Annotated in this window: 58 protein-coding genes and 2 tRNA genes (1 of these 60 only partly in view); 56 read left to right on the forward strand and 4 right to left on the reverse strand. The window is 67.7% G+C overall.

Annotated elements, in window-relative coordinates:
* From VGR67_06005 to VGR67_06070, 14 genes are all read left to right on the forward strand, one after another.
* Positions 1 to 332, forward strand: a 332-nt coding sequence (locus VGR67_06005; GenBank protein ID HEV8335949.1) for a tetratricopeptide repeat protein, incomplete at its 5' end; no start/stop codon positions are given.
* Positions 329 to 1,078, forward strand: a complete 750-nt coding sequence (locus tag VGR67_06010; GenBank protein ID HEV8335950.1) for a hypothetical protein — start codon at positions 329 to 331, stop codon at positions 1,076 to 1,078. The genes VGR67_06005 and VGR67_06010, both read left to right, overlap by 4 nt.
* Positions 1,075 to 1,980, forward strand: coding sequence for a 4-(cytidine 5'-diphospho)-2-C-methyl-D-erythritol kinase (gene ispE, locus VGR67_06015; protein ID HEV8335951.1), 906 nt, complete (start codon positions 1,075 to 1,077; stop codon positions 1,978 to 1,980). The genes VGR67_06010 and ispE overlap by 4 nt, the downstream gene beginning before the upstream one ends.
* A 232-nt stretch (positions 1,981 to 2,212) precedes the next feature.
* Positions 2,213 to 2,287 (forward strand) — tRNA-Gln (locus tag VGR67_06020).
* A 63-nt stretch (positions 2,288 to 2,350) separates the two neighbouring features.
* A complete protein-coding gene (locus VGR67_06025; protein HEV8335952.1) occupies positions 2,351 to 3,313 on the forward strand; it encodes a ribose-phosphate pyrophosphokinase in 963 nt (320 codons plus the stop codon).
* Between the two features lie 52 nt (positions 3,314 to 3,365).
* Entirely contained in the window at positions 3,366 to 4,079 is a 714-nt protein-coding gene (locus tag VGR67_06030; GenBank protein HEV8335953.1) for a 50S ribosomal protein L25, read from the forward strand.
* Positions 4,080 to 4,108: 29 nt separating this feature from the next.
* Positions 4,109 to 4,687 carry an aminoacyl-tRNA hydrolase gene (gene pth / locus VGR67_06035; GenBank protein ID HEV8335954.1) on the forward strand — a complete coding sequence of 193 codons (579 nt, stop codon included), beginning with the start codon at positions 4,109 to 4,111 and terminating at the stop codon, positions 4,685 to 4,687.
* A gap of 60 nt (positions 4,688 to 4,747) precedes the next feature.
* A complete protein-coding gene (gene rpsF, locus VGR67_06040; protein HEV8335955.1) occupies positions 4,748 to 5,110 on the forward strand; it encodes a 30S ribosomal protein S6 in 363 nt (120 codons plus the stop codon).
* Between the two features lie 39 nt (positions 5,111 to 5,149).
* Complete coding sequence (gene rpsR / locus VGR67_06045; protein HEV8335956.1) at positions 5,150 to 5,416, forward strand: 30S ribosomal protein S18; 267 nt, start codon at positions 5,150 to 5,152, stop codon at positions 5,414 to 5,416.
* Positions 5,417 to 5,429: 13 nt separating this feature from the next.
* A complete protein-coding gene (gene rplI, locus VGR67_06050; GenBank protein ID HEV8335957.1) occupies positions 5,430 to 5,873 on the forward strand; it encodes a 50S ribosomal protein L9 in 444 nt (147 codons plus the stop codon).
* Between the two features lie 7 nt (positions 5,874 to 5,880).
* Positions 5,881 to 6,324, forward strand: coding sequence for a DUF6677 family protein (locus tag VGR67_06055; GenBank protein ID HEV8335958.1), 444 nt, complete (start codon positions 5,881 to 5,883; stop codon positions 6,322 to 6,324).
* 1 nt (position 6,325) lies between these two features.
* Entirely contained in the window at positions 6,326 to 6,508 is a 183-nt protein-coding gene (locus VGR67_06060) for a hypothetical protein (protein HEV8335959.1), read from the forward strand.
* Positions 6,505 to 7,143: a VanZ family protein gene (locus VGR67_06065; GenBank protein ID HEV8335960.1), complete on the forward strand. Its 639-nt coding sequence runs from the start codon at positions 6,505 to 6,507 to the stop codon at positions 7,141 to 7,143. The genes VGR67_06060 and VGR67_06065 overlap by 4 nt, the downstream gene beginning before the upstream one ends.
* A 97-nt stretch (positions 7,144 to 7,240) precedes the next feature.
* Positions 7,241 to 8,305, forward strand: coding sequence for a 3-isopropylmalate dehydrogenase (locus VGR67_06070; GenBank protein HEV8335961.1), 1,065 nt, complete (start codon positions 7,241 to 7,243; stop codon positions 8,303 to 8,305).
* A gap of 20 nt (positions 8,306 to 8,325) precedes the next feature.
* On the opposite strand, the gene VGR67_06075 is transcribed toward VGR67_06070, so the two are convergent.
* A complete protein-coding gene (locus VGR67_06075; protein ID HEV8335962.1) occupies positions 8,326 to 9,513 on the reverse strand; it encodes a PQQ-binding-like beta-propeller repeat protein in 1,188 nt (395 codons plus the stop codon).
* A 128-nt stretch (positions 9,514 to 9,641) separates the two neighbouring features.
* Here VGR67_06075 and hisS point away from each other — a divergent pair, with 128 nt between their 5' ends.
* From hisS to VGR67_06140, 13 genes are all read left to right on the forward strand, one after another.
* Complete coding sequence (hisS, locus tag VGR67_06080) at positions 9,642 to 10,901, forward strand: histidine--tRNA ligase (GenBank protein ID HEV8335963.1); 1,260 nt, start codon at positions 9,642 to 9,644, stop codon at positions 10,899 to 10,901.
* Positions 10,894 to 12,684, forward strand: coding sequence for an aspartate--tRNA ligase (aspS, locus tag VGR67_06085; GenBank protein ID HEV8335964.1), 1,791 nt, complete (start codon positions 10,894 to 10,896; stop codon positions 12,682 to 12,684). The genes hisS and aspS overlap by 8 nt, the downstream gene beginning before the upstream one ends.
* A 57-nt stretch (positions 12,685 to 12,741) precedes the next feature.
* Entirely contained in the window at positions 12,742 to 13,824 is a 1,083-nt protein-coding gene (locus VGR67_06090; GenBank protein HEV8335965.1) for a PhoH family protein, read from the forward strand.
* A 49-nt stretch (positions 13,825 to 13,873) separates the two neighbouring features.
* Positions 13,874 to 14,353, forward strand: coding sequence for an rRNA maturation RNase YbeY (gene ybeY, locus VGR67_06095; protein ID HEV8335966.1), 480 nt, complete (start codon positions 13,874 to 13,876; stop codon positions 14,351 to 14,353).
* On the forward strand, positions 14,350 to 15,291 hold the full coding sequence (era, locus tag VGR67_06100; GenBank protein HEV8335967.1) for a GTPase Era: 942 nt from the start codon (positions 14,350 to 14,352) through the stop codon (positions 15,289 to 15,291). Before ybeY ends, era begins: the two co-directional genes overlap by 4 nt.
* A gap of 100 nt (positions 15,292 to 15,391) precedes the next feature.
* Positions 15,392 to 16,153, forward strand: a complete 762-nt coding sequence (gene recO / locus VGR67_06105; GenBank protein HEV8335968.1) for a DNA repair protein RecO — start codon at positions 15,392 to 15,394, stop codon at positions 16,151 to 16,153.
* Positions 16,153 to 17,040 carry a glycine--tRNA ligase subunit alpha gene (locus tag VGR67_06110; protein HEV8335969.1) on the forward strand — a complete coding sequence of 296 codons (888 nt, stop codon included), beginning with the start codon at positions 16,153 to 16,155 and terminating at the stop codon, positions 17,038 to 17,040. Before recO ends, VGR67_06110 begins: the two co-directional genes overlap by 1 nt.
* Positions 17,037 to 19,199, forward strand: a complete 2,163-nt coding sequence (glyS, locus tag VGR67_06115) for a glycine--tRNA ligase subunit beta (GenBank protein HEV8335970.1) — start codon at positions 17,037 to 17,039, stop codon at positions 19,197 to 19,199. The genes VGR67_06110 and glyS overlap by 4 nt, the downstream gene beginning before the upstream one ends.
* Positions 19,192 to 21,924, forward strand: coding sequence for a pyruvate, phosphate dikinase (gene ppdK / locus VGR67_06120; protein HEV8335971.1), 2,733 nt, complete (start codon positions 19,192 to 19,194; stop codon positions 21,922 to 21,924). Before glyS ends, ppdK begins: the two co-directional genes overlap by 8 nt.
* A gap of 24 nt (positions 21,925 to 21,948) precedes the next feature.
* Positions 21,949 to 22,842: a RimK family alpha-L-glutamate ligase gene (locus tag VGR67_06125; GenBank protein ID HEV8335972.1), complete on the forward strand. Its 894-nt coding sequence runs from the start codon at positions 21,949 to 21,951 to the stop codon at positions 22,840 to 22,842.
* Entirely contained in the window at positions 22,839 to 23,861 is a 1,023-nt protein-coding gene (locus tag VGR67_06130) for a succinylglutamate desuccinylase/aspartoacylase family protein (protein HEV8335973.1), read from the forward strand. The genes VGR67_06125 and VGR67_06130 overlap by 4 nt, the downstream gene beginning before the upstream one ends.
* 6 nt (positions 23,862 to 23,867) lie before the next feature.
* Positions 23,868 to 25,613: a DNA mismatch repair endonuclease MutL gene (gene mutL / locus VGR67_06135; protein ID HEV8335974.1), complete on the forward strand. Its 1,746-nt coding sequence runs from the start codon at positions 23,868 to 23,870 to the stop codon at positions 25,611 to 25,613.
* 86 nt (positions 25,614 to 25,699) lie between these two features.
* Positions 25,700 to 26,419: a lytic transglycosylase domain-containing protein gene (locus VGR67_06140; protein ID HEV8335975.1), complete on the forward strand. Its 720-nt coding sequence runs from the start codon at positions 25,700 to 25,702 to the stop codon at positions 26,417 to 26,419.
* Here the strand turns inward: VGR67_06140 and VGR67_06145 are convergent.
* Positions 26,309 to 27,964 carry a tetratricopeptide repeat protein gene (locus VGR67_06145; GenBank protein HEV8335976.1) on the reverse strand — a complete coding sequence of 552 codons (1,656 nt, stop codon included), beginning with the start codon at positions 27,962 to 27,964 and terminating at the stop codon, positions 26,309 to 26,311. The two genes, VGR67_06140 and VGR67_06145, sit on opposite strands and share 111 nt — an antisense overlap.
* Positions 27,965 to 28,084: 120 nt before the next feature.
* On the opposite strand from VGR67_06145, the gene VGR67_06150 reads away from it, so the two are divergent.
* From VGR67_06150 to VGR67_06225, 16 genes are all read left to right on the forward strand, one after another.
* Complete coding sequence (locus tag VGR67_06150) at positions 28,085 to 28,804, forward strand: HAD family hydrolase (GenBank protein ID HEV8335977.1); 720 nt, start codon at positions 28,085 to 28,087, stop codon at positions 28,802 to 28,804.
* A 264-nt stretch (positions 28,805 to 29,068) separates the two neighbouring features.
* Positions 29,069 to 30,481, forward strand: coding sequence for a sigma-54 dependent transcriptional regulator (locus VGR67_06155; GenBank protein HEV8335978.1), 1,413 nt, complete (start codon positions 29,069 to 29,071; stop codon positions 30,479 to 30,481).
* 40 nt (positions 30,482 to 30,521) lie between these two features.
* Positions 30,522 to 32,558, forward strand: coding sequence for an ATP-binding protein (locus tag VGR67_06160; GenBank protein ID HEV8335979.1), 2,037 nt, complete (start codon positions 30,522 to 30,524; stop codon positions 32,556 to 32,558).
* 9 nt (positions 32,559 to 32,567) lie between these two features.
* Positions 32,568 to 33,749 carry a hybrid sensor histidine kinase/response regulator gene (locus tag VGR67_06165; GenBank protein HEV8335980.1) on the forward strand — a complete coding sequence of 394 codons (1,182 nt, stop codon included), beginning with the start codon at positions 32,568 to 32,570 and terminating at the stop codon, positions 33,747 to 33,749.
* A gap of 121 nt (positions 33,750 to 33,870) precedes the next feature.
* Entirely contained in the window at positions 33,871 to 35,367 is a 1,497-nt protein-coding gene (locus tag VGR67_06170) for a DUF4388 domain-containing protein (GenBank protein ID HEV8335981.1), read from the forward strand.
* Positions 35,368 to 35,445: 78 nt separating this feature from the next.
* Positions 35,446 to 35,973: a DUF177 domain-containing protein gene (locus VGR67_06175; GenBank protein ID HEV8335982.1), complete on the forward strand. Its 528-nt coding sequence runs from the start codon at positions 35,446 to 35,448 to the stop codon at positions 35,971 to 35,973.
* Between the two features lie 16 nt (positions 35,974 to 35,989).
* A complete protein-coding gene (gene rpmF, locus VGR67_06180) occupies positions 35,990 to 36,172 on the forward strand; it encodes a 50S ribosomal protein L32 (GenBank protein ID HEV8335983.1) in 183 nt (60 codons plus the stop codon).
* A gap of 54 nt (positions 36,173 to 36,226) precedes the next feature.
* Positions 36,227 to 37,249 (forward strand): phosphate acyltransferase PlsX, encoded by a 1,023-nt coding sequence (gene plsX / locus VGR67_06185; protein ID HEV8335984.1) that lies wholly within the window; start codon positions 36,227 to 36,229, stop codon positions 37,247 to 37,249.
* The gene (locus VGR67_06190; GenBank protein ID HEV8335985.1) at positions 37,246 to 38,265 is read left to right on the forward strand and encodes a beta-ketoacyl-ACP synthase III; all 1,020 of its coding nucleotides are present in this window, start codon (positions 37,246 to 37,248) and stop codon (positions 38,263 to 38,265) included. The genes plsX and VGR67_06190 overlap by 4 nt, the downstream gene beginning before the upstream one ends.
* A gap of 41 nt (positions 38,266 to 38,306) precedes the next feature.
* Positions 38,307 to 39,257, forward strand: coding sequence for an ACP S-malonyltransferase (fabD, locus tag VGR67_06195; GenBank protein ID HEV8335986.1), 951 nt, complete (start codon positions 38,307 to 38,309; stop codon positions 39,255 to 39,257).
* Entirely contained in the window at positions 39,254 to 39,997 is a 744-nt protein-coding gene (gene fabG, locus VGR67_06200) for a 3-oxoacyl-[acyl-carrier-protein] reductase (GenBank protein ID HEV8335987.1), read from the forward strand. The genes fabD and fabG overlap by 4 nt, the downstream gene beginning before the upstream one ends.
* Positions 39,998 to 40,097: 100 nt before the next feature.
* Entirely contained in the window at positions 40,098 to 40,328 is a 231-nt protein-coding gene (gene acpP / locus VGR67_06205; protein HEV8335988.1) for an acyl carrier protein, read from the forward strand.
* A 30-nt stretch (positions 40,329 to 40,358) separates the two neighbouring features.
* Positions 40,359 to 41,600, forward strand: a complete 1,242-nt coding sequence (fabF, locus tag VGR67_06210) for a beta-ketoacyl-ACP synthase II (protein HEV8335989.1) — start codon at positions 40,359 to 40,361, stop codon at positions 41,598 to 41,600.
* A gap of 46 nt (positions 41,601 to 41,646) precedes the next feature.
* Complete coding sequence (locus VGR67_06215) at positions 41,647 to 42,435, forward strand: electron transfer flavoprotein subunit beta/FixA family protein (GenBank protein HEV8335990.1); 789 nt, start codon at positions 41,647 to 41,649, stop codon at positions 42,433 to 42,435.
* 17 nt (positions 42,436 to 42,452) lie between these two features.
* Complete coding sequence (locus VGR67_06220) at positions 42,453 to 43,433, forward strand: electron transfer flavoprotein subunit alpha/FixB family protein (GenBank protein ID HEV8335991.1); 981 nt, start codon at positions 42,453 to 42,455, stop codon at positions 43,431 to 43,433.
* A 12-nt stretch (positions 43,434 to 43,445) separates the two neighbouring features.
* The gene (locus tag VGR67_06225; GenBank protein ID HEV8335992.1) at positions 43,446 to 44,504 is read left to right on the forward strand and encodes a deoxyguanosinetriphosphate triphosphohydrolase; all 1,059 of its coding nucleotides are present in this window, start codon (positions 43,446 to 43,448) and stop codon (positions 44,502 to 44,504) included.
* Between the two features lie 13 nt (positions 44,505 to 44,517).
* Here the strand turns inward: VGR67_06225 and VGR67_06230 are convergent, their stop codons facing one another.
* The gene (locus VGR67_06230) at positions 44,518 to 45,591 is read right to left on the reverse strand and encodes a hypothetical protein (GenBank protein HEV8335993.1); all 1,074 of its coding nucleotides are present in this window, start codon (positions 45,589 to 45,591) and stop codon (positions 44,518 to 44,520) included.
* A gap of 251 nt (positions 45,592 to 45,842) precedes the next feature.
* On the opposite strand from VGR67_06230, the gene hprK reads away from it, so the two are divergent.
* From hprK to VGR67_06275, 9 genes are all read left to right on the forward strand, one after another.
* Positions 45,843 to 46,793, forward strand: coding sequence for an HPr(Ser) kinase/phosphatase (hprK, locus tag VGR67_06235; GenBank protein ID HEV8335994.1), 951 nt, complete (start codon positions 45,843 to 45,845; stop codon positions 46,791 to 46,793).
* Positions 46,790 to 47,683 carry an RNase adapter RapZ gene (gene rapZ / locus VGR67_06240; GenBank protein HEV8335995.1) on the forward strand — a complete coding sequence of 298 codons (894 nt, stop codon included), beginning with the start codon at positions 46,790 to 46,792 and terminating at the stop codon, positions 47,681 to 47,683. Before hprK ends, rapZ begins: the two co-directional genes overlap by 4 nt.
* Positions 47,680 to 48,147 (forward strand): PTS sugar transporter subunit IIA, encoded by a 468-nt coding sequence (locus VGR67_06245; GenBank protein HEV8335996.1) that lies wholly within the window; start codon positions 47,680 to 47,682, stop codon positions 48,145 to 48,147. The genes rapZ and VGR67_06245 overlap by 4 nt, the downstream gene beginning before the upstream one ends.
* A complete protein-coding gene (locus tag VGR67_06250) occupies positions 48,144 to 48,413 on the forward strand; it encodes an HPr family phosphocarrier protein (GenBank protein HEV8335997.1) in 270 nt (89 codons plus the stop codon). Before VGR67_06245 ends, VGR67_06250 begins: the two co-directional genes overlap by 4 nt.
* Positions 48,414 to 50,192 carry a phosphoenolpyruvate--protein phosphotransferase gene (gene ptsP / locus VGR67_06255; protein HEV8335998.1) on the forward strand — a complete coding sequence of 593 codons (1,779 nt, stop codon included), beginning with the start codon at positions 48,414 to 48,416 and terminating at the stop codon, positions 50,190 to 50,192. It begins immediately after the preceding gene.
* Between the two features lie 16 nt (positions 50,193 to 50,208).
* Entirely contained in the window at positions 50,209 to 50,565 is a 357-nt protein-coding gene (locus VGR67_06260) for a cupin domain-containing protein (GenBank protein HEV8335999.1), read from the forward strand.
* 56 nt (positions 50,566 to 50,621) lie between these two features.
* Complete coding sequence (locus tag VGR67_06265) at positions 50,622 to 50,942, forward strand: integration host factor subunit alpha (GenBank protein ID HEV8336000.1); 321 nt, start codon at positions 50,622 to 50,624, stop codon at positions 50,940 to 50,942.
* Positions 50,932 to 51,324 carry a MerR family transcriptional regulator gene (locus VGR67_06270; protein ID HEV8336001.1) on the forward strand — a complete coding sequence of 131 codons (393 nt, stop codon included), beginning with the start codon at positions 50,932 to 50,934 and terminating at the stop codon, positions 51,322 to 51,324. Before VGR67_06265 ends, VGR67_06270 begins: the two co-directional genes overlap by 11 nt.
* A 70-nt stretch (positions 51,325 to 51,394) precedes the next feature.
* A tRNA-Pro gene (locus tag VGR67_06275) sits at positions 51,395 to 51,471 on the forward strand.
* A gap of 496 nt (positions 51,472 to 51,967) precedes the next feature.
* On the opposite strand, the gene VGR67_06280 is transcribed toward VGR67_06275, so the two are convergent.
* Positions 51,968 to 52,159, reverse strand: a complete 192-nt coding sequence (locus VGR67_06280) for a hypothetical protein (GenBank protein ID HEV8336002.1) — start codon at positions 52,157 to 52,159, stop codon at positions 51,968 to 51,970.
* Between the two features lie 121 nt (positions 52,160 to 52,280).
* Between VGR67_06280 and surE the strand changes: the two genes are divergently transcribed.
* The 4 genes in view from surE to VGR67_06300 are tightly spaced (at most 7 nt apart) and all read left to right on the forward strand, a layout consistent with a single transcriptional unit that may run on beyond the window.
* Entirely contained in the window at positions 52,281 to 53,051 is a 771-nt protein-coding gene (gene surE, locus VGR67_06285) for a 5'/3'-nucleotidase SurE (protein ID HEV8336003.1), read from the forward strand.
* A gap of 4 nt (positions 53,052 to 53,055) precedes the next feature.
* On the forward strand, positions 53,056 to 53,712 hold the full coding sequence (locus VGR67_06290; GenBank protein ID HEV8336004.1) for a protein-L-isoaspartate(D-aspartate) O-methyltransferase: 657 nt from the start codon (positions 53,056 to 53,058) through the stop codon (positions 53,710 to 53,712).
* Between the two features lie 7 nt (positions 53,713 to 53,719).
* Entirely contained in the window at positions 53,720 to 54,847 is a 1,128-nt protein-coding gene (locus tag VGR67_06295) for an aromatic ring-hydroxylating dioxygenase subunit alpha (GenBank protein ID HEV8336005.1), read from the forward strand.
* A gap of 7 nt (positions 54,848 to 54,854) precedes the next feature.
* On the forward strand, positions 54,855 to 56,235 hold the 5' portion of the coding sequence (locus VGR67_06300) for an amidohydrolase family protein (GenBank protein ID HEV8336006.1). 437 nt of this gene lie beyond the right edge of the window; the window shows 1,381 of its 1,818 coding nt (coding positions 1–1,381); the start codon lies at positions 54,855 to 54,857; its stop codon lies beyond the right edge, outside the window.

Genomic DNA, 56,235 nt, shown 5'->3' on the forward strand with positions numbered 1-56,235 from the left:
CAGACCGCGGGGTGAAGCTGCGCGACAGTCTTGCCTTCCTGGAGAAGGCGGTGGAGCTGGAGCCGGACAATTTCGCCTACCTCGACAGCCTGGGATGGGCTCATTTCCGTTTGGGCCGGCTCGAGTCGGCGGAGACCCTCCTGGGAAAGGCCGCCGGGTCTTCCCGAAATGACGCGACCGTCCTGGATCACCTCGGAGACGTGCTCGCGGCGCGCGGGAAGTCGGCTGAAGCGGTCTCGGCCTATCGGACCGCGCTGCAGCACGGCCCTGAAAAGCCGGAAGAGATTCGTAAGAAGATCCGCAAGCTCGGAAGCAACCCGGACGAGCCGTGACCGGGGCGAGTCGAGCCCTCCTGATCCTGATTCCGACCCTCTTGGCCGTTCTTTCCCCGGGCTGCGCCGGAAGAATCCGCCCTTCCGCGCTTCCCCCCGCAGGGGGCAGAACCGAGGGGTTCCGGGCCCAATACCGCCTGCAAGCCTCGGGGGAAAGCCGCGTCCGAAGGGCCCGTCTGATCGTCGCCTATCTTCCTTCGCGGCGGCTGCGGCTGGAGATCCTGGATCCCCTGGGAGGGAGCCGGTCGGTGCTCGTCTCGACCGACCAAGGGGCGCTCCTGATGGATCCCGTGGCGCGCGAGTACCGCCTCTTCTCGGGCGGCGAGGAGGCCTTCGCCGCGCTGGCGGGCGCTTCGCTCGACCCCGATCTCCTCCCGGCGCTTCTTCTCGCCGACCCCTCGCTGGCGCCCGGCCTCCGGTGCCAGCCGCCGCGCCTTCCCCGGGAGCCGCTCACCTGCGGGGACGGCGAGGGGAGCGCCGTCCTCCACGTCCGCAAAGGGGGAGAAGAGTGGGAGATTCTCGTGCCGCCGGGGGCCGCGCTCCATGCCCGCCTGAGATGGGAGCCGGGAAACCGGACCGGGCCGCCCCGGGAGATTCGCCTGCGCGGAGACCGGCCGAAATTCCGGGCCGATCTCGTCCTGCTCGACATGCTGCCCGGGGCCCCTCCCGAGGATCTCTTCCCGCTCCGGCCGCCCGAGTCGTTCCGCTTGGCGACCGAATCATCCCTTGCGAGACCGCGCCGATGAGACCTCCCGGGCGTCTCACCCTGCGGCCGCACGCCAAGATCAACCTTGGTCTTCGAGTCCTGGGGACCCGGAGCGACGGCTACCATGAGATTCGCACGCGGTTCCAGACGATCGATCTGGCCGACGAGCTGGAGATCGAAGCGTCGTCGAACGACGTCGAGCTGGCGGTGGAAGGCGAGGCGCTCGCGGCCGATCGGACGAATCTCGTCTGGCGCGCCGCGGAGCTGATCCGGTCCAGGAGATCCGGGCTTCCCGGGGCGCGCCTCCGGCTGAAGAAGTCGATCCCCATCGCCGCCGGACTGGGGGGAGGAAGCAGCGACGCCGCCGCCACGCTGCTCGCCCTGAACCGCCTCTGGGGATTCCCCCTGGAGCGCCATGAGCTCGTCGAGCTGGCGATCCGCCTGGGTGCCGACGTACCCTTCTTCCTGCACGGCGGACTCGCCCTCGGCACGGGGAAAGGAGATGATTTGGAGCCCCTGCCTGATCGGGATCCTTTCCCGGTCTGCCTGATTCTCCCCCCTTACGGATCCCCCACCGAGGAAGTCTACCGTCTGTGGGATCGGCGCCGGCCCGCTGCGATCGAGACAGTCGGGGCCGAAGCCGCTGTCGTGAGCGAAGACACCCGCAGCGTCCACAACGATCTGCAGGAAACCGTCTTCTCGCTTCATCCGGAGCTTGGCGCGATTCACGAGCTGCTGTACCGCGCGGGGGCTTTCGCCGCCTCCCTTTCGGGAAGCGGCTCGTCGCTCTACGGGCTTTTCCGGTCGCCCGAGGAGATCCGCGCTTTGCGAGAGTCGCGCGATTGGGGCGCCTTCAAGGTCTTGACGTGCCGGACCGTCTCCCGCCCGGAATACTGCCGCGCTCTCGGAGCCCAAGATCCCTTCGAGCCAGGGAGTTCTTGACAGAAAACTTCCGAAGATGCTACGGTATACGGCCGCTTCGACAGGGTCAGTGCGCGCGATGATCCCGTCCCGGCGCAGGGACATTCCGACCGGGCAGGGTCCGACCTCGGCCCGGCGTGCCCCCTGAGAAGTAATCCATCCTCCTGATTCCGACCGGACGGCAGGCCCGCAGGGCGGGCCGGCGGGAAATGTCCCGCGCCGCCGGCGCCGGTTAAGGAGGCCATCGGGCTACTGGGGCGTCGTCAAGCGGTAAGACACTGGACTTTGGATCCAGCATTCGGAGGTTCGAATCCTCCCGCCCCAGCCATCCGCCGGGCCGCCGTCAGGCCGGCGATTTCGCCGCCGCTCAGGACGCGACTCAGGACATGAGATGAAGAACCGAGACATGTCGATCGAAGGGGCCATCAAGATTTTCTCCGGCAGCGCCCATCCCGAGCTGGCGCAGGAAATCTCTGAGTATCTCAAGATCCCCCTGGGATCGATCAACTTGACCCGGTTCAGCGACGGCGAGTCCTACTGCCAGGTCCTCGAGAACGTGCGGGGCGCGGACGTCTTCGTGATCCAGCCGGCGTCCCCTCCGGTGAACGAGAACCTCATGGAGCTGCTGATCATCATGGACGCGCTGAAACGCTCGTCGGCCCAGCGGATCACGGCCGTCCTTCCGTACTACGGCTATGCCCGGCAGGATCGCAAGGACAAGCCGCGCGTGCCGATCTCCGCGAAGCTCGTGGCCGATCTCATCAGCGCCGCCGGAGCCGATCGGGTGCTGGCCATCGACCTGCACGCCCCGGCGATCCAGGGCTTCTTCAACATTCCGGTCGATCATCTGTTCGCCGCGCCGGTCCTGATCGAGAACGTCGCGCGCCTGAAGATCCCGAACCTCGTGATCGTGTCGCCCGACGCGGGCGGCGTCGAGCGGGCCCGGGCCTACGCGAAGCGGCTGCAGGCCTCCCTGGCGATCATCGACAAGCGGCGCACCGAGAAGAACGTCGCGGAGATCCTCCACGTCATCGGCGAGGTGCGGGGGATGAACGCGTTGATCGTGGACGACATCGTGGACACGGCGGGAACCCTGACCGGGACCGTCAAGGCACTGAAGCAGGAGGGTGTCGACAAGATCTACGGCTGCTTCACCCACGCCGTCCTGTCGGGCCCCGCCATCGAGCGGCTCCGCGCCTCGGAGCTCGAGCAGGTTTTCGTCACCAACACGATTCTCGTCGATCCGCGGAAGCAGACCGAAGGGCGCTTGAAAGTCCTGTCCATCGCCAGCCTGCTCGGGGAAGCGATCCAGCGGATCCACACCAATTCGTCCGTCTCCTCCCTTTTCGTCTAGGGGAGCCGGGCGGCGGGCGCGGCAGCGTCCCGGGCTGAAAGGAGGAAGTCGCATGGCCGAAGTGATGATCGACGTCTCGCCCCGTACGGAGTTCGGGAAGAACCCCTCCCGCCGGCTGCGGCGCGCCGGCATGATTCCCGGAATCGTCTACGGCTCGAACAAGCCGCCGGTCCCGATCTCCGTGGATCCGAAGCAAGTCGAGAAGATCCTCCGCTCCGAGAGCGGCGCGAACAGCATCTTCATGCTGAACCTGGTGGGCAAGGATCAGCGCCGCTACGCGATGATCAAGGCTTTCCAGACCGATCCGGTGTCGAACCGCCTCCAGCACACCGATTTCATCCGCATCCAGATGGACGAGGTCGTCCAGGTGAACGTTCCCATCCAGACCGTGGGAGAAGCCCCGGGCGTCAAGCTCGACCTGGGGATCCTGGACATCCCGCTCAGGGAGATACGCATCGAGTCCCTCCCCGCGGACATCCCCGACGCCTTCAAGGTGGACATCTCGTCCCTGAAAATCGGCGATACGATCCGCGTCGCCGATCTGAATATCCCTCCCAAAGTGAAGATCCTGACCGATCCGAACCAGACGGTGGCGGTCGTGGCGCCTCCCGCCAAGGAAGAAGAGGTGGGCGCGCCGGTGGTGGCCGAAGTGACGGAGCCGGAAGTCATCAAGAAAGGGAAGGCCGCGTCCGAGGAGGGCGGGGAAGCCGAAGAAGCCTCCAAGGAAACGAAGCCGGAGAAGAGGGACTCCAAGAAGGAGGGTTGAGGCCGCGGAGCTGCTTCCTCTTGAAAGTAGTGGTCGGACTGGGGAATCCGGGGCGGCGTTACGCGGAGACGCGGCACAACCTCGGATTCAAGGCGGTGGAAGAGTTCTGCCGCCGAGAGCGTCTCGTCTGGGACGGGGAAGAGTGCCGTTCGCGGATCGCCCGCGGCGCCATGGCCGGCGAGGACGTCGTGGTGGCCGAGCCGCAGACCTATATGAACCGGAGCGGCGAAGCGGTGGAATGCCTCCTCCGGGCCAGCGGCGGTGGGCCTTCCGACCTGCTGGTGGTCTGCGACGATGCGGCGATCGATCTCGGCGCCGTGCGCGTGCGCCGGTCGGGGAGCGCCGGCGGACACCGGGGGCTCGAGTCGATCATCGCCGCGCTGGGCACCGAGGATTTTCCGCGCCTCCGGATCGGCATCCGGACCGCTCCGGTCCTGAGCGGCGATCTCGCCGAGCGCGTCCTGGCTCCCTTCTCCCGGGAGGAGAGCGAGGAAGCGGGGCGGCAGGCCGCCCGGGCGGCCGAGTGTATCCGGACCGTGCTGGAGCAGGGCGTCGCCGCGGCCATGAACCGTTTCAATCGCAGGCAGCCGAATGAACCGTCGGCTTGAGTCGTCGATCCGATTCTCGAAATGGCCCGGGCTCCGGCCCGAAGGCCGGAGGAAAACTCGATGGTAAAATACGAATCCATTTTCATCACGGAGCCGGGCGCGACCGACGACGAGGTGGCGGCGCTCATCAAGGGATTCGAGGACACCGTCACCACCGGAAGCGGGAAGGTCCTCAAGGTGGAGCGCTGGGGAAAGCGAAGGCTGGCCTACCGGGTGGGGCGGCACGAGGACGGCAACTACACCCTCTTCTACCTGGAATGCCCGCCGGCGGCGGCCCGCGAGCTGGAGAGGCGCTACCGCATGAACGATCGCATCATCAAATACCTCACGGTCCGGATGGATCGCAGCATTCCGGAAGATCAGCCCGCGCGCGCGGGCGACTCCCCCGAGGTTCGGGGACCGGAGCCCGTGGAAGCGGAATGAGGCCCGCCCGCCGGGGCCGCGCGGAGGACGATCACGATCATGGATCCCCGAGATCGAGACAAAGCCAAGAAGAAGCAGTTCCGGAAGAAATTCCTGTTTCGCAAGAAGAAATTCTGCAAGTTCTGCGAAGAGAAGATCCCTTACATCGACTACAAGGACGTGAGACTGCTGCAGGGCTTCACCCCCGAGCGGGGGAAGATCTTCCCGCGGCGGATATCGGGGACGTGCGCCAAGCACCAACGCGAGCTGATGCAGGCGATCAAGCGCGCGCGCAACATCGCGCTGCTGCCCTTCACGGCGGACTGAGGAGGAGGGAACGATGAGGATCGTGCTCCGGACCGACGTGGAGAACGTGGGCCGGCGAGGCGAGGTCATCAAGGTCGCCGACGGCTTCGCCCGCAACTTTCTGCTTCCCAAGAAGCTCGCCCTCGAGGCGACGCCGGGAAACATGAAGCGGATCGACCAGGAGCGCAAGGTCCAGGAGGTCCACGAGGCGAAGGAGAAGCAGGAAGCCGAGGTCCTGGCGGGCAGGATCGCGCAGCTTTCGTGCACGGCCGTCCGCAAGGTGGGGGAGAACGAAGTCCTCTACGGCTCCGTGACGACCGCCGACATCGCCGAGCTCCTGGAGAAGGAAGGGTACTCGCTGGACAAGAGGAAGATTCTCCTCGACGAGCCGATCAAGGCGCTGGGAATCTACGAGGTCCCCGTCAAGATCCACCCGCAGGTCACCGCCAGCCTCAAGGTGTGGGTGGTGAAGGAGTAGCTCTCGAATGCCGTCGAAGGGAGTCTCCACCACCGTCGCCTGCCTGGCGGCCTGGATCGTGCCCGGCGGCGGGCATTATTACCTCGGAAAGCGCAAGCGGGGCCTGCTGTTCTTCGGCGTGGTCCTGGCCACATTCTTTCTGGGCCTCCTGAACGAAGGCCGCTCCTACCTCGTGGACCGGGAGCAGCCCCTTTCCTATCTCGGGACGTTCGCCAACGTCGCCCTCGGCCCCCTGGAGCTCCTCAGCCGGCAGTTCACCTTCGGACAGATCGCCTACGCGCTTCCCGCCGATCCGAACGACGCGCAAGGGATCCGGCTCCTCGCCGCCATGCGGCGCAAAGTGATGAGCGTCACCGACGAGTACGGCACCACCTACATCCTCGCGGCCGGGTTGATGAACATCCTTCTCGTCCTCGACGCCTTCGACATCTCCATCGGAAGAAAGGCCTGAGATGATCCGGTCCCACTTCCTGAACATGGTGATCTTCTCCGCCTTGGTCTCGGTGTTCTTCGCCTTCCTGACCCAGAGCGATCGCCGGGAACGGCTCAAGGTGATAGCGATTCTCTGCCTCTCGATGATCGTCCTCTCCTTGATCGTGGCCTACGCCATGTACTTCTTTCCCAGCTCTCGGTGAAGCGGACCCTTCATCTCGGCGCGCTCTGGCTTCCCGTCATCCTCTACGGAGGCCTGGTCTACTACTTCTCCTCCCTGCCGCAGGCGGCGGTCGCGGGGAGGTTCCCCGACTATTTGCTCCATCCGATCGAATACGCGGGCTTCACGCTCCTGATCCTCCGCGCCTTGAACGGAGGCCTCCGCGCGCCTTTCCCTGGACGGGCGCAGCTGGTCGCCCTCGTCCTGGCGTCGCTGTACGCGATCTCGGACGAGTTTCACCAGCTCCACGTCCCGAATCGGAACGCCAGCCTCAAGGACGTTCTGAGCGACACGCTGGGAGCGCTTTTCGCCGTCGGCGCGGCGGAGATCCTCCAGCGCGGGCTCTCCCGCCGGCGGTCGCGCCCGCTTCCCGTCAAGCTCTACGTGCGGTCCGGCTGCCATCTCTGCCACGAAGCCCGGGACGTCCTGCAGCGCGTCGGCGCGGCGATTCCGCTGTCGATCGCCGAGGTGGACGTGGACTCCGATCCCGATCTCGCCCGGCGGTTCGGCCCGGAGGTCCCGGTCATCACTGTCGGGGCCGACAAGATCTCCAAGCTCCGTCCCCGCGAAGCGGCGATCCGGCGGCGGCTCGAGCGGATCGCCGCGCGCGCCTCCTGACGGCGATCGCGCCGCGTTGCGGGGTCTGCGCTCCTTGGGCTAGACTCGGCCCCCCATGCCGCCCGCGAGGGCGGCCGCAGAGTCGGGAGAGCGCTCCATGAAGCGAATCGCCGTCATCCCTGGAGACGGAATCGGCATCGACGTCACCCGCGAAGCGGTGCGCGCCCTGGAGACTGTGTCAGGATGGTCGGGGGCCGGATTGCGGCTGGATTCCTTCGATTACGGGGCGGAGCGCTACCTGCGCACGGGGGAGACCCTTCCCGCCGGAGCGATGGAGCGCCTCGCGGAGTACGACGCCATCCTCCTGGGCGCCCTGGGCGACCCGCGCATCCCCGACATGAAGCACGCCGCGGACATCCTGCTCGGGCTCCGCTTCGGCCTCGATCTCTACGTCAACTATCGCCCCATCCGCCTGCTGGACGAGCGGCTGTGTCCGTTGAAGGGACGCGCCCCGGAGGAGGTCGATTTCGCGGTGTTTCGGGAGAACACCGAAGGGCTCTACGTCGGGATGGGAGGGATTTTCAAGAAGGGAACTGCCGATGAAATCGCCGTCCAGGAGGACGTGAACACCCGGAAGGGGGTCGAGCGCATCATCCGCCACGCCTTCGAGTTCGCGCGGGCGAGAGGCAGGAGCCGGGTCGTGATGAGCGACAAGTCCAACGTCCTGACTTACGGCCACGATCTCTGGCAGCGCGTCTTCGCGGCCGTGGCGTCCGAGTACCCGGGGATCGAAGCCCGTCACCTTTACGTGGACGCGCTCGCCATGCAGATGGTGAAGGACCCGTCCCAGTTCCAGGTGATCGTCACGTGCAACATGTTCGGGGACATCCTCACCGACCTGGGGGCGCAGCTGCAGGGGGGGCTCGGCATGGCCGCCTCGGCGAACATCCACCCCGGGCGCGTCTCGCTGTTCGAGCCGGTCCATGGCTCGGCGCCCAAGTACGCCGGGAAGAACGTCGCCAACCCGTTCGGCGCCATCCTCACCGCCGCGCTTCTCCTGGAGCACCTCGGGCTCCTGGAGGAGGCGCGGCGCATCGAGTCGGCCGTGGTCGCCCTCATCCGGACGCATCGGACGGCCCAGGAGCTCGGCGGCCGCCTCGGAACGCGCGAGGTGGGAGAGGCCCTCTGCGAGGAGATCCTGAGGCCCTCCCCTCCGGCGTGATCGGCACCGATCCCGAAACCTCAGCGCGCGGCCGGAGGCTCCGTCTCCTTCTCCTGGCGCAGCGCCAGGATCCTGCCCTCGTACCGGCCGTAGCCCACCAGAAGCTTCTCTCCGGCGCGGACCGGCGGGGTCGTGAACCATTCCCCCTCCAGATCGAGACGGTATTCGCCGAGGAGCTGCAGCTCGGGCAGAGAGAGCGCGATGAGCCGGCCGGACGTGTAGGGCGAGAGGAACAGCCTCTCGCCGATCACCAGCGCCTCGTCCGCCAGGCGGTGGCTCATTCTCACCCGCAGAACCAGATGCCCCGAACCCGCCTTGAGGGCGTAGACGTAGTTGTCGTAGGAAAGGAAGTAGACGCGGCGCTCCAGGCCGAAGGGAATCGCGCGGACCAGTCCACCGACCTTGTAGCTCCAGCGGCGCCTCCCGCTGTACCGCAGGGCCCGCAGCCGGTTGTCCTCGGTCCCGAAATAGATGCTTCCCCGGTAGCAGAGGAACGGGGAGCGAACCGCCGAGCCGGTCTCGCTGATCCACAGACGGCGCCCGGTCTGGCGGTCGAAGGCCTCCACCGTTCCCGCCTCCGTCCCCGCCACGATCAAGCCGCGGCAGGCCTGCACGGGCGTCGAGGGCGCTCCCCGGAGATCGACGCGAAACCGCTCGCGCCCTCCGGTGTCCAAGGCGACGATTTTTCCCGCGCTCAGGGCGACCAGCAGATAGTCGCCGGCGGCGGTGGGCTGGACGGCGATCTCCCCCCCCGCCTGCACCGTCCAGAGCGTTTCCCCCGCGGCCGCCTGCAGGGCGACGATTTTTCCCGAAGCGGTCGCCTGGACGATCGAGCCCGCTACCTGGACGGGCCCCCCTGCCGGCTTCTCCGCCAGATCCTGCCGCCAGAGGAAATGCCCGTCGGCCGCCGAGAAGGCCTGCACCATGCCGCTTTCCACGGCGGCGACGACCTTGTCCTCCAGGGCCAGCAGCGGCCCCGCGAGGGGTGAGCCGAGGGGAATCCTCCACTCCTCGACCAGGCGGATCCGCTGCTCGGGGGACGGCGGGGGCGCGGGAATCTCCTCGAATCCTCGGCGGTTCTTCTTGTCCTGGGTCGCGAGCGGATCCTGGATCGCCTTCTGAGGGGCGACCATCGACAGCCCTGCTCCCATCGTCAGGAGCAGCAGGCAGGCTGCGCTCCGTTTCGCCAGCGCCCCGCGGGATAGCACGTCGTCGACCCTCCTCGCCAAGCGGAGCAGTATACCCAGGCCGCCTTCGCGGCGAAAGGATCGCTCATTGCAGCGGGGGGGGCGCTGTGCTAATCTCCGACCCTTCCGAGCGCGGAGACACCCCATCCATGATTCAGGCCGTCAAGGGCACCCGGGACATCCTGCCCGCGGAGTCCGGAAAGTGGCAGTTCGCGGAAGCCGCCGCCCGCCGCGTTTTTCGCCGTTACGGGTTCCGCGAGATTCGCACCCCCGTGTTCGAGTCGACCGAGCTCTTCGCGCGCGGCATCGGCGAGGGGACCGACATCGTCTCGAAGGAGATGTACACCTTCCGCGATCGCGGCGAGCGCTCCCTGACGCTGCGCCCCGAGAACACCGCCCCCGTCGTCCGGGCGGCGATCGAGCACGGACTCTTCCAGCGCGCCGATTCGGAGCGCCTCTATTACATCGGCCCCATGTTCCGGTACGAGCGCCCGCAGAAGGGGAGGATGAGGCAATTCCACCAGATCGGGGTCGAGGCCTTCGGCAGCGTCGAGCCCGCGGTCGACGCCGAGGTCATCGAGATGTCCACCACCTTCCTGGCGCAGCTCGGCATCGCCGACTCCGACCTGATCATCAACTCGGTGGGCTGCGCGATCTGCCGTCCCGCCTACAAGGAGCGCCTGCGCGCCTTCCTGCTTCCTCGCGTCGCGGAGCTTTGCCCCGATTGCCAGCGGCGCCTGCACGACAATCCGCTCAGGATCCTGGACTGCAAGGCCGGCTGCCGCGCGCTTCTGAGCGACGCGCCCACGCTCCTGGAGAGCCTCGATGCCGGCTGCCGCGAGCACTTCGACGGCCTCCGGCGCTGCCTCGATCTCCTCGAAGTGCGCCACCGCGTCGATCCCCACCTGGTGCGCGGCCTCGATTACTACGTCCGCACCACGTTCGAGATCCTCGGAGCCTCCCTGGGCGCGCAGAACGCCCTGCTGGGCGGCGGCCGTTACGATCGGCTGGTGGAGGATCTGGGCGGGCCCTCGATCCCGGGGGTCGGGTTCGCCTCCGGCCTGGATCGGCTCGTCCTGTCGCTTCCCGCCGGAGCGCCGGCCGCGGCGGCGGAAGGGCCCGACTTCTTCGTGGCGCTGCAGGGCCGCCTGGCGTTCGATCGCGCCTTCCGGCTGACGCGCGACCTGAGGCGCCTCGACCTCTGGGTCGAGATGGATCCCCGCTCGGATCCGAGCCTCAAGGCCCAGACGCGGCGGGCCGACCAGCTCGGCGCCCGGCGCATCCTGTTCCTGGGAGACGACGAGATCCGCCGCGGAGTCGTCGCCATGAAGAAGATGGCGGACGGGTCCCAGAGGGAGCTGCCGCTCGACGACCTGGCGCAGCTCGCGAGGGAGGCGGCGGTTGAGTAGCGCCCCGCGCCTGCCGAGAAGGACGCATACCTGCGGCGGCCTGCGGGCCGCGGACGCGGGAGGGCAGGCAGTGCTCACCGGCTGGGTGCACCGGCGGCGGGATCACGGCAACCTGGTGTTCGTCGATCTGCGCGACCGCTACGGCATCACCCAGGTCGTCTTCAATCCGGAGATCTCCCCGGCGCCGCACGCGCTGGCGCGGAGTTTCCGTCCCGAGTACGTTCTCGCGATCCGCGGCGCGGTCGTGCGCCGGTCGGCCGAAAATGTGAACCCCACGCTGCCGACGGGCGAGATTGAGGTGGCGGCCGACGACGCGGAGATCCTGAACGAATCGCAGCCGCTCCCTTTCACCCTGGAGGAGCAGGACCCGGCGGGCGAGGAGCTGCGGCTCAAGCACCGGTACCTCGATTTGCGCCGGCCGCGGCTCCAGGAGGTGATGGCGACGCGGCACCGGGTGGTCCTTGCGGCGCGGCGCTACCTCGACGCTCAGGGTTTCCTGGAGATCGAGACGCCGATGCTGACGCGCTCCACCCCGGAAGGATCGCGCGAGTATTTAGTGCCCTCCCGGGTCAATCCGGGACGCTTCTACTCGCTTCCTCAGTCGCCGCAGATCTTCAAGCAGCTCCTGATGGTCTCCGGCTTCGACAAGTACTTCCAGATCGCCCGGTGCTTCCGCGACGAAGACCTCCGTTCGGATCGCCAGCCCGAATTCACGCAGATCGACCTGGAGATCTCCTTTCCCGACAAGGAGACCGTCTTCGGACTCGTCGAAGGCCTGGTCGCGGCTCTTTTCGAAGCGGCCGGGCGCCGCGCCGAGCCGCCCTTTCCCCGGCTGGCCTATCGCGAGGCGATGGATCGGTACGGATCCGACAAGCCCGATACCCGTTTCGCGATGGAGCTCCGGGACGTGTCCGAGGCGGCGCGGCAGACCTCCTTCCGCGTGCTGACCGAAAGCGTCGCCGCGGGCGGGGTGGTGCGCGGACTGAGCGTGCCCGGCGGGGCTTCCTGGGCCCGCAAGCCGATCGACGATCTGGTGACCTTCGCGCAAGGGCACGGCGCCAAGGGACTGATCTGGATTCGCCTGGCGCCCGACTCCCTGACCTCCTCCAATCTCAAGGCGCTCGGCGAAGAAGGGTGCCGGAGGCTGGCGGCGGCGCTAGGCGCCGAGACGGGGGATCTGGCGCTGCTGGCGGCGGGCGAAAGAGAGAGAACGAGTCAGCTTCTGGGGGCTCTCCGGGTTCACCTGGCCCGGGCGCTCCGTTTGATTGACGACTCCCGGCCTCATCTTTTGTGGGTCCATGACTTCCCGCTCTTCGAAAAGAGCGAGGACGGGAGGTTCGTCTCGTGCCACCATCCGTTCACCTCCCCCCGGACGGAGGATCTCGACCGGCTGGAGAGCGACCCCGTGTCGGTCCGGGCACAGGCTTACGACCTGGTCCTGGACGGGGAGGAGATCGGCGGCGGAAGCATCCGGATCCACCGCGGCGACGTGCAGGAACGCGCCTTCCGCGCCCTCGGCATCGGGTCGGCCGAGGCGGAGCGCCGCTTCGGATTCCTGCTCCAGGCGCTCCGGATGGGGGCGCCGCCCCACGGTGGAATCGCGCTGGGGGTGGACCGCCTCGTGGCGATCCTGACAGGCTGTTCGTCCATCCGGGAAGTGATCGCCTTTCCGAAGACCAACAGCGCCGTCGATCTGATGAGCGGCGCCCCGAGCCTGCCGGAGGAGGCGCAGCTTCGGGAGCTCCACATCCGGGTCGATCCCGCGCTCCCGAAGGAAAGTTGAGCCTTCCTGGGGAGAATCACGGCAAAAAGTTGACAATCCTTCGGGCCGGATGTTAAGTTGACGCCCTGGAACGAGCCGTCCGGACGGGTCTTCGCGCACCGGTTTTCAAGGAGTCCGACCGTCAGCACTCCCGAAGTACGGACCGTCACGATCCCCGAGAAGCTCTCCGCCGAGCTGTTCGGCACCTACGACGAAAACCTCCGCGCTATCGAGAAAACCTCCAACGTGCGCATCGCCGCGCGCGGGTCCGAGATCCACGTCAGCGGCGCGCGCGGCGACGTCGAACGGGTGGAGCGCCTGCTGGCGCAGATGGTGGATCTTCTGGAGAGCGGGTACTCCTTCCGCAAGGGGGACGTCGAGATCGCCACGCGCCTCCTGAAGGACAACCCCGAAGCGATCCTGACGGAATTCTTCAGCCAGGGCCGGGTGAAAGCGGCCCCCGGCCGCGCCATCACCCCCAAGACCATCAACCAGCGGATCTACATCGAGGCAATCCGATCCAGCGACCTCGTCTTCTCGATCGGCCCCGCGGGCACGGGGAAGACGTACCTCGCCGTGGCGATGGCGGTCGCGATCCTCAACGAGAAGCAGGTGAGCCGGATCATCCTGGCCCGTCCGGCCGTGGAAGCGGGCGAGAAGCTCGGGTTTCTTCCCGGCGACATGAGCGAGAAGGTGGATCCCTATTTCCGCCCGCTGTACGACGCCCTGTTCAGCATGATGGAGCGCGAGAAGGCGATCCTGCTCATGGAGAAGGGAATTATCGAGATCGCCCCGCTGGCCTTCATGCGCGGGCGCACCTTGAACGACTGCTTCGTGATTCTCGACGAAGCCCAGAACACCACCTCCGAGCAGATGAAGATGTTCCTCACCCGCATGGGCCAGAACACCAAGGTGGTCGTCACCGGGGACATCACCCAGATCGATCTTCCGCCGGGCAGCATTTCCGGACTCGTCGAGGCGCAGAACGTGGTGGCGGACATCGAGGGAATCCGCTTCGTCTACTTCGACGATCGGGACGTGGTGCGCCACCCGCTGGTCCAGTCGATCATCAAGGCGTATGAAAGCTATCGGAACGGGAGCTCGGAGGACGGCGCGGCCCTCAAGGCCTCCCGGCGCACGCGCCACGGCGAGCGCCGCTAGGCGCTCCCCACCGGCGCGCCCCCCGGACTCCTCCCCGCCGGCCGAGCCCTTGCCGTCCCATGGGATCGTCGACGTCCTGTGCCGTCCCGGATGCCGGAAGCTCCCGCTCCGAGTCGTCCGGGCGGCGGCCCGCGAAGTTCTCCGCTCGCTGCGCTGCCGCCGCGAGCAGATCTCGATCCTGCTAACCTCGGATCGGGAGATCCGGGACCTGAACCGCCGTTACCGGAACGTCGACGCCGCCACCGACGTCCTCTCCTTTCCCTCCGGCCCGGCTGGGCCGGTCGCCGGATCCCTGGGCGACGTCGTCATCTCGGTCGACTCCGCCGCCCGATACGCGCGTCAAGCGGGGTGGAGCTTCTGCGAAGAGGTGCAATTCCTGGTGGTCCATGGAGTCCTCCACCTCCTCGGCTACGACCATCTGCGGGATCGCGGCGAGATGAACCGGATCCAAGCCCGTCTGGCGCGCCGCCTCCTCGGCCGCGCCGTTCCTCCGCTGCGCCTCGCCGGCCGCCGGGGCCGGCGCCCTTGAGCCTGCCCGCGGCGCCCGGAACCGACCGGCAAACTGCCTCGCCCCCCGGCTTCCGCTCCGGCTTCGTCGCTCTCGCCGGACGGCCGAACGTGGGGAAATCGACCCTGCTCAACCGTCTCATCGGCACGAAGGTCTCGATCGTCTCGCCGGTGCCCCAGACCACGCGGCTGGTGATCCGCGCCGTGGCGCGCAGCGCCGCGGCGGAAATCGTCTACGTCGACACGCCCGGGATCCACCGGCCACAGCACGCCATGAACCGGGAGATGGTCGAGGCGGCCCGCGAGGCGCTGTCCGGCGCCGACCTCATCCTGCAGCTGATCGACGGCGCCGAGGGTTTCGGCCCGGGCGACGGCTACCTGGTCCGGATTCTCGAGGAGACGCGCCTGCCCGCCTTCCTCGTGATCAACAAGATCGACGCCATGCGGCGGTCGGCCCTGCTTCCCCTGATCGACGACGTCCGCCGGCGCTATGCCTGGTCGGAAATCCATCCCTGCTCCGCGCTGACGGGGGAGGGCTGCCAGGAGCTCGAAGACTCCATCCGGGCCCTCCTGCCCGAGGGGCCGCCTCTCTTTCCGGACGATTTCGTCACCGATCTTCCGACGCGCCTCGCCTTGGCCGAGATCGTCCGCGAGCAGCTCCTTCTGCGGACGCGCGACGAGCTCCCGCACGCCACGGCGGTGATCGTCGACGCCGTGGAGCGCTCGGAGACCGGTGAATACCGGATCGCGGCCACCATCTACGTCGATCGCGATTCCCAGAAAGGGATCGTGATCGGCAAGGCGGGGGCCGGCATCAAGGCCATCGGCGCCACCGCCCGGATGGGGATGGCGGCCTTCCTGGGCGCCCCCGCCCACTTGTCTCTCTGGGTCAAGGTCAAGAAGGGATGGCGCAACGAGGTGCAGCTTCTCAGGCTCCTCGGGATCTCGGGGAAAGGGTAGCTGCGGCCCCGGGAGGCCGGGCCCCCTCCTTGTGCTAGAATGACCGCCCCCGAGCTGAACACTGTCGCGAGACTCGCTGCGTCGATCGGGAGATTACCCCGTGCCGGTGATCCGGGCCGAGGGGTTCGTCCTGAGGGTCTATCCTCTGGGCGAGGCCGACAAGATCGTCACCTTCTTCACCCTGGAGGAGGGCAAGCTTCGCGGGGTGGCCCGCTCCGCCCGCCGGAGCCGCCGCCGCTTCGGCAGCAGCCTGGAGCTCTGGAGCCGCGTCTCCCTGACGCTGTTCGAGAAGGAAGGGATGGATCTCGCGCGCGTCGACGGCTGCGATCTCCTCGAGTCGGCGTACCGCCTCCAAGAAGATCTGGAGACCAGCTACCTCCTCGCCTACGTCGCCGAGGTGACCGATCTCTTCGCGCGCGAGCGTCAGTCGGAGCCGCACTTCTTCCGCCTTCTGCTCTCGGTCCTGGCAGCGCTGCGCTCCGGCCTCGCTCGCCCCCTGGCCGCCCGGTATTTCGAGATCTGGACCCTCAAGCTCCACGGTCTGCTTCCCGATCTGGCGCGCTGCGGCTCCTGCGAAGCGGCGCTCGGCCCGGCGGGAGGAGCGTTTCAAGGCGCCAGCGGCCAGATCCTCTGCCGCCGCTGCCTTCCCCATCCGACCCCCGCCGACTTTCGCGCCGCGGGATCGGAGCTCGGGATTCTCCAGACTCTGCTCCGCCACCACCCCCGGGATCTCGCAGGCCGCCGTTTCCCCACCGAGGCGCTGGATCGGATCGGCGCCCTCCTGGGCGCCGCCCTCTCCTCCTTCGCCGAAGCTCCCTTCCGGACCCGCCGCTTCCTGGTCGCGGCCGGGAGGGCCTCGTGATGAACTTCCAGCAGCTCGTCCTGGCCCTTTCCGAGTTCTGGGCGGGCCAGGGGGCGGTGATCCAGCAGCCTTACGATCTGGAGGCCGGCGCCGGGACCATGCATCCCGACACGTTTTTCCGGGTCCTCGGCCCCGAGCCCTGGCGCGGCGCTTATTGCTCCCCCTCGCGCCGCCCGGTCGACGGCCGTTACGGAGAGAATCCTTTCCGCGTGTACCGTCACTACCAGTTCCAGGTGATCCTCAAGCCCTCCCCGCCCGACGTCCAGGAGCTCTACCTCGCCTCGCTCGCCGCCTTCGGCGTGAAGGTCTCGGAGCACGACGTCCGGTTCGAGGAGGACAACTGGGAGTCGCCCACGCTCGGGGCCGCGGGCGTGGGCTGGCAGGTCATGCTCGACGGCATGGAGATCTCCCAGTTCACCTATTTCCAGCAGGCGGGAGGCCTCGAGCTGTCGCCCGTGTCGGCGGAGCTGACGTACGGATCGGAGCGCATCGCCATGTTCCTCAACGGCGTCGAGAACGTGTTCGATCTCGCCTGGAACGACCGTCTCTCCTACGGCGAGATACGGCGCGACGAGGAAGTCCAGTTCTCGCGCTTCAACTTCGAGGAGGCCGATCTTGCCCTCCACCGGAGGCTGTTCGACGATTACGAGGCCGAGGCGCGCCGGCTGCTCGGGAAGAAGCTCTACCTTCCCGCGTATGATTTCTGTCTCCGCTGCTCCCACACCTTCAACGTCCTCGACGCCCGGGGCTCGGTGAGCACCACGGAGCGGCCGGCCTACATCGGCCGCGTCCGGAGGCTGGCCTGCGCCTGCGCGGAAGGTTACCTTTCGGCGCGCGCCGAGGCCGGGTTCCCGCTGCTCCCGCGCCCGGCCGGAGGCGCCCGGTGAGCGACGCCGCCTCTCCGCGGTTCCTGCTCGAAATCGGCTGCGAGGAAATCCCCGACTCGATGATCCTCCCCGCGGTGGAGCATCTCCGGCGGGAGCTCGGCGTCCTGATCGCCAAGGAGAGGCTCGGGACGCTGGCGACGCGCAGCCATCCCCTGGGAACGCCGCGACGGCTGGCGATCCTCGCCGGAGGCCTCCTTCCCGGACAGGAGGATCGCGAGATCGTGGTGACCGGCCCGAGGGTGGAGGCCGCCTACGATCCGCAGGGTCGTCCGACGCGCGCCCTCGAGGGGTTTGCGCGCTCCCACGCGGTGAGCCTCGATCGGATCCGCCGGATCGCCACGCCGAAGGGGGAGTGCGTCGCCGCGACCAAAGCGGAAAAGGGCAGGAGCGCCTCGGAGGTGCTTTCCGGAGCGCTTCCGGGGCTGATCGGATCGATTCCCTTCGCCAAGACGATGCGCTGGGGTGAAGGAAGCTTCCGCTTCGTGCGGCCGATCCAGTGGGTCGTCTGCCTGCTGGGAGAGGAGGTCGTGCCGTTCCAGGTCGCGGGCGTCGCCGCCGGGCGGACGACGCGCGGGGCGCGCTTCGAGGGATCTCCCCCGGTCGAGATTCCCCATCCCCGCGATTACCTCGAGCGGCTGCGCGCCGCTTCGGTCTTGGCGGACGTCGGGGAGCGCCGGCGGCGAATCTCCGGCTCCCTGCAGGAGGCGGTGTCGCGGCTCGGCCCAGATTTCCGGCCGGAGGAGCATGCCGACCTTCTGGAATCGGTGACCCATCTGCTGGAGCATCCCGTGGCCTGCCCCGGGGGCTTCGACGTCGAGTTTCTGAAGCTTCCGGCGGCCGTGCTGACGACCGCCATGATTCACCATCAGCGCTTCTTCCCCGTTCGGAAATCGGACGGCGGGCTCGCCCCCCATTACGTGGCGGTCCTGAACTGCCGCGACGCGCCCGACGTCGTGGCGAAGATACGCCGCGGCAACGAGTGGGTCCTTCGGGCGCGGCTGCGGGACGCCGATTTCTTCTGGAAGGAGGATCTCAAGCGTACCCTTTCGGCTCGCCTTCCCGATCTGGAAAAGATCCTGTTCGAGGCGACGCTGGGAAGCTACCGGAAAAAAGTGGATCGTCTGGTGCCGCTGTCCGGCGCGCTGTGCCGCGCGCTCGAGAAGCGTGGGAGGCGCCTCGACGCCTCCCACGTGAGCGAGGCGGCGCGCCTTTGCAAGGCCGATCTGACCACCTTGATGGTCCAGGAGTTCCCGGAGCTCCAGGGAATCATGGGGGGGCTGTACGCCCGGCACGAGAGCCAGCCGGAGCCGGTGTGCCGCGCCATCGAGCAGCAGTACCTCGGGACGGGCGAAGGGGAGGGCCGGGCCCGCTTCGAAACCGCCGAAGGAGCGGCCCTGACGATCACCGATCGTCTCGACACGCTAGCCGGGTTCTTCCTCCTGAATCGCCCCCCCACCGGGTCCCGCGATCCGTTCGGCCTGCGCCGCGGCGCCACGGCGCTCGTCCTGGCAACTCTCGATCAACAGATGAGCTATTCCCTGGCGGCGCTCGCCGACCAGGCGCGGAAGCTGTTCGCCGATCAGGGCGTCGCCGGCGAAGCCTCCGGCATCGCGCCGCTCTCCGCCTTCGTGGCGGAGCGGCTGCGCCACATCTGCCAGGAGGTGCATCGATTCCGCTACGACGCCGTGAACGCGGCGCTGGCGACGGGCGCCGACGATCTGCTCGACGCCTTCCGGCGGATCCAGGCGCTGCACGGCATCCGCGGCCAGATAGATTTCGAGGCGGTGGCTCTGTCGTACCGCCGTGTCCGGAACATCCTGGCGGGACAGTCGGCGGGCGAGCTCCGGGAGCGCTCCCTCTCTTCCGGACCGGAGCGCGAGCTTTTCGACGCCCTGGCGCGGGAGGAAGAGACCGCGGCGCCACTGCTCGCCGCGGGAGACTACGAAGGGGCGCTCAAGCGGATGGCGGCGCTGCGCCCGCACCTAGACCGCTTCTTCGAGAAGGTGCTGGTCATGGATCCGGAGCCGGCCACGCGGGCCAATCGCCTGGCCCTGCTTTCGAGGATTTCTTCGTTCTTCCGGAAGGTCGGAGATTTCGCCGAGATGGTCCTGGAAGGCGACGACGTGCAGGAAGCCGCGCGGGAGGCCAGACATGGGTGAGTCCGAGGGGTCGCGGCGGATCTATTTCTTCGGGGCGGGAGAATCGGAGGGGCACGCCGGGATGCGCGAGCTCCTCGGCGGCAAGGGGGCCGATCTGGCCGAGATGACCCGTCTCGGCATCCCCGTCCCTCCCGGATTCACCATCACCACGGAAGCGTGCCGGCAGTACTTCGAAGGAGAAAACCGGCTTCCGGAGCCGCTCGTCTCGGAGATCGAGGCGGCGCTCGCGCGGCTGGAGAAGGTGACCGGCAAACGCTTCGGCGACGCCCGCAACCCTTTGCTCGTCTCGGTGCGCTCCGGCTCGCGCGTTTCCATGCCGGGCATGATGGATACGATCCTGAACCTCGGCCTCGACTTCGAGACCACCGCCGGCCTCGCGTCGCTCACCGGCGACGGCCGTTTCGCCTGGGACTGCTTCCGGCGGCTGATCCAGATGTACGGGAACGTCGTGCTCGGCCTCGGCTCCTCGCTTTTCGAGAAAGCGCTCGAGGAGACCCGCCACCGCAGCGGAGCCCCGGAGGACTCCGGCCTTTCCGCGGCGGTCCTGGAGGATCTCACGAGGCGCTACCTGGCCATCGTGCGCGGCGTCGGCGGGGTCGATTTTCCCCTCGATTCCCGGCAGCAGCTGCTGGGGGCCGTGGGGGCCGTGTTTCGATCCTGGAGGAACGAGCGGGCCGTCACCTACCGGAAGCTCCACAGGATCCCCGAGGACTGGGGGACGGCCGTCAGCATCCAATCGATGGTATTCGGCAACCGGGGAGAGACCTCGGCGACCGGGGTGGCCTTCACCCGGAATCCCGCGACCGGCGAGCGGCGGCATTACGGGGAGTACCTTCCGAACGCCCAGGGGGAAGACGTGGTCGCGGGGATCCGGACCCCCCGGCCGCTGAGCCGCGGCGGAGCGTCCTCCCTGCCGTCGCTCGAAGAGACGATGCCCGCCACCCACCGCGATCTGCTGGAGATCTTCGCCAGGCTCGAGCGCCATTACCAGGACATGCTCGACATCGAGTTCACCGTCGAGGAGGGCAAGCTCTACATCCTCCAGTCCCGCCGGGGCAAGCGCACCGGATTCGCCTCGGTGCGCTGCGCCGTGGAGATGGTGGAGGAAGGGCTGATCGATCCGGCCACCGCGGTGGGGCGGGTCGAGCCGGAGCAGCTGACCCAGCTGCTGGCTCCGATCTTCGAGCCCGCCGAGAAGCAGCGGGCGCTCGAATCGGGAAGAATCCTGGCGCGCGGCCTGAACGCCGGGCCCGGCGCCGCGTCGGGAAAAGCGGCCCTCTCCGCCGAGCGCGTGGTGGAGATGGCCTCGAAAGGGGAGAAGGTCATCCTCGTGCGCCTCGAAACGTCTCCCGAGGACATCGCCGGAATGGCCGCGGCCGAGGGGATTCTCACGGCGCGCGGCGGCATGACCTCGCACGCGGCGGTCGTGGCGCGCGGCATGGGAAAGGTGTGCGTCGTGGGATGCTCCGATCTGGCGGTCGATCCGGAGAATCGGACGCTGCGCTTCAAGGGCCGGCCGATTCAGGAGGGCCAGCCCCTTTCGATCGACGGCACCACCGGCGAGGTGATCGAGGGATCGCTTCCCACGCTCCCCTCCGAGATCATCCAGGTGCTGGTCGACGGCTCGCTTCCGATGGATCGATCGCTGGTGTACCGTCAGTTCCGGCTCCTTCTCGAATGGGCCGACGGCATCCGCGCGCTGGGAGTCCGCACGAACGCCGACACTCCCACCGACGCCCGGGTGGCTCGCGCTTTCGGCGCCTCGGGGATCGGATTGTGCCGCACCGAGCACATGTTCTTCGGCAACGATCGGATCCCGACGGTGCGCGAGATGATCCTCTCCGACACCGAGGCGGAGCGGCGGCGCGCCTTGGCGAAGCTCCTGCCGATGCAGCGCCAGGACTTCCTCGGGATCTTCAAGGAGATGGAAGGGCTGCCCGTGACGATCCGGCTGCTCGATCCGCCGCTCCACGAGTTCCTTCCCCGCGAGCGCTCCGCCCTCGAGCAAGTCGCCTCCGAGATGGGGGTGAGCGTCGAGCGGCTGAGGAACAAGGTCGAGAGCCTGCACGAGTTCAATCCCATGCTGGGGCACCGGGGATGCCGTCTCGGGATCACCTATCCGGAGATTTACGAGGTCCAGGTGAGGGCGATCTTCGAGGCCGGAGGGACGCTGGTCCGCGAGGGAAACAAGGTGCTGCCCGAGGTCATGATCCCGCTGGTCGGAATCTGCGAGGAATACCGCCGCCTGGCCTCCATGGTCCATCGCGTGGCGGAGCAGGTGATGCGCGAGACGGGAAGCCGGGTTCCGTATCGCACCGGGACGATGATCGAGATCCCGCGTGCCTGCCTGATGGCGGAGGAAATCGGCCGGCACGCCGAGTTCTTCTCGTTCGGCACCAACGACCTGACGCAGCTGGGATTCGGCTTCTCGCGCGACGACGCGGGCGTCTACCTTCCCTCCTACGTGGAGCAGGGAATCCTGCCGCACGATCCGTTCCAGAGCATCGACCGGGAAGGCATCGGCTCCCTCGTCCGGGTCGCGGTCCAGGGGGGGAGAAAGGGGAGAGCCGATCTGAAGATCGGGATCTGCGGGGAGCACGGAGGCGATCCCCAGTCGATCGAGTTCTTCCATGAGGCCGGGCTGGATTACGTCAGCTGCTCCCCCTATCGCGTCCCGGTGGCGCGGCTGGCGGCGGCCCGCGCCGCCCTGTCCCATCCTCGCTGAACGGCCGGAAGGGGAGTCGGCTCGTTGAGAATCGCCATCCTGTCGCGCAAGCGCACCCTGTACACCACCCGCCGGCTCATCGACGCCACCCGGTCCCTCGGCCACGAGCCGGTCGTCCTCGATCCCCTGAAGTGCTTCCTTCTCCTGGGGAGGCGCTCGCCTGAGATCTATTACGCCGCCGCCGACCGCCCCCTGCCGCGGATGGACCTCGTGATCCCCCGCATCGGCGCCTCCGTCACCGAGCACGGCCTGGCCGTGGTGAACCAGTTTGACATGATGGGCGTGCCGATCGTCAACAACTCGCAGCCCATCGCGCGCTCGCGCGACAAGCTCCGCTGCTTCCAGCTCCTGTCGCGGAAGGACATCGACATCCCGCGCACCGTGGTGGCCCGCGAGCCGCATCAGATCGGCGCCGCGCTCGAGGCGGTCGGCGGCCCTCCCGTCGTCCTCAAGCTGATCCGGGGGACCCAGGGGATCGGCGTGATCCTGGCGGAGACGGAACAGGCGGTGCTCTCGGTGCTCGACACTCTCTGGTCGCTGGGCCAGACGATCCTGATCCAGGAGTTCGTGGCCGAGTCCGAGGGGCGCGACATCCGGGCGCTGGTCGTGGGGAACCGCGTGGTGACGGCCATGCGCCGGCAAGCGCGCTTCGGGGAGTTTCGCTCGAACATCCACCGCGGCGGCGACGGCGTGGTGGTGGACCTGGACGAGCGCACCCGGCGGACCGCGGTCCACGCGACCCAGGTGATGGGGCTCCAGGTGGCCGGGGTGGACCTGCTCGAATCCCACGAGGGGCCGAAAGTGATGGAGGTCAACTCCTCGCCCGGCTTCGAGGGGCTCGAAGAGGCCACCGGCCTGGGGATCGCCGAGATCATCGTCAACTACGCCGTGCGCTTCGCGCGCCGGAGGATCGGATGAGCGACGAGCTGAAGATCGGCGGCAAACCGATCAACCCTGGAGAAACCCAGGAGATTCTCCTCAAGATCAGCGAGTTCTACACCGCCCAGCCGGTGAACATCCCCGTCACGGTGGTGCGCGGCGCCCAGGAAGGTCCGCGGGTCTTCCTGACGGCGGCCATCCACGGCGACGAGCTGAACGGCATCGAGATCGTCCGCCGGATCATGACCGAGCTGGATCCGGCGACGCTGAAGGGGACGGTGCTCTGCACGCCCGTCCTGAATCGCTGGGGGTTCCTGAGCCACTCCCGCTACCTGCCCGGCCGCCGGGACCTGAACCGCTACTTTCCGGGGAATCCCGAGGGAAACCTCGCGGCGCGCGTGGCCCACAAGATCTTCACCGAAATCGTCCAGAAGGCCGAATACGGCATCGACATGCACACGGCGGCGGTCGGCCGCACCAACCTGGCCCACATCCGGGGCGACATGGACCACGATCAGGTCAGAAAAATCGCCCGGGCCTTCGGCACCGAGATCATCATCGACCTGCCGGCCGCCGGAGGGACGCTGCGCTCGGCGGCGACGCGGGCGGGAATCCCCACCATCATCCTCGAGGCGGGGGAGACCTTCCTGTTCCAGAGGTCGATGGTCACGAAAGGGGTCCTGGGGGTGAAGAACGTCCTGCGGGAGCTCGGAATGATCGAATGGACTCCCCGCGAGCCCCCGTTCCAGGTGATCGTGAAGGTCTCGGAGTGGGTCCGCGCCGAGCGCGGGGGAATCCTGGACATTCGCGTGCGACCGGGGGATCTCGTCTACGAGGGGAACGAAATCGCCGTCGTGACGACGCCGTTCGGCCGGGAAGTCACCACGCTTCGCTGCCCTCTGACGGGTCTGGTGATCGGCATCACGACGATTCCGCTCGTCCAGCCGGGGGACGCGATCTGCAACATCGCCAAGCTGGAGAAGACCCTGCCGACGGTGGAGAAGTATTGCGCCGAGGATCCTTCCGGGCGGAAACATCTCCCCTTGGAAGAGGAGTAAACGTCCATGGGCAAGATCCGGCCTCTCGAAGCGCACACCGCCAACCAGATCGCCGCCGGGGAGGTGATCGAGAGGCCGGCGTCGGTCGTGAAGGAGCTGATCGAGAATTCCCTCGACGCGGGAGCCGGCGAGATCCGGGTGCAGGTCTCGCGCGGCGGCGAAGCGGAGATCCGCGTGCTCGACGACGGGGAGGGGATGGACGCCGAGGACCTCCTCCTGTCGCTCGGGCGCCACGCGACCTCCAAGCTCGCGAGCCTGGACGAGCTGGCGCGCCTGGAAACGCTCGGCTTCCGCGGCGAGGCGCTTCCCGCCATCGCCTCGGTGTCGCGGATGATTCTCGAGAGCTGCCCCGACGATTCGGCGCGCGGCTGCCGGCTGCGCGTCGACGGCGGCAAGATCTCCGCCCCCGAGACGGCGGGACACCCGCGCGGCACGAGCGTGACGGTGCGCTCGCTCTTCTTCAATGCCCCCGCCCGGCGGAAGTTCCTGCGATCGGCCGCCACGGAGTCGGGGCACATCGCCGAGACCCTGCTACGCTTCGCCCTGGCGCACTTCGATCGGCGGTTCTTCCTGGAGGCCGACGGGAAAATAGTGCTGGACGCGCCTCCGGCTATCCATCGGAGCGAGCGGGCCAGCCAGGTTTTCGGGGCCGGCCTGACGAAGCGCCTGATCCCCTTCGAGGGGAGCGCCGGGGCCTACCGCGTTTCCGGATTCGCCTCGCGCCCCGATTTCACCCGCTCCTCCAGCCGGGACGTCTGGCTCTTCGTGAACGGCCGGATCGTCCGCGACCGCGGATTGCTCCACGCCGTCGCCGGCGCCTATCACACGCTTCTCCCCCGCGGGCGGCACCCTTTCGCGCTGGTCTTCCTCGAGGTTCCACCGGAACGCCTGGACGTGAACGTCCACCCCGCCAAGTGGGAGGTGCGTCTGGCGGAGCCCGGAGTCGTCCACGAGGCGCTGCGGCAGGCGATCGCCTCCTCGTTGCGGCGGGAAAGACCGGTCACGGCGCTTTCGGGCTTCGCCCCGATCCCCGCTTCCGAAAACGAAGAGACGGGAAGCTTCCCGGACGCGGGCAGGAAGGCCGGCCGGCCGGGGCCCGCGGCCGCCGACTCCGGAGCCTGGGAATTCGGCCCCGGGCCCTCCCCGCCGGCGACTCTGTTCGACGCTCCGCCGAGTCCGATCGGCCGGCTCGTCCCCCTGGTCCAGTACCGCGAGAGTTACATCATCGCGGCCGATGGCGGTGGGCTGGTGATCGTGGACCAGCACGTGGCCCACGAGCGGATTCTGTACGAGCAGCTGCTCGAGGCCTCCGAGACCGAGAAGGTGAGACGGCAGGCCCTCCTCTTCCCGGTGACGCTGGAGTTGGATCCCCGGCGCCTCCGGAAGCTGGAAGAGGCGAAACCGACCCTGGAGCGCCTCGGGTTCCTCCTGGAGCCCTTCGGAGAGGGCAGCCTTCTGGTGCGCGAGGTCCCCGAGGTGCTGGGAAGCGGCGACGTGGCGATGCTGCTGGCCGACATGGCGGACGATCTGGAGGGGCGCGGTGGCCCGGCGGAAAGGATGCGGGACCGTCTCGCGGCCGCCACCGCCTGCCACGCCGCCGTCAAGGTGAACTTTCCCCTCACCTTGGAGAAGATGTCCTTCCTGCTCAACGAGCTATCCTCGACCCGGAGCCCGATGACCTGCCCCCACGGCCGCCCCATCCTCCTCCGCCTCGCCCAGCGGGACCTCGAAAAAGCCTTCCACCGGCGCTGAATCTCGTTGAAAAGCATGCTGGATCGCGGTAAGATTCAAGCACTTGGACGATCAAGCCGGATCGAGCCAAGCCGTCATCATAGGTGATGAAGATTCGCCGACGAAACTGGGCAGCCTTGCGTCTTTTCCTGCTTCTCACCGGGGCGGTGACGATCGCGTCGCCGGCCCTTGCCGTGCATCGCGTCACCCTGGCGAGCGGAAGTCATTTCGACGCCGAAGCTTACCGGATCGAGAAGAACCTGATGGTCTTCTCCCTGACCGGCGGGGGCGAGATCGGCTTTCCGGCCCAGAACGTCGTCCGGATCGAGGAGCATGCTCTCCCGCCGCAGCCAAGATCGGAGTCGAGGCCGGCCGCCGGGTCTCCGGCAGCGTCGCGGGCCGCGCCGCCTCCGGCCCCCGCGGCGCGCCCGCACGTCTCGCCCTACGATCCCGAGCCCGGCGTCCGCGCCCTGATCCAGGAAATCGCCAGCCGGCAGGAAGTCGATCCCAGGCTTCTGGCAGCGATGGTCAAGGTGGAGTCGAACTTCGATCCGTACGCCGTGTCCTACAAGGGGGCCATGGGGTTGATGCAGCTCATGCCGGGCACGGCGGAGCGCTTTCAGGTGGGAAACACGTTCGATCCCGCCGAGAACCTCGAAGGCGGAACCCGCTACCTCAAGGAGCTGCTTAACCGCTACGGAGAGGTCCGGCTCGCCTTAGCGGCCTACAACGCCGGTGAAGACGCGGTCGACCGATATCGAGGCGTTCCGCCCTTCCGGGAGACCCAGGCCTACGTCGGCCGTATTCTTCGGCTCCTCAATCCCTAATCCGAAAATCCTCGGCGGCCAGATTCCCGGATCCTCTCCCTCGGGACCGAGAAGCGCCCGCGCCAGGTCCTTCGACCGGAAGCCGTCGGTGTCGGCGGCGCGCCCGTAGAGGGATCGCGCTTCCGATCTCCGCCCAAGGGCGAGAAGGCTTCTTCCCAGGTAGAGATCCCGCCATCCGACGACCCATCCGGGCGCCGCGCCCCCCCCCGAGGCCGGGATCCCGCGAAGCGCCGTCTCCGCTTCCTTCCACTTCCGCTGCTCGAAGAGGGCCCGTGCCTGGTGCAGGCGGATTTCGGGCGAGCCGGGATGGAGCTTCGCGGCTTCCCCGAGGAGCCGGAGCGCCCCGTCCCACTGGTTCGTCTCCATCATCTTGAGGGCCGGATCGATGCTGCGGGCGACCTCGCCGGAGGATTCCGCCGCGCCATACTGTTTTTTCAGCGCGGCGGCCTCGTCCGTCGTGACGCCCAGCGCGGCGTAGATCTTCTGCAGGCGGCGCGCGTCCCCGAGGCGCGTCGAGGCCCGCGTGGCCACCGCCAGGGCCCGAGCGCGGAATTCCGGCGGAACCTCTTCTCCATTCAGCGCCGTTTCCAGCTCGTCCAGCGCCTCCGGGCAGCGCAGCGCCAAGTCGAGGCTGTCGGAGAGCAGGATCCGCGACAGCCGCCCCAATTCCGAGCGATCGCGATCGGAGGAGGTGCGGCTGACCCGCACGGCGCGCCTCAGGGTGGCCTGCGCCTCCGGGTAGCGGCCCAGACGGATCTCCAGCTCGCCGAGGCTCATCAGCATGACCGGAGAATCGGGATTCAGCGCCAGCGCCGCTCGCAGCTCTTCCAGCGATTTCCGGTACCGGCGTTCGTGACGCCCCTGGTAGATGATGGCGAGGAGGAGGTGCGCCTCGGTCCGAAAATAGCGCCCGCGGGACGCCACTTCCTGGAGCTGGGCCAGACCCATCTCGCTGTTCCCTCCCGGAAGGAACATCATGGTCCGCAGGCCCTTGACCAGGGCGTTCACCTTGTCGGCGTAATAGTTGTAGGCCCCCAGCCCGAAGCGCGAATCGATCAGCTCCGGGTTCGATCGCAGCGCCTCCTCCAGGAGGGACTTCCCCTTCTTCGCTGCGACGGCGGCGCGAAACACCTTCCGTTGGGCGGCGCGGTATTGCGCCAAGAAGATGTAGCTGGTGCCCAGGTTCGCCAGCGTCTCGGGGTCCCCGGGAGCCTCCTGCAGCTTCTCCTGGGAGAGCCGGATCGCTTCCTGCAGCTGCAGCTCCATCGAGGGGCTCTCGCCGACGCCGCGGAGCTGCAGCAGCTTCCACCACTCGGCGAAGGCGAGGAAGAGAGGACCGCGGGGATCCTGCGGGGATCGTTCGGCGAACTCGCGGAAGCGGCTCTGCCCTTCGGTGAAGCGTCCCTGGTGCAGGGCCGAGAGCCCTTCGAGCAGCTGCGCGTCGGGGGGCCCGCCCAGGCCGCCCGCGGCCGCCGGGGACCCGGTGGCGGAGGCGGCGACGCCGCAGGACAGCCCAAGCAGGATCGATGCAACGAATCGCTTCATGCGATGCTCTTGAATTCCTCCCTGGCGCGACTTTGTAATATACCATGCGCCCCGCGCCGGGCCGGCGGGTTGACTTCCTTCCGACGCTCCCCCCATCATGGCGGCATTCGCGGAGCGGGAATGCCACCTTTCGACGCCGTTCTCTTCGATCTCTTCGACACGCTTTGCCATCTCGATGCCGGGCCCTACCTGGAAGGAAAGCGGCGCTCGGCGCGCGCGCTCGGCCTCGACCCCGAGCGCTACTTTCAGGCCTGGCTGTCGCTCCAGGACCGCTGCCAGGTCGGAGCCCTGCTCGGAGTCGAGGCGCGGATCCGCGAGTCCTGCGCTCTTCTGGGACGCGGGATCACCGCCCGCGAGCTCGACGAGATCCGTGGCCTCGAAGAGGAGGCGCTGCGCGCGTCGGCCCGCCTCCACGCCGACGTCGTCCCCACGCTCGTGTCGATGCGCGCCCGCGCCGGGCTGAAGCTCGCCCTGGTGAGCAACGCGTCGAGCCCGGCCCGCGAGCTCACCCGCCGCCTGGGGCTCGACCCCTTTTTCGACACCCTCGTCTACTCGTTCGAGATCGGCTCCATGAAGCCGCAGGCCCCGATCTATCTCGCCGCCTGCGACCGCTTGAGCGTCTCCCCGGAGGCCTGCCTGTTCGTCGGAGACGGCAACGACCGCGAGCTGGAGGGGGCGATCGAGCTGGGGATGACCGCGATCCGGATCGAGCGGCCGGACGCCATGGAGCACTATCGCCGGCACCCCAGCGACCGCTGGGATCACTCCGTCCGGAATCTCGGGGAGATCGCCCGCCTGCTCGAAGACCGTCAATTCTCCGCCGGAGAGTCCATTTCCTGACTGGGAAGCGCGGCGGCCTCTCCGTTACATTTCGCGGCGTCCATTTCTTGGCAAGGCCCTCACGGGACCGTAAATCGTCCTTCCTCGAGACGCCTTCGCATTCCCGGCAAACCACTTAGAAATCCGCGCCGCGAGTGTCCAGACTCTGGAACACTTCTTGCTCAAAACCGCGACAGCCCGGTCCGGTCCCGGGTTCGGCGCGTTCGGAAATAGAAGCGTTCTCGGCGGAGCTCCGGAGAGGCTCTCCGGAAGAAAGGACTGGACATGGATTCGAGTCTCGCGGCGCAGGCGAGGATTTTGATGATCACCTCGAACGAAGGGCTCGGCAGCGCTCTGTCGGGCGTCCTCACCCGAAGGGGCTGCCAGGTAGCCGTCGCGCCGGGAGGCGCCGAGGGTTTGAGGAAGGCGGAGTCGCGAGCCTACGATCTCGTCCTGCTCGATCTCTCCCTGAACGATATGGGGCCGCTGGAGCTCCTGTCGCGCACCAAGGAGGCCAGTCCCCAGAGCCCCGTCTTCATGGTGGCCACGTCGCCCTCGGTGGAGTCGGCGGTGGAAGCCCTGCGGCGCGGCGCCTACGACTACCTGATCTGGCCGGTGCCCGAAGAGGAGCTCATCCGGAGGGTGGAGAGCGCCCTGCAGGTGCGGCGGCTCGGGGAAGTGAGGCGGCGCACGGCGGAAGAGCTCCAGCACGAGAAGGTGAGGAATCTCGAGTTGCGGCGCGATCTCCAGGCGCGCTACGGCTTCGCGGCGATTTTGGGGAAGAGCCAGAAGATGAAGCAGATTCACGACCTGGTCCTGGAGATCACGCGCAGCGATTCCACCGTGCTGATCCAGGGAGAAAGCGGCACCGGCAAGGGGCTCATCTCGCGGATCATCCACTACAACAGCCAGCGCTGCGACAAGCCGTTCGTGGAGGCGAACTGCGCGATCTATTCGGAGGGAGTTCTGCACAGCGAGCTCTTCGGCCATGAAAAGGGGGCCTTCACCGGGGCGGTGAAGCAGAAGCGGGGACGCTTCGAGCTCGCCGACGGAGGCACCATCTTCCTGGATGAAATCGCCGAGCTTCCGCCGGCGACGCAGCTCACCCTCCTGCGCTTCCTGCAGGAGAGGAAGTTCGAGCGCGTGGGCGGAGAGGAGACGCTGCTGGTGGACGTGCGGGTGGTCGCGGCCACCAACAAGAACCTCGCCGAGAACATGGAGAAGGGGACCTTTCGAAACGATCTCTACTATCGCCTGAACGTGATTCCGATCTTCATTCCGCCGCTGCGCGAGCGCAGCGAGGACATCCCGCTGCTCGCGTCGCGCTTCCTGGAGGAATGCGCGCGCAAGATGGGGAAGTCGTTCCAGGGCTTTTCGGACGAGGCGCTCCAGACGTTCATGGACTACAGCTGGCCGGGGAACGTTCGGGAGATGGAGAACGCGATCGAGCGCTCGGTGGTCCTGGCCAAGGGGGATCTGATCACCCTCGCCGATCTGCCCGCGAACCTCAAGGAGATCCGCGAGGAGCGCGGCGACATGAAGCTGTCGCTCTACGAGAACGAGCGTCTCTACATCCTCAAGACGCTGGCGGAGTGCAACTGGAACAAGAAGCTGACCGCCTCGGTGCTGGGGATCAATCGATCGAGCCTCTACAGCAAGCTGAAGAAATACGGCATCGGGGCCGAGTCCGCCAATTGATTCCACCCGCGGGAGCTCCCTCCGCGCACGGATCGGACCGATGAACCCTCCCAGCGAATCGCCCCCCGACCCCCCGGCCCCGCGAAGCGGCCTGGCGGTCTCCGGCCGGAGCCTCCTCCTCGGACCGGCGGCCGACCGGCGCCTCGGCCTCTTCCTCGTCGCGGTCGACGGCACGGGACTGCTGCTCGCCGCGCTCTCCCTGTTCCATGGGGGCCTCCTCCTGACGCCGGAGTTCCTGATCCTGGCCGTGATCACGGCGGTCGTGGCGCCCCAGTCCGTCCGCATCGGCATGCGCATGGAGATGAGCGCGTTCCACCCTTTCATCCTCACCGCCATGATCCTCCTCGGGCTGAACGCCTCTCTGGTGATCTCCTGCGTCGCGATCGGCTCGATGGGACTGTTCCACCGGCCCCGATGGGAGCCGTTCCGCTTCCTCTTCAACCTGAGCGCCTTCATGATCACCACCTGGGTCACCTGCCAGGTCTACTTCGCCGCCGGCGGCACGGTGGGACACATGGCCACCGAGAGCGACCTGCCCGGGCTCATGCTGGCCACGCTGGCGTTCTATCTCATGAACACCGTCCTCGTCGCCGGCGTCGTCGCGGTCTCGTCGCGCCTGTCGCTGGCGCGGGTGTGGCGGGAGAAGTACCTATGGTCCGCCCCCAGCTACTTCGCCGGAGGGGCGCTGGCGATCCTGATGGGCACCCTGGTCCGCAAGTACGGGATCTACAGCCTGGTCCTCTGCCTGCCTTTCTCCGTCCTCATCTATTACTCCTACCGGCTCTACGTGGAGAAGATGGAGGAGAAGCAGCGGCACCTGGAGGACATCGAGAAGCTGAACCTCGACCTGGAGCGGAAGGTTCGCGAGCGCACCCAGGAGCTGGAGATCCTCAACCAGAAGCTCAAGGAGTCGAACACCGAGCTGCTGCGCGCCAACAACCTGAAAAGCGAGTTCCTCGCGAACATGTCGCACGAGCTGCGCACCCCGCTGAACGCCGTGATCGGCTTCTCCGAGCTCCTGCTCGATCCCGGCTACGGCGACCTGAACCAGGATCAGCGCGAGTACGTCGCCGACATCCTCTCCAGCGGGCGCCATCTCCTCGAGCTGATCAACGACATCCTGGATCTCTCCAAGATCGAGGCGGGGAAGATGCGTCTCGCCCTGGACGAGTTCGACCTCTCCCTCGCGGCGGAGGAGGCGCTGATGACCCTCCGCGTGGACGCCGACCGCAAGCAGATCGCCCTGGAGGCGCGGCTCGATCCCGCCGTCCCCTCGGTGCGGGCCGACCGCGGCAAGTTCAAGCAGATCCTGACGAACCTTCTGTCCAACGCCGTCAAGTTCACCCCGGCTGGAGGGAGAGTCTCTCTGTCCACGGCGCGCGAAGGAAGCGCCCTGCGCGTTTCGGTCGAGGACACGGGAATCGGGATCCGCCCCGAAGATCAGGCGAGGATCTTCGCCGCCTTCATCCAGGTCGACGGCTCCTACGCGCGCAAGTACCAGGGAACGGGGCTCGGCCTGACGCTCGTCAAGCGCTTCGTCGAGATGCACGGCGGAGAGATCGTCGTCACGAGCGAAGTGGGCAAGGGAAGCACGTTCACCTTCCGGCTTCCCCTCGCGCCGCGGGCCGCCACCGCGGCGATCTCGGCGCCGCCCGCGCTGGCCGCCGTCCCCGCCGCCCGGGAATCGCTGATCGTGTCGGAGGGGCCCGGGGATCTGATCCTGGTCGTGGAGGACAACCCGGCCAACCTGAAGCTGGTGCGGGAGGTCCTGAAGGGACGCGGCTACCGCGTCCTCGAGGCCACGAGCGGGGAGGAGGCGCTCGACGCGCTCAAGTTCATCCATCCCGATCTCATCCTGATGGACATCCAGCTGCCGGGGATGGACGGGCTCACCGTCACGCGCCGGCTGAAACGGGACCCGGCGACGCGGGACATTCCGACGATCGCCCTGACGGCCCACGCGATGAAGCGCGACGAAGCGAGAGTCCTCGAGGCGGGCTGCGCCGGCTACATCCCGAAGCCGATCGATACCGTGAACTTCCCGAAGCAGGTCGCCGATTATCTTCGGCGGAACTGAGGAGACGACATGAGCGAGCCTTCCAAGATTCTCGTGGTGGACGACGACGAGCGCAACGTTCGGCTGCTGGAGTCGATCCTCCGGGCCAGCGGCTACCCGGTGATCAAGGCCTACGACGGGCAGGAGGCGCTGGACTTGATCGCCTCCGAGCGGCCCGATCTCGTCCTGCTGGACGTGATGATGCCGCGCATGAGCGGACTGGAGGTCTGCCAGAAGGTGCGGGGCCAGTACGAGACGAGGCTCCTGCCCGTGATCATGGTGACCGCCCTCAACGCGCTGGAGGAGAAGGTGCAGGCCCTGGAGATGGGCGCCGACGACTTCCTGTCGAAGCCGATCAACAAGGTGGAGCTTCTCGCCAAGCTCCGTTCCATGCTCCGCGTGAAGTCGCTGCACGACGAAGTCGAGCGGACCCGGCGGGAGCTGGAGCGCAAGAACGAGGATCTCCTGAGGATGGAGGAGTTCAAGGAGAAGCTGATCCAGATGGTCGTCCATGACCTGAAGAACCCGCTGGCCGGAATCATGGGGAACCTCCAGCTCCTGAGGCTCCAGGATCCGGCGCAGGACGCGGGCCACCTGCAGGAGATCGTCGGCCGCACCGAGGAAAGCGCCAAGCAGCTGATGGAGATGATCCTGAACATCCTCGACCTCGCCCGTCTCGAGGAGGGGAAGCTGGAGATTCGCCGCAAGCCGGTCCATCCGCCGGAGCTGGCCCAGAGCTGCCTGAGGCAGGTAGCGGGGATGGCGGCCCGCGCCGAGGTCCGGCTGGTCGCCGCGCTCGAGGGCGCGCCCGGCGTCCTCCAGGCCGATCCCGTGCTGCTGTCGCGCATCCTCGGAAATCTCCTGAGCAACGCGCTCAAGCACACGCCCGCCGGCGGGAAGATCGAGGTGGGAGTCGCCCGCGAGGGCGATACGGCCCGGTTTTGGGTGAAGGACAGCGGGGAGGGGATTCCGCCCAACCTGCTGCCGCGGATCTTCGACAAGTTCGTCGTGGGAACCGGGGATCACCAAATGCGCCGCGCTTACGACACGGGGCTCGGACTCACTTTCTGCAAGATGGCCATCGAGGCTCACGGTGGGAGAATCGGCGTCGAGAGCGAGCCCGGGCGCGGCAGCACGTTCTCCTTCTCCCTGCCCATGACCCTCCCCGTGGAAGGAGTGAGGCCGCTGAAGCCGGAGGGGCCCGCGCAATGACTCGACCCGCCGGCGCGCTCGTTGACAGTCGAAAAAACTCCGTGCTAGCATCCGCGCCCGGAATGCCTCCTTCTCAGAACCCTCCCGTTCGCGATCGCTTCGTCGGGAAGGCCGGCTGCCGATGAACGGCTCCTTTGTCCCTTCCCGGCTGGCTGAAGTTCTCCGCGATCTCTTCCTCTCCGAGCGCAGCGGCATCCTCAGCCTGTCCCGCACGGGCGTCCGCAAGCGCATCTACTGGGACCGCGGGATGATTTTCTTCGCGGAGTCGACCCTGGAGGACGAGGGTCTGATCGATTTTCTCGTCCACGAGCGCTGCCTCGAAATGGCCGAGGCGGCCCGCGTGCCCGGAGGAAGGGGAGACGACCTCGCCCTGGCCCGCCGGCTGAAGGAATCGGGCCCGGTCGGCGCCGAGGACCTGGGCCGCGCCGTCCGGCAGCTCATCCTCCAGGTCGTGGTCTCCCCGTTCCGCTGGGATTCCGGCGAGTTCACCTTCCAGGAAACTCCGCCCGGCGGGGCGGACGTCTTTCCCAGCGACGTCCTCCTGACGTTCGAGTTCCTGATGCGCGGCATCCGCTCGATGAGCGGCTTCACCCCGATCCGGGACGCGATGCTGCGCCTCGACCGTCCCCTGAAGATGAGCGAGAACCTCTACCTGCCGCTGGATCGGCTCGCCCTGCACCCGGTCCAAGGGTTCGCCCTGTCGCGCGTCGACGGATCGACTCGCATTCGCGAGATTGCCTCCCTCATCCCGCCGTCGGAGGAGGACACGGCGCTGCGCTTCCTGTTCGGCCTGCTGCTGCTGAACATCGTCGAGCTGAACCCCCCGTTCGCTCCGGGAGCCCTGGCGGTCAACGATCTGCTCTCCGGCGACCGCGAGCGCAAGGAGCGCTACGAGCGGGAATCGGCGGTGATCAAGGAGATGTACCGGGCCACCTCCTCGAACGTGCCGCTCGAAATCCTGAGTCTCGGGGCCAACGCGGGCCCGGAAGAGATTCGCAAGGCGTACGAGACCCGCAAGGACGCCTTCCGGCCCGAGCGCTTCCTGAAGAAGATTCAGGAAGCCTACCGCGAGGAGCTCCTGCTCATCGAAGGAAAGCTCCTGGAGGCTTATCTGGCCTTGGGACAGAACCAGGTGCGCTCCGCCAGCCAGGGAGCCTCCCCCGGGGAGACGAAGCTGGACATGGAGGTCGTCGGCAAGCGGAAGGAGCTGTCGAAGACCCAGACCCAGGAGCACGTAGAGGAGCAGATCCGCCGCGCCGAGCAGTTCTACCTGAAGGCTCGCGAGTACTTCAAATCGAAGGACTACTACAATACCATCCAGTACTGCGAGCAGGCTCTCAAGGGAAACGACGCCGACGCGCGGTATCATTTCCTCCTGGGCCAGACTCTCGCCCACAACCCCGACTACCGCTGGCAGAAGCGGGCCGAAAGCTGCCTCCAAAGGGCGGCCGAGCTGGATCCCTGGAACGCCGACCACTTCGTGCAGCTCGGAAACTTCTATCGAGCCCACAATCTGCTTCGCAAGGCGAAGAAGAACTTCATGAGGGCGGCCGAAGTGATGCCCTCCCATCCCGAGGCGCGCAAGGCGCTCTCCGAAATGAAGCACATCGAAGCCTGAGCCCGCTTTTCCCCAGGTCCCGCCAATCTTGACAGAGCCGAGCGTCATGCTATAATTCCGGCTCTCGGAGGGGCCCTTTTGTTCATTGAAGTCAACAGGATCCCCCCTGAAGGCCTGCGGATTGATCGATCGCTGAATCTGGATCCCATCGTCCTCGGCGGCGACGTCTCGGCCCCGGTCGGGCCGGCGAGGCTTTCTGGTATGTTCCGCCGCGCGAGGAGGGACGTCGTATTCAGAGGGACGGTTGAAGCCTCCGTCTCTCTGGCGTGCAGCCGCTGCACCGCCTCCTTCGCACTGCCGGTTTCCGGGAATTGCTACCGCGTCTACCGTCCCGGTCCCGTGGGTAGGCCCGTCGCCTCCGATCGCGAAATCGACGAAGAGGATCTGGCGGTGACCCCGTACGACGGCGAGCGGATCGACCTCTCCGACATCGCCCAGGAGCAGATTTACCTGATGATCCCGCTCAAGCCGCTCTGCCGCGACGCCTGCGCCGGGCTCTGCCCGAGCTGCGGCGCCAACCGCAACGTGGCGCCATGCGAATGTCCGGATCCCGCCGGTGCGGATCCTTTGACCTTGAAGCTTCCCCTCAAACCTCCGACCCAGTGAGTGGCAGGACGAAACGATGCCGAACCCCAAGCGAAGACATTCCAAGGCCCGTAGAGATCGCCGACGCGCCCACGACGGTCTGTCCCGTCCCGCTCTTTCCAAGTGCCCCCAATGCCACGAGGACAAGATGCCTCATCGGGTCTGCCCTCATTGCGGCCATTACAAGGGCAGGGAAGTGATCGAGGTCGCGGAAATCTGATGCGCGGCCTGCCGGCCAGTCTCTCCCTTCCTTTCCCTCCTACGGGATAGCTCCATGGGAGCCACGATCGCCCTGGACGCCATGGGTGGTGACCACGCGCCGGCCAATCCGGTCGCCGGGGCGATTCTCGCCGCCCGCGAGCTGGGGAGCCGGGTCATCCTGGTGGGACGCCAGGACGAGATCGAGGCAGAGCTGGCGCGCTTCGGGCCGCGCGACCCCTCCCTCACCATCGTCCACGCGAGCGAGGTGGTCGGCATGGACGAGGCGCCGGGACTGGCCCTGAGGCGGAAGAAGGACTCCTCGCTGCGGGTCGCCGCGAACCTGGTGCAGGAGGGCAAGGCGGACGCCCTCGTCTCGGCGGGCAACTCGGGCGCCGTGATGGCCACGGCCATGATCGTCCTCGGGACCGTGGAAGGGGTCGACCGTCCCGCTCTCGCCGCGGTGGTCCCCAATCTCCGCGGCTATTCCGTCTGGCTGGACGTCGGCGCCAACGTCGACAGCAAGCCCCAGCACATCCATCAATGGGCCGTCATGGCCCACATCTACGCCCGCAACATCCTGGGAATCGAGACCCCGCGCGTCGGATTGCTGAGCATCGGCGCGGAGGCGGGGAAGGGGAACGACCTGGTGAAGGAGACCTTCAAGCTCCTGAAGGACTCCGGGCTGAACTTCATCGGGAACGTCGAGGGTCACGACATCTTCAACGGCAACGCCGACGTCATCGTGTGCGACGGATTCACCGGCAACGTAGCCCTCAAGGTGATCGAGAGCGCCACGGAAACGCTGTTTCATTTCCTCCGGCAGGAGTTCTCGCGGTCCTGGCGCACCCGCCTCGGCTACCTGCTCTCCCGCCCCGCGTTCAAAGGATTCAAGAAGCGCATCGACTACGCGGAATTCGGCGGGGTGCCCCTGCTGGGCGTCCGGGGGGCGACGATCATCAGCCACGGGCGCTCGTCGCCGCGCGCCATCCGGAACGCGCTGCGGGTGGCGGGGGAAGTGGTGGATCACCGGGTGAACCAGCAGATCCAGGATGAAATCCGCAAGGGGTCGCAAGGGATCCAGTCGGTGACCGGATGAGCGGATCCGCGGCGCGCTCGGCGCACGGCGAATCCCGCCTCCGGGCGGTGGTCTCCGGAACGGGGTCCTCCCTGCCGCCGGGCGTGCTCACGAACCGGGACCTCGAGAAGATGGTCGACACGTCGGACGACTGGATCACCACGCGCACGGGCATCAAGGAGCGGCGCATCGCCGGCGAGGGAGAGTACCTTTCGCAGTACGCGACCGAGGCGGCCCGCAAGGCCCTTGAGATGTCGGGCGTGCCGGCGGAGGAGATCGACCTCATCATCTGCGCGACCGTGACGCCCGATCGCCAGATCCCATCCACCGCCTGCACGATCCAGGACAATCTCGGGGCCTCCCGCGCGGCCGCGTTCGACCTGGCGGCCGGATGCTCCGGCTACATCTACGGTCTGGCGGCGGCGGATCGCTTCATCGTCGGCGGCGGCTTCCGGCACGTTCTGGTGATCGGCGCGGAGCTGCTCAGCAAATACGTCGACTGGAAGGATCGGACCACCTGCATCATCTTCGCCGACGGCGCCGGCGCCACGCTGCTGTCGGCGCGCGAGGGGACGTCCGGCGTCCTGGCCACCAGCCTGCGCAGCGACGGCTCCATGGCCGATTTCATCTATCTTCCCGCCGGCGGGACGATGATGCCGACTTCCGAGCAGACCGTCCGGGATCGGATGCACTTCATCCGGATGAAGGGGAACGAGACGTTCAAGATCGCCGTCCGGAGCATCGAAGAGGTGAGCCGGGAGGTCATCACCGCGAGCGGCCTGACGCCTTCGGACATCGATCTCTACATTCCCCATCAGGCCAATCGCCGGATCATCGAGGCGGTCGGGACGCGCCTCGGGCTGCGGCCCGATCAGCTCTACATGAACATCGACCGGGTCGGAAACACCTCGTCCGCGTCGATCCCGATCGCCCTCGACGAGGTGGTGCGCGCCGGCAAAGTGCACGCGGGCGACACCGTCCTGTTCGCCGCCTTCGGAGCGGGGCTGACCTGGGGAGCGGCGCTCCTCCGCTGGTAGCGGCCCCGCCCTTCGATCCCTCCCCAGACACGGAGATCTCGATGGCAGCGCACCAGCCGGCTTTCCTGTTCCCGGGACAGGGCTCCCAGAGCGTCGGGATGGGGCGCGCCATGGCGGCCGCCTACCCGGAGTCCCGGGCCGTCTTCGACGAAGCCGACGCGGCGCTCGGCTTCTCCCTCTCGTCGCTGTGCTTCGAGGGGCCCGAGGATCGCCTCCGCCTCACCGAGCTGACCCAGCCGGCGATCCTGGCGACGAGCATCGCCCTGCTTCGCCCTCTCCGCGGGCGGGACGTCGCGCCGGCGTGGGTGGCCGGGCACAGCCTGGGGGAGTACTCCGCGCTGGTGTGCGCCGGCTCGTTGAGCCTTGCGGACGCCCTTCGCCTGGTGCACCGCCGGGGACGTTACATGCAGGAGGCGGTCCCGGTGGGCCGAGGAGGGATGGCGGCAATCCTGGGACTTCCTGCCGAGCAGGTCGAGGCGCTGTGCCGCGACGAGGCCCGGGGCGAAGTCCTCTCCGCGGCGAATTACAACTCTCCGGATCAGATCGTCATCGCCGGCTCCGCGGAAGCGGTCGCCCGCGCCGTGCAGTCGGCGCCCCGGCGCGGGGCGAAGCGGGCGATTCCGCTCCCCGTGAGCGCCCCTTTCCATTGCGAGCTGATGGCCCCGGCGCGCGACCGGCTCGCCCCCGATCTCGGCGCGGCGCGCTTCGCGGATCCTTCCTGCCCGGTGGTCACGAATGTCGACGCCCGGCCAATCTCCCGGGGCGAAGAGGCGCGCGAGGGCCTGGTCCGCCAGGTGACGGCTCCGGTGCGCTGGGAAGCCTCCGTCCGGGAGATGGCCCGCCTCGGGGCGCGACTTTTCGTCGAAGTCGGCCCCGGAAGGGTGCTGTCGGGCCTGGTCCGCCGGATCGTCCCCGAAGCCGCCGTTCTGAACGTGGAGGATCCCGCTTCCCTGGACAAGACCCTGGCGGCTCTTTCGGGAGGAGCCTCATGAGCCTGAAAGGAAAGGTCACGCTGGTCACGGGAGCCTCCCGGGGGATCGGGCGCGAGATCGCCCGGCTCCTGGCCGAGGAGGGCTCCGATCTGCTGCTGGTGGCGCGCCCGTCTCCCGATCTGGAAGAGGTGCGGCGGGAATGCGCCGAGCGGGGGGTCCGGGCCGAATCGGCCCCCCTCGATCTGGGGGATGTCGATTCCCTGGAGCGCCTGCTGCCGGAAGCGCTCGGCCGTTTTCCGCGAATCGATCACCTGGTGAACAACGCCGGCGCGACGCGCGACGGACTCCTGATGCGGATGAAGCGGAAGGATTGGGAGGATGTCCTGGCCGTCAACCTCACCGCCGCCTACGTGATCACCCGGGCCGTCGTCCCTGCGATGCTCAAGGCGCGCTACGGCCGGATCGTTAACGTCAGCTCGGTGGTCGGCCAGATCGGCAATCCGGGGCAGGCCAACTATTGCGCCAGCAAAGCCGGCCTCCTCGGATTCACCTTCTCGCTGGCCCGCGAGCTGGCCTCGCGCAACATCACCGTCAACGCCGTCGCACCCGGGTTCATCGAGACCGCGATGACCGCGCAGCTGCCGCCGCCGGCGCGCGAGGCCCTTCTCGCCCGCATCCCCCTGGGCCGGATGGGCACCTCCCGGGACGTGGCCGAAGGGGTCCGGTTCCTGATGGGGGAAGGGGCCTCCTACATCACCGGCGCCGTCCTGAACATCAGCGGCGGCCTCCACATGGAGTGAGCTCTTCCCCCCCGCCCCGGTTCCACAGGGAAATGGGTATAATACGCGCCCGCAGGGACGTCGCACCCTGCATGTCGAACCAGCCTAAGGAGGAAACGGGATGACAGTCGAGGAGAAGGTCAAGGGAATCATCATGGAGCAGCTCGGGGTGGACGCCGAGGAGGTCACGCCGGAGGCTTCCTTCGTCAACGATCTTGGCGCCGACTCGCTGGACACCGTGGAGCTCGTCATGGCGCTGGAAGAGGCGTTCAAGATCGAGATCAGCGACGAGGACGCGGAGAAGATCGCGACCGTCTCCGACGCCATCAAGTACATCGAGAGCCATGCGTGAGAGGAGCTGAATCCCGGAGGGGGTGCCGCGTTGGAGCGTAGAGTCGTCATCACGGGGATGGGCATCATCTCGCCCCTGGGGGTCGGGACCGAGGCCAACTGGTCGGCCATGCTGGCCGGGCGGAGTGGCGTCGGCCCCATCACGCGATTCGACGCGACCGCCTATCCCTCGCGGATCGCCGGCGAGGTCCGCGACTTCAACCCGGAAGACTTCATCCCCAAGAAGGACGTCAAGAAGATGGACCGGTTCATCCATTACGCCGTGGCGGCCAGCCAGCTGGCGGTGGACGATTCGGCCCTGGCGATCGACGCGTCGAACGGCGATCGCGTCGGGGTCTACATCGGATCCGGAATCGGCGGCCTGCCGTCGATCGAGCGGCAGCACGCCTCCCTGCTCGAAACGGGCCCGGATCGGATCTCGCCCTTCTTCATCGTCGGCCTGATCGTCAATCTGGCCTCGGGCCAGGTCTCCATCCGCTTCGGCGCGAAAGGGCCGAACCTGGCGGCCTGCACCGCCTGCGCCACCGGCAGCCACAGCATCGGCGACTCGTTCGAGATCATCAAGCGGGGGGACGCGGACGCCATGATCTGCGGCGGCACCGAGGCGGTCATCACGCCGCTCGCCGTCGGAGGGTTCTGCGCCATGCGGGCCCTTTCGACCCGGAACGACGAGCCCGAGAAGGCGAGCCGCCCCTTCGATCTGAAGCGCGACGGCTTCGTCATGGGGGAAGGGGCGGGGATCCTGATTCTCGAGGAGCTGGGCTGCGCCCTGAAGAGGAACGCCCGCATCTACGCCGAGATGGCCGGCTACGGGCTCACCGGCGACGCCTTCCACGTCTCCGCCCCGTCGGCCGACGGGGACGGACCGGTCCGGGTCATGGCCGCCGCGTTGAAGGACGCGGGAGTCACTCCCGACGCGGTCGATTACATCAACGCGCACGGCACGTCGACGCCGGCGGGGGACAAGGTCGAGACGCTCGCGATCCACCGCGTCTTCGGCGATCGAGCCCGGAGGATCGCGATCAGCTCCACGAAATCGATGACCGGCCATCTCCTCGGCGCGGCGGGCGGTCTCGAGACGGCCGTCACGGCGCTCGCGGTGGCGCGGGACGTGGTCCCGCCGACGATCAATCTCGAGGTCCCCGACCCGGAGTGCGACCTCGATTACGTCCCTCTCAAGGCCCGCCCGATGACCGTCCGCTACGCGCTCAACAATTCCTTCGGCTTCGGGGGGACGAACGCCTGCCTTCTCTTGAAGAAGTACGAGGCGTAGGGCGGCGCCGGGGGCGGCGCGCCACTTCCCGCGAGGACCCGCGACCATGAAGATCGCCGTCTGCGTCAAGCAGGTTCCCGACACCGAGACGAAGATCCGCATCCGCGCCGACGGCCGGTCGATCGAGGAGGCCGGTGTCAATTTCGTCGTCAGCCCTTACGACGAATACGCCGTGGAGGAGGCGCTGCGCCTCAAGGAGAAGCAGGGGGGCGAGGTCGTGGCTTTCACGGTGGGCGACGAGCGGGCCGCCACGGCCTTGAGGACCGTCCTCGCCATGGGCGCCGACCGTGGCGTCCACTTGAAGGATCCCGCCTTCGAGGGTTCCGATGCCCTGGGAATCTCGCGGATCCTCGCGGCGGCCCTGAAGAAGACGTCTTTCGACCTGATCCTCTTCGGCAAGCAGGCGGTGGGGACCGATCAGGGTCAGGTGGGACCGAGGGTCGCCGAGCTGCTCGATCTGCCCCACGTCTCGGTCGTGGTTTCCCTGGCCGTGGAGGCGGGACGCCTCACGGCGGAGCGTGAGATCGAGGGCGCGCTCGAGATCGTCGAGAGCCCCCTGCCGGCCGTGATCACCGCCCAGAAGGGGCTCAACGAGCCGCGCTATGCCTCGTTGAAAGGCATCCTGGCCGCGAAGAAGAAGGAGATCCTCACGGTGACGCTCGCCGATCTGGGCCTGGAGGCCTCGTCGGTCGGGGCCGCGGGCGCCCGCGAGATCTGGGAGAAGCTGGAGGTTCCGCCGTCCCGCGGCGCCGGCAAGATTCTCAAGGACATGGAGCCGGCCGCGGCGGCGCGTGAGCTGGTGCGGCTGCTGCGCGAAGAGGCGAAAGTCCTCTAATCCCGAACGAGGAGCCCGTGCCGAAGGACGTTCTGGTATTCGTCGAATCGCGCGCCGGCCAGGTGAAGCGGCCGAGCCTGCAGGCCCTGAGCGAGGGGCGGCGCGTCGCGGACGCGCTCGGCGCGAAGCTGCGGGCGCTGCTGATCGGCTCGCAGGTCGAGGCGCTCGCCTCCGAGCTCGCCGCGCACGGCCCCGACTCCGTCCTGATCGCCGAGCACCCCTTGCTGGCGCATTACCAGGCCGAGGCCTTCACCGCCGTCCTCGCGGAAGCGGTGCGGACCACCGCTTCGGAATACGCCTTCCTCTCAGCGACGGCGATGGGCCGGGACCTCGCGGCCCGGGCCGCCGCCCGTCTCGAGGCGGGCCTCGCTTCCGACTGCACGCACGCCGAAGTCACCGCCGGCGAGCTGCGGGTCAAGCGGCCGGTCTATTCCGGGAAGGCGGTCGCCACTGTGCGCCTGGCGGGCTCCCCGAGCCTCGCCACGCTTCGGCCGAACGCGTTTCCCCTCGCGGCGGCGCCCCGCACGCCGTCGATCGAGAAGCTCTCTCTCGACCTCCCGGAGTCCCGGATCCGGGCCCGCACGACGGGGATCAAGGCGAGCGAGGCGGCGGAGATCGACGTGGCCGAAGCGGCGATCGTCGTCTCGGGGGGACGGGCCATGAAGGGCCCGGAGAATTTCGCGCTGATCCGCTCCCTGGCCGAGGCCCTCGGAGGGGCGATGGGCGCCTCCCGGGCGGCGGTCGACGCCGGCTGGGTGGGGCACCAGTACCAGGTGGGACAGACGGGCAAAGTGGTCTCGCCGATGCTCTACATCGCCTGCGGCATCTCCGGAGCGATCCAGCACCTGGCCGGAATGTCGACCTCCAAGGTCATCGTCGCCATCAACAAGGACGCGGAAGCTCCCATCTTCAAGCTGGCCGACTACGGAATCGTGGGTGATCTCTACGAGATCCTTCCGAAGCTCACCGAAGAGGTCCGGCGGATGAAGGGCCAGTAGCGAGGGGGCAGGTTGCCAAGCCAGGGGAAACCCCTCCAGATCCGCGAGAAGCTCGAAGAGATCGAAGCCAAGACGCTGCATCCCCGCGCCTGTCTGTCCTCCCGCTCGCGGGGCCGCCCCCGTCCCGAGCCTCCCGACGAGATCCGGCCCTGCTTCCAGCGGGACCGGGATCGCATCATCCACTGCAAGGCTTTCCGCCGCCTGATGCACAAGACCCAGGTCTTCCTCGCCCCCGAAGGGGATCACTATCGGACGCGCCTAACGCACACCCTGGAAGTCGCCCAGATCGCCCGGACCATCGCCAAAGCCCTCTGCCTGAACGAGAGCCTGACGGAGGCGATCGCGATGGCCCACGATCTCGGCCATCCCCCGTTCGGGCACGCCGGCGAGGCGGTCCTGGATCGAATGGTGCCGGGCGGCTTTTCCCATTACAAGCAGAGCCTGCGCGTCGTGGACCGCCTGGAGAACGACGGCAAAGGGCTCAACCTGACGCACGAGGTGCGCGACGGCATCGTCAAGCATTCGAAAGGGGAGGGACAGATTCTTCCGGAGGACGCCCGGCGCCGCGCCGCCACGCTCGAGGGCCAGGCGGTGCGCGTGGCCGACATCTTCGCTTATTCGAACGCCGATCTGGACGACGCCTTCCGGGCGGGATTGCTCCGCCCGGACGACGTGCCGCGAGCCATCCAGAAAGTCCTGGGCCCGACCTCCTCCGAGCGGATCGCGACGCTCGTCAAGGACGTCGTCAGGAGCACGATGCAGTCGGATCTCGATCGGATCCGGATGAGCGGGGAGGTCCTGCAGGGATTGAACGATCTGCGCGGATTTCTGTTCGAGCGGGTCTACCGGAACGAGGCGTCGGTCCGCGAGTTCCGGAAGGCCGAGGAGGTCCTGTCGCGGATTCGCGAGCACGTCCTCCGCCACCCCGGAAAGACGCTGGGTGAGGCGCCGCGCAGCGCTTCCCGCCGGAACCGGCTGGCGCTCGACTTCATCGCCGGCATGACCGACCGCTACGCCATCGCGCTCTTCAAGGAGATCGCCGTTCCCCGCCCGTGGGTGGGTCTCACCTGACGCAGCCGCCCGCTCACACCTCGTCGAAGATGAACTGATCGAGGCAGCGGATGTTCTGCTCGAAGCTCTCCGGATAGAGGAACCACGAGGCGACCGCCACGCTGCTCAGGGTGGAGTTGCCGTCCTGGGGGGTGAAGCAGAAGCCGACGACTTCCGTGCCGTGGTGCACGGCGAGCGTGGAGAGGACCACGACCGTCTGATTCAGGATGCGGCCGAAGTGGCCGTAATCCCGGCCGAAGGAGAAGACGACGTTGGCGGTGTTCTTGTGCGTCAGGGCGACGCGCTCGTCGGCCGCGAAGCGCGCCTTGATCGTCTCGACACTGGTCGGCTTGCGCACCCGGATGTTGAACCAGATGGTGTGCATGTACTGGCTGTTGACCTTCATCGCCGAAGAGTAGAGATTGAAGCGGTGCCCCAGCGTGGCGAACAGGTGGTAGGCGTCGCGCGCGTGGTGGGTGCCGAACTGCGCGTCCTTGTGGCTCCCCACCTGGGGGGAGGGGACGAACGACCCGTCCTGGCTGATGTCGTTGGCGCGGCGGATGCAGACGAACCGCCCCTCCACGAGATTCTCCGGGCCGCCGTCCTGCAGGGCGATCACGTCGACCAGGACGGAGAGGTTGTGGGTGTTGCAGGAGACCACCTGGATGAACTGGTCCTTCCCTTTCTCCAGCGCGCTCTCGTTGATGCCGCGCGCGTACATCTTCCCGAACCCGAACTCGCTTCCCTGGGCGATGAAGCCGAGGGTGTGGTCCCGGTATTTCTCGTAGAACTGCGCCTTGTTCTGGAGTCCCACGGAAGAGGGGGTGCAGTCGACGACCACGGAGGCCTGCCGCAGCGCCTCATGATGCTCGTAGGCGGGCTGGATTCCGATGTCCCGGAAACCCTTGAGGGCCGCTTCGTCCACCGCCAGGCGCGCGCCGCGCTTCATCAAGTTGGTGACTTTGGAGCGATCCGACAGCAGCGGGGTCCGCTTGTGGAACGTCACCTCGTCGATGCCGAGCGGCTCCTTCATGCTCGCGAGCAGTCCGATGAGCGGTTCGCCGACGGTGCCGGTCCCGACGACGTGAACCACTTTCTTCCCAGACATTCCCTCTCCTTCCGGTGTGGAAAACCGCGCGCCCCGCGCCTTCGACTTCTATCCCACGGATTTTCAACGTGTTCAGGCGAAAAATCTACAGTGCGTGGCCGGGCATGTCAAGCCTTTTCCGGCGCCCGTCGCGGCCGGCACGGCGTCCGCCGCCGATTCTTGACAATGCCGGAAGCGCTACCTAGAATGGCGCTGTAAGTGACAAAAATCATTCGAGTTGACCTCCGTTTCCGCGCCAGATAGAGGACTTGATGCAGGACCTGCCGCGCCTGGCGATTCCCGTCCGCGAGCTCCTCTCGGAGGAGCTTTCGGAAATCCGTCTCGTCCTCGCCGCGGGCGGCGCCGGACTCGAGCGCTCGCTGACTCATCCGCGGATCCAGAAGGCGGGCCTGGCGCTGACCGGCCCTTTGCACAAGCTCCAGCGGGGGCGGGTGCAGGTCCTGGGATCGTCGGAGATCGATTTCATGGAGCAGCTCGGCGAGACCGAGCGCGCCGCCCTCGTCCGGCGCCTTTTCGACGCCGACCTGACCTGCTTCATCCTGACCCGCGGCCTCGCTTTCTCGCCGCTCTTCCTCAAGCTCTCCGAGGAGCGGGCGATTCCGCTCTTACGCACCGAGCTGCCGACCGCCCCCGTGGTCGAGGCCCTGGGGCACTTCCTGGAGGAGCGCCTGGCGCCGTGCCAGGTCCTGCACGGCGTCCTGATGGACATCTACGGCCTGGGAGTCCTTCTGCTGGGCGACAGCGGCGTCGGCAAGAGCGAGTCGGCCCTCGACCTGGTGGTGCGCGGCCACCGGCTGGTCACCGACGACGTGGTCGAGATCGTCCGGAAAGGCAACGTCCTGACCGGGACGGGCCCGGCGATGACCCGCTTCCACATGGAGCTGCGCGGACTCGGCATCATCAACATCAAGGATCTCTTCGGCGTCGCCGCCGTGCGCGAGAAGAAGGACATCGAGCTGATCGTGCGGCTGGAGCTGCGCGAGACGGGCAAGAGCTACGAGCGGCTCGGCCTGGACGAGCAGGTCTTCTCGATCCTGGGCCTGTCCCTGCCGTACATCGAGATGCCGGTCACGCCGGGGAAGAACCTCTCCGTCCTTCTCGAGGTGGCGGCCCGCAACCAGCTCCTCAAGCGCCGCGGCTACCATCCGGCCAAGGAGCTGGCGCGCCGTCTCGGGGAGGCAATCCAGAGGAGGCGCCCTTGACCGCCGAGAGCGCCGGCGGCGGCGCCGGACGCCTCCACGAAATCGTCATCATCAGCGGGATGTCGGGGTCCGGAAAGAGCGCGGCGACGCGCTGCTTCGAGGACATGGGGTACTTCTGCGTCGACAATCTCCCGCCCCAGCTGATCCCCGTCTTCGCCGAGCTCTGCGTGAAGACCGACACGATCCAGCGAGCGGCGCTCGTCGTGGACGCCCGCGAAGGAGCTTTTCTCCAGCATTTCCCCGAGGTGCTGCAGCGCCTCCGGAAGGAGGAGCACCCCGTCACGCTGCTCTTCCTCGAAGCTTCCGACGACGTCCTGATCCGCCGGTTCTCCGAGAGCCGGCGGCCGCACCCGCTCGCGGTGAACGAGCCGCTGGAGACCGGGATCCACCGCGAGCGCGAAGTCCTCTCGGGGCTGCGCGCGCTGGCCGACATCCTGGTCGACACCAGCCGCTACAACGCCCACGATCTCCGCAAGTACCTCCACAATAACTTCCAGGAGAGGCGGCCCGGCGAGCCGATGGTGATCACGCTGGTGAGCTTCGGCTACAAGTACGGCATCCCCGGGGAATCGGACCTCCTGTTCGACACGCGCTTCATCCAGAATCCGTTCTTCGTGGACGGGCTGAAGAACCTCACCGGGCTGGACCAGCCGGTGCAGGATTTCCTGCACGCCCAGGAGGAGTACGTGGCGTTCCTGAACAAGCTCGACGAGATGCTCCTGTTCCTGATTCCGCGCTACCATCAGGAAGGGAAGACCTACCTCACCATCTCGGTGGGGTGCACCGGCGGCCGGCACCGGTCAGTCGCCATGACCCAGGAGCTCAGCGATCGCCTGATCGCGCAGGGGTATTCGATCAAAACGAAGCATCGGGATCTGGAGAAGGAATGACCTCGCAGCCGGAAGATGGCGGGAAGAACGCCGCGCGCTTCGGCGTCCTGGTGGTGGCGCATGGCGACCTCCCCGGAACCCTGGTCAAGGTCGTCGAGAAGATCCTCGGAGCGAAACTGGACGTCGAGGCGGTCAGCGTCGGATGGGACGACGACATGGCCGATTCGCGCCTCAAGATCCAGGAAGCGCTCAAGCGCGCCGGCCAAGGGCGCGGCGTGCTGATCCTCACCGACATGTTCGGCGGGACGCCCACGAACGTGACCCTGCCGTTTTTGAAGGCGGAGGACGTGGAGATCGTCACCGGCGTGAACCTGCCGATGATGGTCAAGGTGCCGAACATCCAGCAGGGGAGCGGCACGCTCGCCGAGGCCGCCGACCGTCTGAGGGACCTCGGTCAGGCGGCCATCCAGCTCGCGACCCATTACCTCAAGAAGCCGCCGGGCGGCGCCTCGCCGGCGGCGTGATCGAGCGCGAGGTGACGCTGATCAACGCGCTGGGGCTGCACGCGCGCGCCGCGGCCCGGCTCGTCCAGGTGGCTTCGCGTTTTCGCGCCCGGATCACGCTGACCAAAGAGGGACGGACCGTCGACGCCAAGTCGATCCTCGGCGTCCTGATGCTCTCCGGGGCGCTCGGCGACCGGCTCCTCCTCGCGGCGCACGGCGAAGACGAGGACGAGGCCCTGGCGGCGGTGGAGGCGCTTTTCCTGTCCCGATTCGGGGAGGCCGGCTAGATGCCCGATCACGATCCGCGGACGCTGCGAGGCATCGGCGTCTCGCCCGGCATCGCCGTCGGGACGGTGCTGCTCCTGGAGAACCCCAGCACCTCCGTCTTCCGCGTCCCCGTCGCCCCCGACCGGGTGGCCCGCGAGATCACCCGCCTGAGGCGCGCCCTGGCCCGCTGCAAGCGGCAGATCCTGATGGCGCGGGAGCGCGCCCTGCGCGAGGCGGGCGAAGGCTACGCCCGCGTCTTCGACGCGCAGATGCTGATCCTCGAGGATCCTTCCCTCATCCGCGAGACGATGGAGATCATCCGCCGCGATCAGGTGAACGCCGAGTGGGCGGTGCGGGGAATCGTGGCGCGCTACCTCAAGGTGATCGCGGGGCTGGAGGATCCTTACCTCCGGGAGCGGGGGAGCGACGTCGAGGACGTGCACGCCCGGATTCAGCAGGCGCTCGCCGGCCGCCAGCAGCACGATCTCTCGGAGCTGCGCGAGGACGTCATCGTCGTCTCCAGCGTCCTGTCGCCCTCCGATCTCGTCCTGCTGGATCGCGATCACGTCATGGGCCTGGCGATCGAGCAGGGAGGCCAGACGTCCCACACCGCCATCATCGCCAACGCGCTGGGGGTTCCCGCGGTGGTCGGGGTCAAGGGGATCGCCGCGCTCCTCAAGTCGGGGGATCCGATCATCCTGGACGGCGCCACCGGCACCGTCCGCCTTCATCCCGACGCGCAGCTCCTCGAGGAATACCGGGAGGCCGCGCGCCGCGCCAAGGAAGCCGACGCGCGCCTGCTCACGGAGCGGGACCTCCCCACCGTCACGACCGACGGCGCGGGAATCCGCCTGCAGGCGAACCTGGAGATTCCCGAGGAAGTCGACTCGGCGATCCGCCTCGGCGCCGAGGGGATCGGGCTCTACCGGTCGGAGTTCCTGTTCCTGCGCCACGCTCCCGATCTGCCCACCGAGGAGGACCACCGGAGCGCCTACCGCATGCTGGCCGATCGGATGGCGCCTCATCCGGTCGTCATCCGCACGCTCGACATCGGCGGCGAGAAATATTTCCACCGCACGCTCGAGCGCGAGGAGGTGAACCCGGTCATGGGGCTCCGGGCGATCCGCTTCTGCCTCAAGCGCAAGGACATCTTCCGGGCCCAGCTCCGCGGCTTCCTGCGGGCCGCCACCGGCGGAGGCCTCGCCCTGATGTTCCCGATGATCTGCGACCTCGACGAGCTGCGCCAGGCGAAGGAGATGCTGGAGAGCGCGCGCCAAGAGCTGATCGCGGAAGGGGTCCCGGTGCCGGACCGCTTCCCCCTGGGGACGATGATCGAGACCCCGGCGGCGGCCATGATCGCCGACCTGCTGGCGCGCGAAGTCGATTTCTTCAGCATCGGTACCAACGACCTGATCCAGTACACCCTGGCGATCGATCGCGGCAATTTCTCGGTCGCCTATCTGTACCGGCCTCTCCACCCCGCCATGCTGCGGCTCATCAAGGGCGTCGTCGACGTGGCGCAGAGCGCCGGCCGGGGGGTGAGCCTGTGCGGCGAGGTGGCGTCGAACCCGCTGTGCGCGGCGCTCCTGCTGGGGATGGGGATCAACGAGATCAGCATGCGCCCCTCGGCGATCCCGGCGGTGAAGCACCTGCTGCGCGCCGTGTCGCTGGACGAGGTGCGGCGCATGGCCCGCCAGGCGCTGGATCTTCCCGGCGCCCGGGAAATCGAGGACCTGATTCAGAAGCAGCTCGGAGACCGTCTGCCCCACGGCATGACGTGCCTCGTCCCTTCCCGTTGAAAGGAGGAGTCGTTCGATGAGGCGCGTCCCGAAGCCCTGGGGGGAGGAGATCATCTTCGCCGAGACCGACCGCTACGCCGGGAAGATCCTCGTCGTCCGGCGGGACGAGATCCTGAGCCTGCAGTACCACGAGCGCAAGGACGAGACGCTCTACCTTTATAAAGGCAGGGTGCGGCTCTGGATCGAGGAGGACGGCAAGCTCGCGGAGAGGATCCTCGCTCCCGGGGAAGCGCTGCGGATCCCCCCGGGCCTCCGCCACCGACTGCAGGCCCTGGAGGACAGCGAGGTCTTCGAGGTGAGCACCCCGGAGCTGGACGACGTCGTGCGGCTGGAAGATCGTTACGGACGCCTGGCGGGGCGGAAACAGGATTGACAGGCGGCGAGCGCTTTGCCTATCATCCGACGGCGCCGTTCCCGCCTTGGAGCCGCATGACGAAAGCCGATCTGGCCCACGCCATCTACCAACGACACGGGGCGCTGTCTCGGCGGGAAGCGACGGCTCTGGTCGAGACGGTGCTGGAGCGGATTCGCCAGGGGCTCTCGACGGGCCGGGCGGTGAAGATCTCGGGCTTCGGTTCCTTCACCGTCGTCCACCGGAAGCCCCGTCCCGGAAGGAATCCGCGCACGGGGGAGAGCGTGATCATCCCCGGAAGGGTCCGTCCCGTGTTCCGCCCCTCGCGGCAGGTGCTGCTCCAGCTCAACCGCGACGGCCGGCCGGGGCGAGTTCGAGGAGTGATCGATGGCCACTGAGGTTCCGAAGAAGCTCTTCTACAAGATCGGCGAGGTCTGCTCGCTGACCGATACGCAGCCCTACGTCCTGAGGTTTTGGGAGTCGGAGTTTCCGCAGCTTGCGCCGAAGAAGACCCGGACGGGCCAGCGCGTCTACCGTCCCCGGGACATCGAGATGGTCCTGGAGATCAAGAAGCTGCTCTATGACGAGGGGTTCACGATTGCCGGCGCGCGCAAAAAGCTGGGGATGGGCGACGGCGCGGCTCCTCTCCCCGAGCCCACCGAGGAGCCGGCCCCGGACACCATGGCGCTGCTGGAGCTGCAGGAGGACTTCCGCTCCTCCCTCGGCGAGATCCTCTCGATCATGGACGACACCGATCGGCGCCTGAAGAAGAAGAGCTGATCGTCCCGCGCGCCCGGCCGCCTTGACACTCTTCCGACCGCGCCGCTAGAATGCCGCATCCCAAGAGGCTCGGGGCGTAGCGCAGCCTGGTAGCGCACTTGCTTGGGGTGCAAGTGGTCGCTGGTTCAAATCCAGTCGCCCCGACCAATCATTGTGCCAGCCGCTCGAGATCGTGCTGGGTTCGTTTCGTCCTCCCTCGCTTGCGCGGCCTCCCGCCCGTCCGATGTCGGTGATCACCCGCAGCGGCTCCTTGCCCAATCCTTGATTGCCCTGCAGGACCTCCTGCCGGTCGACCATGGCTTGCACCTTGGCCACCAGCTTCTCCTGCCCCTCGAGGAGCCGCAAGCTGAGCCGGATGACCTCTTCGTCCCCGAACTCCATCCCGAGCAGCTCCGATTTCAGCAATTCCATTTCCTGCTTGATGTTGGACATCAGCCTCAGGGAGCGCTTCGCCCGCTTCATCTCGATCTTCGTCCAGGTCTTGCCGCTCATCCCTCAGCTCCTTCCACCCCTCCTGGGTTTTCCAGATCGGCACGGGCCGCGCCTGGGGCCGGATAGCGCCAGATTCGTGGATCGCCTCCGGTCTGATGTATGCATCCCAAGGACTCCGAAAGTCGCGGGATCGAAAAGGGGTTCCCGCCCGTCACCGGGAGCGGTAACGCCCCCCGACGCTCCACCCTCCCTTCTCCTCATCCTCTTCTTCGCCGCCTCCGTCGTCCTCGTCGTCGTCTTCCTCTTCGTCCTCCTCGTCGTCCTCTTCCTCTTCCTCTTCGTCGTCGATATCTTCTTCCTCGTCAACATCGTCTACATTCGCCAGGCGCAGCTGCTGTGCCAACGTGTTCATCTCTGGGTCACCCTCCGGTGATTGCCTGCGAACTCCTCGCAAGCGACGCGATTATACCTCGGCGTTCCGGGGCCGGCGACGATGGGGCCTATGCTATACTCCCGCTTCAACGATGGCTCCTCATCCGCCCTTCATCCTGGTCACCAACGACGATGGCATCGGCGCCGAAGGGCTGCAGGCGCTGTCCCGCGAGCTCGCCTCGGTCGGCCGGGTCGCCGTCATCGCGCCGGATCGGGAGCAGAGCGCCTCCAGCCACGCCTTGACGCTGCACCGCCCCCTGCGCGTGAAGCACCACGCGCCGGACGTCTACAGCGTCGACGGGACGCCCACCGACTGCGTCAACCTGGGAATCCTGAACCTCCTCCCCGAGCGCCCCGCTCTGGTGGTCTCGGGAATCAACCGGGGGATGAACCTCGGCGACGACATCACCTATTCGGGGACGGTCGCGGCGGCGTTCGAGGGGACGCTCTTGGGCATTCCTTCCTTCGCCGTGTCGCAGCAGACTTCCAGGGAGAAACCGGTCGATTTCGCCGCCGCGGCCCGCTTCGCCGCGACGCTGGCGCGCCGCGTGCTGGATCACCCCATTCCGCCGGGGACGCTCTTGAATGTGAACGTGCCGGCGGCCCCGCCTCGGGGGGTGCGCCCGACGCGACAGGGGAAGCGGACCTACCATCAGGGGGTGGTGGAGCGGACCGATCCGGCGGGACGCCGCTACTACTGGCTGGGCGGCATCCCGCCCCAATGGGACGACGACCCCCACAGCGATTTCGCCGCCATCAAGGACGGTTACATCTCGCTTACCGCCCTGCATCTCGATCTCACGCACTACCCGCTGCTGAAAGAGCTGGAAGGTTGGCACCTGGAGGCGTTCTCGGAGAGGTGACTTCGTGGACTTCAGGCTCAGGCGCCAGAAGATGGTGGCCCGCCTCGAAAAGGCGGGGATCGTAGACCCGCGGATCCTCCAGGCCTTCCTCGACGTGCCGCGGCACCTCTTCGTCGAGGAGGCGCTCCAGGAGAAGGCCTACGGCACCCACGCCCTGCCGATCGGGCACCAGCAGACGATCTCGCAGCCCGAGATCGCCGCCCGGATGACGGAGATGCTGCAGATCCGCTCGGAAGACCGGGTCCTCGAAGTGGGGACCGGCTCGGGCTACCAGGCGGCGATCCTGGCGCGCCTGGCTTCGGAGGTCCTCACGGTGGAGCGCATCCCGGCGCTCGCCCGGCGCGCCGAGGCTCTGCTGATGGCGTTGAAGCTGGGAAACGTGCGCGTCAAAGTGTGCGACGGCTCGCTTGGCCTCGGCGAGGGGCAGTCCTTCGACGTTATCCTGGTGGCCGCGGCCGCCCCGGAGATCCCGCGCCCGCTGCTGGAGCACCTGGCCCCGGGAGGGCGCATGGTGATTCCGGTGGGCTCCGGGTCAAAGCAGAATCTCTTCCGGGTCGTGCGCCAGGGGGACGAGTTCCTGGCCGAGGACCGCGGCCCCTGCACCTTCGTCAAGCTGGTCGGCCGCTCGCGCTGGGCGAACCTTCCCGATCACCCTTCCTGAGGTCGGCATGGAGAGCGATTTTCTGGCGCAGGAGATGCAGCGTTTCGACCCCGAGGCGTCGCTGGAAGCCGCGCGCACGCCTCCCGCCTCCTGGTACACCGATCCCCGCTTCCTGGAGCTCGAGCGGACCACGGTGTTCCGACGCTCCTGGCAGGCGGTCGGACGCATCGACCAGCTGCCGCGCGCCGGCAGCTACTTCACCGGCGAGCTGCTCGGAGAGCCGTTCGTGGTGGTCCGCGGCTCCGACGGGGCGCTTCGGGCGTTCCTCAACGTCTGCCGCCACCATGCCGCCCAGGTGTGCCCGGGGGAGGAAGGCTGCCTGACGGAGCTGACCTGCCCATATCACGGCTGGACGTACGGGCTGGACGGGCGGCTCCTGCGCGCCCCGAAGCTGGGACGGAGCGAAGTCTTCGATCGGGACGGCTTCGGGCTCGTGCCGATCGCCGTGGAGAGCTGGGGGCCGCTGGTCTTCGTGCACCTCGGGCAGAAGCCCGCCTCCCTGCGCCAGGAGCTCGCCGAGCTGGAGCGGCGCCTCGAAGCCTCGGCCTTTCGGGAGCTGCGCTTCGCGCAGCGCAAGTCGTACGACTTGCAGTGCAACTGGAAGGTCTACGTCGACAACTACCTCGACGGCGGCTATCACGTGGCGCACCTCCACCGGGGCCTCGCCGGGCAGCTCGACCTCAAGAGCTACCGGACGGAGATCTTCCCGCGCCTGTCGATCCAGTCCTGCGCGGCGCCGGCGGAGGCGGCGGCGGGGCCCGAGGGCGACTTCCCCGAGAGGATCGGCCAAGGGGCGCTGTACGCCTGGATCCATCCCAACTTCATGATCAACCGCTACGGCTCCATCATGGACACCAACTACGTCCTGCCGCTCTCCCACGACCGCTGTCGCGTCGTCTTCGATTTCTTCTTCGACGAGACGGAAGGCGCGGAAGCGCAGGACTTCATCGCCAAGAGCGTCGCCGCCAGCCACGTCGTCCAGGAAGAGGACGTGGGGATCAGCGAGTCGGTCCAGCGAGGGCTCGGCTCGTCGGCTTACGATCGCGGCATCTACGCCCCCGCGTTCGAGGCCCCGATGCTCCACTTCCACCGGCTTCTCGCGCGCGACCTCCGCGGCGCCGGCCGCCCCTCCTGAGACGGCGATGACGCCTCGCGGGCGCCGGGCGCGGCTGATCGCGGCCCTCGGCTGCCTGGTTGCCGTCGCCGCGCTGCCGCCGGCCGCCGTCGCGGCCGAACTCTCCGTCGATCTCGCCTCGGCCCGCCGATTGTTCCAGAAGAACCTCGACGCGATCCGGCACCGGGATCGGAGCGCCTATCTCGCCTGCTATCTCAACGGCAAGACGCTGGCCCGGACGGGGCCCGACGGGATCCAGCTCGGGTTCGCAGAGCTGGCGCGCGAGGCGGGGAAAGGATGGCCCGATCGTTTCGAGGGACTCGATCTGCAGCTCGTGCCGATCCGCCCGGGCCTGGTCTACGGCACCTACCGCTACCGGGTCCGTTACGGCGCGCGCGAGGAGTCGGGCCTCTCGGAGCGCCTGTTCGTGGAAACGGAGAAGGGATGGAAGATCGCCGTGACGACGGCGTTCCCCGCGGCCGCCGGCACGCCGCCCCCGCCGCGGGCCCTCGTCGGCGCGACCTTGGTCGATGGCACGGGCGGGAGCCCGGTGGCCGATGCGACCGTGATCCTGCGCGGCGGCAAGATCGATTGCGCCGGGAGCAGGGCCCGATGCCTCGTTCCGGACGGCCTCGAGACGCTCGACGTTTCGGGCAAGTGGATCACGCCCGGCCTGATCGACGCTCACGTCCACTTCGCCCAGACCGGCTGGGTCGACGGGCGCCCCGACGCGATCGACGTCCGCAAGGATTATCCGTACGAGGAGGTCGAGGCCGGGCTAGAGGCCCATCCGGAGCGCTTCTTCCGGGCGTTCCTGTGCTCGGGCGTCACCGCGGTCTTCGACGTCGGCGGCTATCCCTGGAGCTGGGATCTGCGCGGCCGGGCCGCGGCCGATCCACTGGCGCCACGCGTCGCGGCTGCCGGGCCGCTGCTCTCCACCTGGGACTTCTGGCTGAACCTCCCGGGAGAGCGGCAGTTCCTCTACCTGGGCGGGGAGGAAGACGCGCGGCAAGACGTCCGCTACCTCAAAGCGCGCGACACCGACGCCGTCAAGGTCTGGTTCATTCCGGTCGAGAGCCGGAAGTTCGAGGAGATGGAGAAGGTGGTGCAGGCCGCCGGGGAGGAGGCGCGCCGGCTGCGGGTTCCTCTCATCGTCCACGCCACGGGGCTGCGCGAGGCGAAAGCGGCGCTGCGCGCCGGGGCCAGCCTTCTCGTCCACAGCGTCGGCGACCTCCCGGTCGACGAGGAATTCCTGGCGCTGGCCCGCAAGAATAAGGTGGTCTACTGCCCGACGCTGGTGGTGGTCGACGGTTACCGGCGGCTGCAGGAGGCGGCCGCGGCGCACCGGCGGCCCGACGTCGACGATCCGAACGGCTGCGTCGATCCCGGGATCGTGGCGCGTCTCGCCA

It is taken from the genome of Candidatus Polarisedimenticolia bacterium, from assembly GCA_036004685.1.
GTDB lineage: Bacteria > Acidobacteriota > Polarisedimenticolia > Gp22-AA2 > AA152 > DASYRE01.

What these genes read in the sequence shown, in the direction of transcription:
- ispE (HEV8335951.1), top strand. Translation starts at nt 1,075, where the DNA reads ATGAGACCTCCCGGGCGTCTCACCCTGCGGCCGCACGCCAAGATCAAC.
- VGR67_06025 (HEV8335952.1), top strand. Translation starts at nt 2,351, where the DNA reads ATGAAGAACCGAGACATGTCGATCGAAGGGGCCATCAAGATTTTCTCC.
- VGR67_06030 (HEV8335953.1), top strand. Translation starts at nt 3,366, where the DNA reads ATGGCCGAAGTGATGATCGACGTCTCGCCCCGTACGGAGTTCGGGAAG.
- rpsF (HEV8335955.1), top strand. Translation starts at nt 4,748, where the DNA reads ATGGTAAAATACGAATCCATTTTCATCACGGAGCCGGGCGCGACCGAC.
- rpsR (HEV8335956.1), top strand. Translation starts at nt 5,150, where the DNA reads ATGGATCCCCGAGATCGAGACAAAGCCAAGAAGAAGCAGTTCCGGAAG.
- rplI (HEV8335957.1), top strand. Translation starts at nt 5,430, where the DNA reads ATGAGGATCGTGCTCCGGACCGACGTGGAGAACGTGGGCCGGCGAGGC.
- VGR67_06055 (HEV8335958.1), top strand. Translation starts at nt 5,881, where the DNA reads ATGCCGTCGAAGGGAGTCTCCACCACCGTCGCCTGCCTGGCGGCCTGG.
- VGR67_06060 (HEV8335959.1), top strand. Translation starts at nt 6,326, where the DNA reads ATGATCCGGTCCCACTTCCTGAACATGGTGATCTTCTCCGCCTTGGTC.
- VGR67_06070 (HEV8335961.1), top strand. Translation starts at nt 7,241, where the DNA reads ATGAAGCGAATCGCCGTCATCCCTGGAGACGGAATCGGCATCGACGTC.
- hisS (HEV8335963.1), top strand. Translation starts at nt 9,642, where the DNA reads ATGATTCAGGCCGTCAAGGGCACCCGGGACATCCTGCCCGCGGAGTCC.
- VGR67_06110 (HEV8335969.1), top strand. Translation starts at nt 16,153, where the DNA reads ATGAACTTCCAGCAGCTCGTCCTGGCCCTTTCCGAGTTCTGGGCGGGC.
- ppdK (HEV8335971.1), top strand. Translation starts at nt 19,192, where the DNA reads ATGGGTGAGTCCGAGGGGTCGCGGCGGATCTATTTCTTCGGGGCGGGA.
- VGR67_06130 (HEV8335973.1), top strand. Translation starts at nt 22,839, where the DNA reads ATGAGCGACGAGCTGAAGATCGGCGGCAAACCGATCAACCCTGGAGAA.
- mutL (HEV8335974.1), top strand. Translation starts at nt 23,868, where the DNA reads ATGGGCAAGATCCGGCCTCTCGAAGCGCACACCGCCAACCAGATCGCC.
- VGR67_06140 (HEV8335975.1), top strand. Translation starts at nt 25,700, where the DNA reads ATGAAGATTCGCCGACGAAACTGGGCAGCCTTGCGTCTTTTCCTGCTT.
- VGR67_06145 (HEV8335976.1), bottom strand. Translation starts at nt 27,964, where the DNA reads ATGAAGCGATTCGTTGCATCGATCCTGCTTGGGCTGTCCTGCGGCGTC.
- VGR67_06150 (HEV8335977.1), top strand. Translation starts at nt 28,085, where the DNA reads ATGCCACCTTTCGACGCCGTTCTCTTCGATCTCTTCGACACGCTTTGC.
- VGR67_06155 (HEV8335978.1), top strand. Translation starts at nt 29,069, where the DNA reads ATGGATTCGAGTCTCGCGGCGCAGGCGAGGATTTTGATGATCACCTCG.
- VGR67_06160 (HEV8335979.1), top strand. Translation starts at nt 30,522, where the DNA reads ATGAACCCTCCCAGCGAATCGCCCCCCGACCCCCCGGCCCCGCGAAGC.
- VGR67_06165 (HEV8335980.1), top strand. Translation starts at nt 32,568, where the DNA reads ATGAGCGAGCCTTCCAAGATTCTCGTGGTGGACGACGACGAGCGCAAC.
- VGR67_06170 (HEV8335981.1), top strand. Translation starts at nt 33,871, where the DNA reads ATGAACGGCTCCTTTGTCCCTTCCCGGCTGGCTGAAGTTCTCCGCGAT.
- rpmF (HEV8335983.1), top strand. Translation starts at nt 35,990, where the DNA reads ATGCCGAACCCCAAGCGAAGACATTCCAAGGCCCGTAGAGATCGCCGA.
- plsX (HEV8335984.1), top strand. Translation starts at nt 36,227, where the DNA reads ATGGGAGCCACGATCGCCCTGGACGCCATGGGTGGTGACCACGCGCCG.
- VGR67_06190 (HEV8335985.1), top strand. Translation starts at nt 37,246, where the DNA reads ATGAGCGGATCCGCGGCGCGCTCGGCGCACGGCGAATCCCGCCTCCGG.
- fabD (HEV8335986.1), top strand. Translation starts at nt 38,307, where the DNA reads ATGGCAGCGCACCAGCCGGCTTTCCTGTTCCCGGGACAGGGCTCCCAG.
- fabG (HEV8335987.1), top strand. Translation starts at nt 39,254, where the DNA reads ATGAGCCTGAAAGGAAAGGTCACGCTGGTCACGGGAGCCTCCCGGGGG.
- acpP (HEV8335988.1), top strand. Translation starts at nt 40,098, where the DNA reads ATGACAGTCGAGGAGAAGGTCAAGGGAATCATCATGGAGCAGCTCGGG.
- VGR67_06215 (HEV8335990.1), top strand. Translation starts at nt 41,647, where the DNA reads ATGAAGATCGCCGTCTGCGTCAAGCAGGTTCCCGACACCGAGACGAAG.
- VGR67_06230 (HEV8335993.1), bottom strand. Translation starts at nt 45,591, where the DNA reads ATGTCTGGGAAGAAAGTGGTTCACGTCGTCGGGACCGGCACCGTCGGC.
- hprK (HEV8335994.1), top strand. Translation starts at nt 45,843, where the DNA reads ATGCAGGACCTGCCGCGCCTGGCGATTCCCGTCCGCGAGCTCCTCTCG.
- VGR67_06245 (HEV8335996.1), top strand. Translation starts at nt 47,680, where the DNA reads ATGACCTCGCAGCCGGAAGATGGCGGGAAGAACGCCGCGCGCTTCGGC.
- ptsP (HEV8335998.1), top strand. Translation starts at nt 48,414, where the DNA reads ATGCCCGATCACGATCCGCGGACGCTGCGAGGCATCGGCGTCTCGCCC.
- VGR67_06260 (HEV8335999.1), top strand. Translation starts at nt 50,209, where the DNA reads ATGAGGCGCGTCCCGAAGCCCTGGGGGGAGGAGATCATCTTCGCCGAG.
- VGR67_06265 (HEV8336000.1), top strand. Translation starts at nt 50,622, where the DNA reads ATGACGAAAGCCGATCTGGCCCACGCCATCTACCAACGACACGGGGCG.
- VGR67_06270 (HEV8336001.1), top strand. Translation starts at nt 50,932, where the DNA reads ATGGCCACTGAGGTTCCGAAGAAGCTCTTCTACAAGATCGGCGAGGTC.
- surE (HEV8336003.1), top strand. Translation starts at nt 52,281, where the DNA reads ATGGCTCCTCATCCGCCCTTCATCCTGGTCACCAACGACGATGGCATC.
- VGR67_06295 (HEV8336005.1), top strand. Translation starts at nt 53,720, where the DNA reads ATGGAGAGCGATTTTCTGGCGCAGGAGATGCAGCGTTTCGACCCCGAG.